Here is a 43128-nt window from a genome sequence, read left to right as displayed (position 1 = left end):
ACCTGACCCCATGCCGAACTCAGAAGTGAAACGCCGTAGCGCCGATGGTAGTGTGGGGTCTCCCCATGCGAGAGTAGGACACTGCCAGGCATCAAATAAAGCCGAAAGCCCTGAACTGATGTTCAGGGCTTTTTGCTATGCGTAAAATGGAAAATCCCCGTTGTAATCCGCTTCAGCTTTCATCGTACTGTTTAATATTCATCACAAAACCAACGCATTGTTTCTCTGAATATCAGATATTCTTCGTCCGCTATTAAGTTTGGCTGTTAACTTATAAATAACAATAAAGTAACACCTGGCGGCAGGACACCGAATTTCATCATTGCTATGGCTCGGAGAAAACATCATGACAGAAACAACCTCGGCTCTTGGGGATGAGCACGGCACCGAACAGGGAGCGCTGGATAACAAGAAACGCATTTTCGCTATCGTCGGGGCTTCGTCAGGCAATCTGGTGGAGTGGTTTGATTTTTACGTCTACTCCTTCTGCTCAATCTACTTTGCTGCCTCATTTTTTCCGGCGGGCAACAGTACGACACAGCTGCTGCAAACCGCCGGGGTATTCGCCGCCGGCTTCTTCATGCGACCTATCGGAGGTTGGTTATTCGGCTACATCGCTGACAAGCATGGCCGGAAAAACTCGATGCTGATTTCGGTCTGCATGATGTGCGCCGGATCGCTGGTGATCGCCTGCCTGCCGACTTATGAATCAATCGGCAGCTGGGCGCCGGCGCTGCTGCTGATTGCCCGCCTGTTCCAGGGGTTGTCGGTAGGGGGGGAGTATGGCACCAGCGCCACCTACATGAGCGAGGTGGCAATCAAGGGGCGGCGTGGCTTCTACGCCTCGTTCCAGTACGTGACGCTGATCGGCGGGCAACTGTTGGCGCTGCTGGTTTTGGTGATCCTGCAGCAAATATTGTCTGGCGAAGAGCTGAAAGCCTGGGGATGGCGTATTCCGTTTGCCTTGGGGGCGGTGTTGGCGGTGGTGGCGCTGTACCTGCGCCGCTCGCTGAATGAAACCTCCGATGCGAAGACGCGTAACCACAAAGATGCCGGTTCGCTGACGGGGCTGTGGAAGAACCGCAAGGCGTTCCTGATGGTGCTGGGCTTTACCGCCGCCGGTTCGCTGACCTTCTACACCTTCACCACCTACATGCAAAAATACCTGGTGAACACCGCTGGTATGGACGCCAAGCTGGCCAGCGCCATCATGACCGTGGCGCTGTTCGTCTTTATGCTGCTGCAGCCGGCGGTAGGCGCGTTTTCGGACAAAATCGGCCGTCGCAGCTCGATGCTGATCTTCTCAGCCTTCGCCACGGTGTTGACGGTGCCGATCCTGTTTGCCTTGAAAGAGGTGACCAACCCCTTTATGGCGTTCGGTCTGATCGTGTTGGCGCTGTTCGTTGTCAGCTTTTACACCGCGATCAGCGGGTTGCTTAAAGCCGAGATGTTCCCGCCGGAGGTACGCGCGTTAGGGGTAGGCTTGTCTTATGCGGTGGCGAATGCCCTGTTCGGTGGTTCGGCGGAATATGTCGCGTTGTCGCTTAAATCGTTTGGCGTGGAGAACGCTTTCTTCTGGTATGTCTCCGGCATGTGCCTGCTGGCGCTGCTGGTCTCGCTCCGGTTGCATCGCAAAGGCAAGGAGATACAGCTGTAATAAAAACCCCGGCCTTGGCCGGGGTCAGCATACCGCTTACAGGATACGGCTAATCAGCCGATCGATGCGGATACGGCGCAGACGCCGAATCAGCTTACGCACCTTGATCGGGTACTGCTGAATGCTTTGCAGCTCCTGATAATGGCCGACCACGGTGGTGTGAGTGCGGATGCATTCCAGCTCTTTTTGCCGCTGCTCGCGCATTTCCTGCTTGGGATCGTGGATCAGAATGGCGTTTTCCAGATCCAGCCGCCAGGCGCGCGGGTTGAGGTTATTGCCGGTAATCAGCTGCCACTCTTCGTCTACCCACATGCCTTTCAGGTGATAGCTGTTATCGCCATCCTTCCACAGACGCACGATCAGCTGCCCGGTGTCGATATAACGCTGCAAGCGGCTCAGAAAGCGGCGCAGGTTGATCTCGTACAGGTAGGGCAGCGCGCCGATGATTTTGAACGGCTGGTCCTCTGGAATATAGAAGTCGTTGGCGGTCTTGTCGCCGACGATGATCTCCACCTGTTTGCCCTGGCGCAGCAGATAAATGATGTTGCGCACCAGCAGCGCCGGCAGGTTGAAATAGGGAGTACACAGCGTCAGTTTCTGGTCGGCGCACGACATCAGGTGATGAATGGTTTTATTCAGCACGCTTTGCTTGCCAAGCCCAACCAGCGGCGTCACCGCCAGCTCATCGTTGCCGGCCTTGCCGCGGAAGTGGTAACCCGCGCGGCGCAGGGCGAAACGGAACAGACGGGTCTCGTTTTTGATCTCCGGGCTTTTCGGCCGATCGCTGCGATCGAGGCGTTGTACGGCGCCGGCGGTGAGCAGATGCTGCTTGATGTAATCGATCAGGGTATCGGCCAACACCTCATTGGTGATCAGCTGGTAGCGATCGTAACGGTATTTCTCATGCTGATGCAGATAAACGTCGTTGATGCTGGCGCCGCTGTAGATCACGGTATCGTCGACCACAAAGCCCTTCAGGTGCAGAACGCCCAACGCTTCGCGGGTATTGACCGGCACGCCGTAGATCGGCACCGACTGTTCCGGATGTTGGCTGGCCATGGCGCAGTACCAGTCGGCGTTGGTATTGGCGGCGGCGGCGCCGATTCGCCCGCGCTGTGCGCGGTGCCAGTCGACCAGTACGCAGATTTCCAGCTCGGGCCGACGCTGCTTGGCTTGATACAGCGCGTTGAGGATCTCGCGCCCGGCGTCGTCATGCTCCAGATACAGGGCCACCAGATAGATGCGTTGGGTGGCGTTGGCGATGGCGCTCAGCAGCGTGGTGCGAAAATCGGACGGCGCGTACAACGTACGAACATCAGCAACCGTCTGGGGGAGTTTGGGCAGTTGTGCAAGGTGTTGTTGATGTTTGCTACGTTTAAATTTTGACAACATCACAGTGCGTTTCTTCTCTCATGATTGATGGCCGGAACGCCACAGGCATAAAAACAATAAACCGAATAATCGGGCGATAATACCATTAGTTGCCCCGATTGTGCGTATGTTTTGGCGTTAAGTGGTGGATTCGTAGCGCATTGCGACGCAGGTCACTGCGCGTCGGCGGCCTGCAGCGGCAGCGTCAGATTGACGATGCCGTCCTCAAGCTGCACCTCGATGCCAAAGCCCAGTCGCTGCGCCAGCGCGATCATGCCGCGGTTATTCGGCATGGTGATGCCGCTCAGGCGGGTCAGGCCATGCGCGCGCGCGTAGGCGATCATTTTCTCCAGCAGCTGACGGCCCAGGCCCACGCCTTTGAGATCGGAACGCACCAGTACGGCGAACTCGGCGTCGGTGTTGTCCGGATCGGACAGCGCGCGGGTCACACCGATGATCTCGTCTGCGCGCACCGCCACAAAGGCCATTTCTCGATCGTAGTCGATCTGCGTCATGTTGGCCAAATCGTCATGGGTAAACTCGTTGATCTCGCTGAAGTAGCGGTAATAGAGATCTTCCTTGGTCACCCGGTCGATGAAATGCTTCAGTGCCGGCTCGTCTTCCGGCAGGATAGGGCGGAACAGGCATTGGCTGCCGTCTTTCAGCGCGATGGTCTCTTCCAGCTCATGCGGATAAGGCCGAATCGCCAGCCGCGCCTGCGGATCGCCGCTGAACGGTGCGAGCTGCATCGAAACGTCCAGCAGGGTGAACTCGCTGCCGGAAGCCAGCACCGGGTGAATATCCAGCCGGGCGATCTCAGGGCAGTCAAGGATCAGGTTGGAAACCTGCACCAGCAAGCGGCTCAGCCCGGAGATATCTAAAGGCCGCAGTGCGCTGCGCCCGCGGATCTTGCCGCCTTTCACCGCCTGCAGCACCAGATAACGCGCCAGCGCCATATTCAACGGCGGCAGCGCGACCGCGACCTGATTTTCCTGGCGCCACTCTACGCCGCCTTCTCCCAGCATGATCAACGGGCCGAAAATGGCATCCTGCTCCACGGCGATGCGCAGCTCCTGGGCGCCGGCGCGGTTGGCCATGCTCTGCACCAACAGGCCGTGGATGCGCGCCTGAGGATAGGTACGCTTCACGCGGTCGAGGATCGCCTCCGCCGCGCGTTGCACTTCGGTCGCGGTGCGCAGGTAGAGCATCACGCCCTGAACTTCCGATTTGTGCGGGATATCCGGCGAGCGCAGCTTCAGCGCCACCGGGTAGCCGATCTGCTCGGCGATGTGCACCGCTTCGGCGCTGTCTTCGGCGATCCAGGTCGGCAGGGTGCTCAGATCGTAGGCCTGCAGAATGGATTGCACCTCGTGGGTATCCAACTGGGTAGCGCCTTCGGCCAGCGCCTGATGAATCAGGCGGTGGGCATCGGCGGTATTGGCGGTCAGGCCGACCGGCAGCGCCGGCGTCTCCTTCAGCTGCTTCTGGTTGCGGCGGTATTCCACCATATGCATAAAGGCGGTGACCGCGCCTTCCGGCGTGCGGTAGGTGGGAATGGCGGCCTCGGTAAACAGCCGGCGCGCCTCTTGAGAAGAGTATTCGCCGCACCAGTTGGTCAGCAAGGTGATGCGCTTGCCGCGCGCATGGCGATGCAGCGCGTCAATCAGCCGCTGCGCCGTGGCGGTGCCCGGCGCCGCCGCACTCGGCGCATGGATCAGAAGCAGCGCGTCATAGTCGTGGCTGTCGAGCAGCGCTTCGAGAGCCGCCAGGTAGCGCTGCGGCGTGGCGTCGTCGCGCAGATCGAGCGGGTTGCCGGCGCGAATGAAATCCGGCAGCGCATCGCTCAGCGTCGCCAGGCTTTCCTCGCTCAGCGTCGCCAGCTTGCCGTTGCGGCCGAGCAGTTCGTCCAGCGCCATCGCCGCCGGCGCCGCCCCGTTGCTGACGATCATCAACCGTTCCCCCCGCAGCGGATGCATATGGCTGAGGGTTTCCACCGCGGAGAACAGCTCATGGGTATCCTGCACGCGCAGCAGGCCGGCGCGCTGGATGGCGGCGTCATAAGCGGCGTCCAGCCCCAGCTGGCTGTTGAGCAGCAATTGCGCCTGTTGGCTGCGGCCGCTTTTGATCACCAGAATGGGCTTGTTGCGCGAGGCGCTGCGCGAGGCGGAGAGAAAGCGTCGTGCGTCGCTGATGTTTTCCAGATACAGCAGGATGGCGCTGGTCTTGCTGTCGCGCGCCAAAAAGTCGAGCAGGTCGTCGACGTCGATGTCCAGGCTGTCGCCCAGCGCGATGAAGTAGGAGAAGCCGACTTCGCGCTGCTGCGCCCAGTCGAGAATGGTGTTGGCCACGGCGGCGGACTGCGAGATAAACGCCAGCTTGCCCTTTTGGATCGGCACCGGCGAGAAGCTGGCGTTGATGCCCTGCCACGGCGCCAGCAGCCCCAGGCTGTTGGGGCCTAACAGCCGCATGGCGTGGCGCTGCGCGCAGGCCTTCAGCTCGGCGAACTGTTCCGGTGGCGAAGAGAGCACGATGGCGGTTTTGCAGCCGCGTTGGCCCAGCGCGTCGATCAGCGCCAGATTACGCTTGGCGTGGGTGCAGATGATCGCCAGATCCGGCGTCAGCGGCAGGCTGGCGACGTCGGGATAGGCCATGACGCCGCATACCGCCTTGTAGCGTGGCGTAACCGGCAAGATGGGCCCGCCGAAACCGCCGGCCAGCAGGTTGCTCATCATCAGGTTGCCGGCGCGGCCCGGCTGCTGCGAAGCGCCCAGCACGGCGATCGATTTGGGACGTAGTAGCGCTTCTAACCCTCGCTGGCTCATGCACGGCTCCTTTTGGCAACGTTACGCCTGATTTTAGGCGTTTTATGGCTACATTGCTGTGACCGGTGCCTCCGGCCGGGTCGGTTTTCCCGCCAGATACTGTTGACGGAAATAGCGGAAATGCTGATTCAATCCGTCGGCGGCCGGCAGATCGCCCGCCTGTTGCAACAGGGCGGCGGCCACTTCCGCCGTGCAGTGCTGCTCGGCGCGGCTGGCTTCGCGCAGCTGATAGTCGGATGCGGCATCGACGTTGAGTGAAAACACCGGGAATTGATTGAGATACGGGCTTTTACGGAACATTTTGCGCGCTTCTGCCCAGGTGCCGTCCAGCATGATGAACAGCGGCGGTTTACCGCCGACGGGCAGCTCATTGAACACCGGCCGTTCGGCGTCGGCGTAGGACGCGGGGAACACCACATAAGGCTGCCGCGTCGGATCGTTGATGGCTGCCAGCAGGGCGGGATCGACCTCGGTACGCGACCAGAGGAACGCCTGGGTGTCCGGCAGGATATCGGCGATCAGGCGCCCGGTGTTGCTGGGCTTGAGCGGCTCGGCGCCGAACATGATCAGGCAGAAGCGGCTGCCGGCCTGCTGCGGGCGAATGGTGTCACACAGGCAGTTTTTATGCGGCAGCAGGCAACCCTGACAACGCGCCACCCGGCAACCGCGCGCCAAAAAAGGGCGGGTGGCGCGGTCTAAACGGAATTGGCGCAGGCGAAGTACGGCGTTGTCGGTCATAACGATCCTGGGGGAAAAACCGCTATTGTAACGCAGAAAAAAGCCCGCCGGGAGGGGCGGGCTCGATCGGGGCGCGTTCGCGCGCGATGGCGGGATACGGCCTATACTTGCGGAATCACACTAACTCGTTGAGCCAGTTGTCAAACGGCGCTTTTGGCATCGCGCCGTTGAGCATGTCGACCATCTTGCCCTGACGGAACACCATGATGGTCGGGATGCTGCGGATGCGGAAACGGGCGCTCAGCTCCGGTTCGGCTTCGGTGTTCACTTTCACGAAGCGCACTTTGCCGGCGCGCTCTTCGGCCACGTCTTCAAAGATCGGCGCAAAGCTGCGGCACGGGCCGCACCACGGCGCCCAGAAATCGACCACGACCGGCAGATCGTCCTGCAGCAACTGGTCCAGCGTGGCGGCGGTGGCGTTGATCACTTCACCGTCGAAGAGCTCGTGGCCGCAGCGGCCGCATTTCGCGTTGTCCGCCAGACGTTCTTCCGGCACACGGTTGGTGGCATTGCAAGCTGCACAAACTGTATTCATGTTGACCTCGGGTACTGAGAAAGCCGGGTCCCCGCAACGCGGTTGCGGAGATGTTTCTTTAATGCTGACAATTATCGGCAAAACCCGGCGCGTGAACAATGAGGTTTGTTCAATGGATGTGATAGTTGGGAGCTTTTAGCGCAAGTTGGTGGCTTCGTGCACCAACATCAGGTAATCTTCGCGCCCTGCGCGTTGGTGGAGAAGACAATGAACGATTCATTTAGTGGCAAGAACGGTAAAGTCAAAGTGATGTACGTCCGCAATGACGACGACAATGGCGATGACCGCAACAAGAATAAACGTCCGGCTGGCAAAGGCCGTCCGGCTGACGGTGCGCGCTCGGGCCGCACTGGTCAAGACAAGGCGCGTGGCGGCAACGATCGCCGCGGCGCCGACTCCCGCCGCAGTGAAAGCGATCGTCCTCGCCGTCCGGCGCGCACTGAAGATCGCGGTGGCAACGAGTCACCGTGGAGAACCGTCTCGCGGGCACCGAATGAAGAGCCGGCGTTCGATCACGGTGGCATCAGCGGCAAAAGCTTCATCGATCCGGAACAGCTGCGCCGCCAGCGCGCGGAAGAAACCCGCGTTTACGGTGAAAACGCCTGTCAGGCGCTGTTCGCCAGCCGCCCGGAAGCGATCGTGCGCGCCTGGTTCGTGCAGTCGGTCACGCCGCGCTTCCGTGAAGCGCTGCGCTGGATGGCGGCTAACCGCAAAGCCTACCACGTGGTGGATGAGGAAGAGCTGGCCAAGGCTTCCGGCACCGAGCACCACGGCGGCGTCTGCTTCCTGATCAAAAAGCGTCAGGGCCTGGATGCGCAGACCTACCTGAAAACCGCACCGGCGACCGACTGCGTGCTGGCGCTGGAAGAAGTGGGCAACCCGCACAACCTGGGCGCCATCGTCCGTTCGTGCGCCCACTTCGGCGTCAACGGCGTGCTGCTGCAGGATCCGGCGCTGCTGGAGTCCGGCGCGGCTGTGCGTACCGCAGAAGGCGGCGCGGAGCACATCAAGGCGATCAACGCCGATGATTTCCTGTCGGTGCTGGATACCTTCCGCAAGGCGGGTTACACCATCGTCACCACCTCCAGCCACAAAGGCACCGCGCTGGCGCAGGCCAAGCTGCCGGCCAAGATGGTGCTGGTGCTGGGCCAGGAGCGTGACGGCCTCAGCGACGGCGCCTGGCAACAGGGCGACATGAACGTGTCTATCGGCGGCACCGGCAAAGTGGAAAGCCTGAACGTTTCCGTGGCGACCGGCATTCTGCTGGCGGACTGGTGGCGTCAGAATCAGGCGTAATCTGTTCTACGTCGGATAAAAAAACGGGCGCCCCAGGGCGCCCGTTTCGTTTATTGAAGCTTAGTGAGCGCCGCCGCCGCCACCGCCGCCAGAGCTGAACGGCGGTTTCGCCACCCATACCAGCACCAGCAGTACCAGGAACACCCCGGCCGACAGCCAGAAGATCTCGTTGGCGGAGATGATCAGGCCCTGCGCGGTGATCTCGTTGGCGATATACGCCGACGCCTGCTGCTTGCTCATGCCGAGCTGCTCCAGTTGCCGGTACATCTCCTGCGACTGCGGGTTGTACGGGTTGACGAACTCCGTCAGCTGCGAATGGTGCTGCGATTCGCGCTGCGTCCACAGGGTGGTGGTGATCGAGGTACCGATCGAGCCCGCCAGGGTTCGCGTGAAGTTCGACAGGCTCGATGCCGCCGCCATACGCTCCGGCGGCAGGCCGGACAGCGTAATGGTGGTCAACGGCATGAAGAAGCAGGCGATGGCGAAGCCCTGGACGAACTGCGGCCAGGCGGAAGCGCCGAAGTCCATGCCCGGTTCAAACGTATAGGCGCGCCAGTAGAAGCACACGGCATACATGATGAAGCTGAAGGTCACCAGCCTGCGCATGTCGAGCCGGTTGCCGAACTTGCCGATGATCGGCGACAGCAGCACTGGGATCAGCCCGACCGGCGCCGACGCCAGCCCGGCCCAGGTGGCGGTATAGCCGTACACCTCTTGCAGCAGCTGCGGCAACAGCACGATGGCGCCGAAATACAGCATGTACGCAAGACTGATGCACAGGCAGCCGATGGTGAAGTTGCGCGACTTGAACAGCGACAGATCCACCACCGGATGGTCATCCGTCAGCTCCCAGACCACCAGGAACAACAGCGCTACGACCGCCACGACGGTCAGGGTGATGATCTCGGTCGAGTTGAACCAGTCCAGCTCCTTGCCCTGATCGAGCATCACCTGCAGCGAACCGATGCCGACGATCAGCAGCACCAGTCCAACCGTGTCGATCGGTTTGATCTCGGTTTTGGTTTCTCGCCCCTTCAGCGTCGCCATCGCCGCCATGATAACGAAGGCGCCGATCGGGATGTTGATGAAGAAGATCCAACCCCAATGGTAGTTGTCGCTGATGTAACCGCCGAGGATCGGCCCGAAGATCGGCGCGACGATAACGGTCATTGACCAGAGCGCCAGGGCCATCGCTCGCTTGGCGGGCGGGTAGTTGTTCAGCAACAGGCTCTGCGACAGCGGGATCAGCGGCCCGGCCACCACGCCCTGGATCACGCGGAAGAAGATCAGCATGCCGAGGCTGTTGGAGATGCCGCACAGCCAGGAAGCGAGGACGAACAGCGCGGTGGACCAGAGGAACAGCCGCACTTCGCCGATGCGCTTCGCCAGCCAGCCGGTGATCGGGATCGAGATGGCGTTCGCCACGCCGAACGAGGTGATCACCCAGGTCCCCTGCGAGTTGGAAGACCCGAGGTTACCGGCAATGGTGGGGATCGCCACGTTGGCGATGGTGGAGTCCAGCACCTGCATGAAGGTCGCCATGGCGAGCGCGACCGTCATCCAGGCGAGCTGGGCGCCTTCAAGCGGTTTCTGTGGCAAGATGGCCTCCCGCGCGCTTAGCCGGCGTTCGCATGGATCACGTCAGCGATCAGCTGGTTAACCGGCGCCAGATTCAACGCCAGCGCGTCGCTCTGGTACAGCGGTTTGTCGCGCACCACGTCAGAGAGCACGCGGCCGTCCAGATTGGCGGTGTCGACGGTCACCAGCGTCGAAAGACCGATGCGCAGCGGATGATCGGCCACCTGCTTGGCGTCGAGCTCAATACGCACCGGCAGACGTTGCACCACCTTGATCCAGTTGCCGGTGGCGTTCTGGGCCGGCAGCAGCGAGAAGGCGCTGCCGGTGCCCATGTCGATACCGACCACTTTGCCTTGATACACCACGTCATCGCCGTAGACATCGCTGACTACCGTTGCCGGCTGGCCGATGCGCATGTTGGCGATCTGGGTTTCCTTGAAGTTGGCGTCAACCCAGATGTGATCGGCCGGCACCACCGCCATCAGCGGCGAACCGGCGGCGATCTGCGCGCCGACCTGCACGCTGCGGCGCGAGACATAACCGGTAATGGGGCTGATCACTTTGGTACGCTGCAGCGCCAGCCAGGCGTCACGCATCTGCGCGGCGGCCTGTTGGATTGCCGGCTGCTGTTCCAGCGGGGTATTCAGTACCATCGCCTGGTTGGCGTTGTATTGCTGCACCGCCACTTCCAGCGCGGCCTTGGCGCTGTCGACCGCATCGCGAGCGTGTTGCAGCTCTTCGCGGCCGATGGCGTCAACGCTGCCCAGCACCACGCGGCGTTTCAGATCGTTCTCGGCCTTGCTCAGATCGGTCTTGCGCAGGGCGATGTTGGCCTGATACTGCTTGCTATTGATGATCAGCTGGTGGGTCTGACGCACGCTGTTGGCCAGGCCGGTTTTGGCGCGTTCAAACGCCTGCTCGGCATCGGTCGGATCGAGCGTCAGCAGTACGTCGCCCTGCTTGACGTAGTCGGTGTTGTCGAAATTGACGCTGTTCACGCTACCGGACACCTGGGCCATGATCTGCACCTGGTTGCCGGAGACGTAGGCGTCGTCGGTTTCCTGATGATGACGCAGCACCAGGAACCAATACACTAAGTAAGCCACCCCTATAACAATGAAAATAACCGTCAGCAACAGCAGCCAAAATTTACGCTGCTTCTTTTTGCCGCTCGGCTGCTGCGGGTTTTGGATTTCCGCGCTCGCGCTCATGGTGTTCTCCAAGCCTTATATTATTATGCTTTCGAATCCGCTGCGGCCGGGGCCTGATAGCCACCGCCCAGCGCACGGATCAGTCCTATCTTCGCCTGCAGTAAGTTGCTGCTGGCATTTAACTCCGCCTGTTGCTGCTGCAATAGCTGCGTCTGGCTGGTCAACAGATCGTCGCGCCCGATAATCCCTGCCTGGTAACGGGCGTTAGCGACCTGATACACCTGTTGCATCGACTGGGCCGCGGACGCCGCCTGCAGCTGCTGTTGCGCAGAACTCTGCTGGATGGTGATGGCGTCGGCGGTTTCCTGTACCGCATTCAGGATGGTTTGGTTATAGGATTCCACCGCTTCGTCATACAGCGCGGATTCCTCGCCCAGCTTGCTGCGCAGCGCCCCGGCGTGGAAGATCGGCAGCGAAATCGCCGGCATCACGTTCCAGGCCTGGCTGGCCGCTTCAAACAGATTCGGGCTGGTGCCACTGGTGTTGGTGGTCATCAGGCCGGCGAAGGCTGAAATGGTCAGGCTGGGGTAAAACTCCTTACGCGCGGCGCTGACGCGCTGGCTGTAAGACTCCACCAGCTGGCGTTGCGCGGCGATGTCCGGGCGTTTGCCCAGCAGATCCGCCGTCAGCTCGCCCTGCGGTGCCATCAGGTTGTCTGCGGGCAACGGCACCTGACGCAGGTGCTGCATGGCGTTCGGCCCTTGGCCCGCCAGCGCGGCGAGCTGGTGTCTGAGCTGTTCGATTTGCGACTGCAGCTGCAGGATCTGCTGTTTGGCGACGTCGGACTGCGCCTGGGTTTGTTGCGGCACGTCGACGCCGGTCAGCCCGGCCTGATAGCGCTGTTGGCGCAGCGCGGTCAGGCGTTCATTGTTGTTTACTTCCTGCTGCAGTAGCTTTTCGAGCGCCAGATTGCTTTGCAGCTGGTAGTAGGCGGACGCCACCGAACTGGTCAGCGTCAGCGCCGCCTGTTCCTGCTCGGCGCGCGCAGCGTTCACTTGCGCTTTGGCGGCGTTCACCTGGTTGCGGTATTTACCCCACCAGTCGAATTCGTACGCCAGGTTCAACCCCAGGGAGTTGGAGCTTGAATAGATCGGCTTATGCGGATACCCCAACCCCATATTGACGTTTTGCGGCACGCGTTGACGCTGGGTGCTGGCGTTCAGATCCAGGTTCGGCCCGTTGGCGGCGTTGGCTTCGCCCACCACGCTCTGCGCTTCGCGCACGCGGGCGGCGGCTTGACGCAGGGTCGGCGAGTTTTGCAGCGTCTGCGTCATCAGGGCATCCAACTGCGGATCCTTGAGGGCGCGCCACCACTGCGGGCTGACGGCCAGCGAACTGACTTTCGGCTGAGCCAACTGCAGGCTCTGCGGATCCATCAGCGTGGATTGCGGGGCAATATTATCGGTAGAAGCACACCCGGCCAGCAGCAATACGGCGAACAGCGGGGTGAATCTCCAGTTAAATGGGGATCGCATAATAGGTACCTGAACAGAAATTGTGAATTAGGATAACTGTTCTGTGATTTCCATTTGATCCAGACGTGCCAGCAATTTGCGCGTCAGCTGTTCCAGCTGTTTTTGCTCATCGTCGGTCAGCGTGGACCACAGGAAATGCAGACATTGGTGCTGCGGCGGCAGCAGTTGACTGAGAAATTCTTCCCCCTGCGGCGTCAGATGCAGATGCAGGCAGCGGCGATCGTTATCGCTTTCACGGCGCTCGATCCAACCGCGTTTCTCCAGCTCGTCGGCGATGCGGGTCGCATTGGTGCGCGAGGAGCCTAAGGCAGAGCTTAGCTCAGAAGGTTGGATGCTGTGGCTCTCCTGCGCATCCAGGGTAATCAGCGCCATAAACAGTGTTTCGTTAATCCCCTGCGCCTTCAGCATCTTGTTGCGATTTTCCAGCAACTTGCCTTGCATGTGCATGCACAGGCGGGTCAGCAGGATTTCCTGATACGGGAAATCTTTCTGCCGGGTGGCGCGGAAATTCAGCATTTGTTCTATGGGGGCAAACGAGCTTTCCATAATTTAGGGCCTCATTAATTTCGTTCGAGATAGTAACGACGGTGACTAATAATGTAAATGTTCAGCCGTGCGGATAATTTAGCAATTCGTGTCATTTGTCAGAGTTTGTAAAGATGTGGCGCATGAAAACGCCAAAGCGAAGCCAAACGTTCGGCGCGGCGTCAGCCTGGACCGAAAAGCATTAACAGCTTTAATGTGACGCCAAAGGCCGTCGCGCCGAGCAGCGTCGACAGAATGATGCTTTTACTGCGGTAGAAGCACAGCGCCAGCGCGGCGAACCCCGCCAACGTCGGCAGCAGCTTGTCCGGTTCGCGCATCACCACCGGCGTGCTGGAGACCACCAGCAGGGCGCAGATCGAGGCGATGCCAATGCTGTCGAGTAGCAGGGCGGCTTTACCGCGTTTGAGGCCGGGCTGGGCGCGCGCCGGCGCCAGCCGCAGCGGCAGATAACGGAACAGGTAATTGGCGCAACCCACCACCAGGCCGATCACCAGCACATCAGTGTTCATGGCTGGCCTCCGCAGGGGCAGGTTGGAACAGAGCGGCGACGCAACCGGCGCCGATGCCGGCCAAAATGGCGACCGGGATGGAGAACAGCACCACGCCGAGCAGCGCACCGGCCAATGAGGCAGCGATGGTCAGGCTCTGCGGGCGCCGGAAAGCAGCCAGCAGGAAACTGAGAAACAGCGCCGGCAGCATGAAGGCCAGCGAGGCCTCGATCACCGGGAACTGCTCCAGCGGGCCGTTGCCGAACAGCGCGCCGAGCGCGGTGCCGGCTACCCAGGAAAGCCAGGAACAGAGCGCGATGCCCAGCATCCAGTTTTCGCTCCAGCTGCGGTTATTGCGCATCAGCTTGGCGGTGGCGGCGGCGAAGACCTCATCGGTCAGACCAAAAGCCCACATTGCCGTTTTACCGGGCGACATGCGCGAGACGATACGGTGACGCAGCGCCGGGCCGTACAGCAGGTGGCGCACGTCCATCGCCATCACCGTCAACGCGGAGACCCACAGCGACATGCCGGCGCTCAGCAGGGCGGTGATCACGAACTGGCTGGCGCCGGCGTAGATGATGCAGGAGAAGAAAAGGCTTTCCAGCGGGGAAAAGCCCAGTTTGACGGCGCTGAGGCCGAAGGCGAACGCCACCGGGACATACCCGATGACGATCGGCAAACTGTCGACGACGCCGTTGGCGAAGGTGGCGCTGACGGCGGGCGGATTGAGGCTGTCTGCAGCTTGGCTTTGCATGGTTGTGGATCGCAGGGTAGATAGGACTTCAATAGTTTATGCCCAGAACATTACCAGAGAGTAAGTAATGTTTATACCCTGCACCGCTAATAAATTTCTTTAGTGACTATTTGCACGATAATCAGATTGTCGCTGGCCCTTGCGGATCGTGGTGCTTGCCGAGCCACCAGGTCAGCAGGTTGAGCAGGCATAACACCCCGCCGGCGGCGGCCACGCCGTACCAGCCGGCATGCTGATAGGCCGAGGCGGAGAGCAGAGAACCGAGCGCGCCGCCGATAAAGTAGCTGGTCATGTAGCCGGCTGTCAGGCGGTTGCGCGCGTCCGGCATGATGCGGTACATCACGCTCTGGTTGGTGACGTGCACCGCCTGCACCGCCAGATCGAGGATCAGAATGCCGGCGATCAGCGCCCATAGCGACTGTTTGGCTAACGCGATAGGGATCCAGGACAGCAGTAACAACACCAGGCCGACGGTGGTGGTCAACCCGGCTTTACCTTTGTCCGCCAGATGTCCGGCGCGCGAAGCGGCCAGCGCCCCGGCGGCGCCCACCAGGCCGAACAGCCCGATCACCCCCTCGGAATAGTTGAACGGCGGCGCGGCGAGCAGAAAGGCCATTGAGGTCCAGAGCACGCTGAAGTTGGCGAACGAAAGGGCGCCGAGGATGGCGCGGGTGCGCAGCAACGGCGTGCGGCAGAACAGGCTGAAGATCGAGGCCAGCAGCTGCGGATAGTTCAGCCCGGAGTGTTGCTTATAGCGCGGCAGCGCGCGCCACAGGATCAGCGCCATCAGGATCATCAGCACGCTGGCGACCCAGTAAATGGTGCGCCAGCCGCCGAACGACGCCAGCGCGCCCGCGACGGTTCGCGCCAGCAGGATGCCGAGCAGCAGGCCGCTCATGATGATGCCAACGGTCTTGCCGCGCTTTTCCGGGTGGGCCAGCGTGGCGGCCAGCGGCACCAGGATCTGCGCCACCACCGAGAACAGCCCGGTGAGCGCGGTGCCGAGGATCATCATCGGCAGCGTGGCGGAGGTGGCGGTGATCAGCATGCCGCCGGCGGCCAGCAGCGTCATGAAGACGATCAGGCCGCGGCGTTCGAACATGTCGCCGAGCGGCACCAGCAGCAGCAGGCCGGTGGCGTAACCGAGTTGCGCGGCGGTGACGATAAAGCCGGCCTGGTTGACCGACAGGTTGAAACTGGTGGCGATGGTTTCCAGCAGCGGTTGCGCGTAATAGTTGCTGGCGACCGCCAGGCCGGTGGCGATGGCAATCAGCACGGTCAGCGCCGGGCTGAGGCCCGGATGGGCGTTTTGTGGATTCATGATTTTTTCATCACGGGAAGAAGATAGCGCGCAGTATCCGGCAACGCGTCTGTGGAAACCAATGTATAATTTTCATTTGATTTATCTCATTTCAAGATAGATGCCATGAACCTGAAACAGATCCGCTATGCGCTGGCGGTGGCGGAAGAACAGAGTTTCACCCGGGCGGCGCAGCGCTGCCATACGGTGCAGTCGGCGCTCAGCCACCAGATCGCAAAACTGGAAGAAGAGCTGGGCTGTACGCTGTTTGAACGCACCTCGCGACGGGTGCGGTTGACCCCCGCCGGCCAGGCTTTCATTCCGTCGGCGCAGCGCCTATTGGCGGCGCAGCAGGCGCTGGTGGAAGAGGTGACCGCCGCCGGCGATGCGGTGTCCGGCACCCTGACCATCGGCACAATTTCAACCATAAACGCGATTGATCTGACCGAAAAACTCGACAAGTTTCATCGCCACTATCCGGCGGTGAACATCCGCCTGTACGTTGGCATGAGCGAAGCCCTGCTGGAGGATGTGCGTCAGCAGAAGTGCGATATGGCGTTCGTCGGCATCTGGCCCGGCGATGTCGATTTACTGCCGATGTCGCACCGGCAGTTGACCGATGAGCCATTGGTGGCGCTGGTGGCGCCGCAGCACCCGCTGGCCAACCGCGAGCGGGTGAACCTGCAGGCGCTCGCGGAAGTGCCGCTGGTGGATTTCTACAGCGGCACCGGTGCGCGACGCCAAACCGATCGCGCCTTCCAGGCGACGGGTATCCGCCGGCACGTCAGTTTTGAAATCGATCATATCGAATGGCTGGAAAATCTGGTGCGGCGCGGATTGGCGGCGGGTATCGTACCTGTCTCGACCGCGCAACGCTTAAGTGCGCTGGTGTCGATTCCGATTGAAGACGGGCCGCGGCGCCAGGTGTATTGCATCTGGCCGCAGCCTTTGTCGAACGCCGCCGCACGTTTTTTACAGTTCAGCGGCATCGATATGGCGGGGTAGGGGCGCGGCAAAGGCGGCGCCCCTGAACGGTTACGACTTCGCCGCTTCGGCGGCGGTTTTCACCCAGCCGTCGAAGGTCGCCTGGTGCGCCTTGATCCAGCCGTTAACGTGGTTCTGGATATCGGCCTCCGAAGCCTGGCCTTCATGCATGCGCAGGTTTTGCGCATTGATGTCGGCGATCGGCAGCTTCATGATGGCGAACAGCTTGGCGGCCGCAGGATTGGCTTCGGCCCACTGCTTGTTGGCGGCGATGCGCATGGTGTTGACCGGGAAGCCGTAGTTGGCGCCGTTAGGCAGCTTGGTGTCGACGTTCTTCTGCTCGCCCGGCAGCGAAGAGAATGGCACCTGCAGCCAGACCACGTCGCGGCCCGGCACCATCACATCACTGACCCAGTACGGTGTCCAGGTGTAATACAGCACCGGTTTGCCCTCTTTGTAGCGGGTGATGGTGTCGGCGATCATCGCCGCGTAGTTGCCCTGGTTGTGCTCGACGGTATTGCTCAGGCCATAGGCCTTGATGTGGTGGTTGATCACCGCTTCGCAGCCCCAACCCGGGGTGCAGCCAGTCAGATCGGCCTTGCCGTCGCCGTTAGTGTCGAACAGCTTGGCGATCTTGGGATCCTTGAGCTGTTCGACGTTGGTGATGTGATACTGCTCGGCGGTTTTCTTGTCGATCAGGTAACCCTGCGCGGCGCCGTTGACGTAGACGCCTTCACGGTAGAACTTGGCGTCGCCGCCGGCGGCCTTGTACTGATCGGCGTGCAGCGGGTCCCAGTTGACCGCGATAAAGGTCGCATCGCCGGAGGCAATGGAGGTGTAGGCGACGTTGTAATCCACTTCACGCGGTTCCTTCACGTCGTAACCCAATTTCTCCAGCGCCTTGCTGACCAGCAGCGTCTGGAACGTCTCTTCGGAAATGGTGCTTTGCACCGGCTGTACCGCGATCCCCTTGCCGGGTAAGTCTGCCGCGATGGCGCTCTGTGAGCCAATCAGCGTCGTCAGGGCGAGAGCCCAGATGCCCGTGGTGCGCATAGTGTTTCCCTCTTTCGATGTGGTGGTGTCATAGCCCGCCGGGGCCGCAGCCGCCGGCGGGAAAAGCGTCAGGCCTGTTTGATGAACGGGCGAGTCAGCAGCCCGATGGGGCCACGGCGATACCAGCGGCCGATGCCCTTGCTGCGGCGATCGCGCCCCAGCGATTGGGTGAGGCGATCGAGAATGATCGCCAGGATCACGATGCCGACCCCGCCGACGGCTGCCAGGCCCATGTCCAACCGGCCGATGCCGCGCAGCACCATCTGCCCCAGACCGCCGACCGCGATCATCGAGGCAATGACCACCATCGACAGCGCCAACATCAGCGTCTGGTTCACGCCGGCCATGATGGTCGGCATCGCCAACGGCAGCTGCACCTTGAACAGCAGCTGCCGCGGGCTGGCGCCGAAGGATTCGGCGGCCTCGATCAGATCTTCCGGCACCTGCTTGATGCCCAAAATGGTCAGGCGCACAATCGGCGGCAGCGCGAAGATAATGGTGACCACCACGCCCGGCACGTTGCCGATGCCGAACAGCATGACGATCGGCACCAGGTAAACGAAGGCCGGGGTGGTTTGCATCGCGTCGAGCAGCGGCCTTATCACCTTGGCGGCGTGCTTGCTGCGCGCCAGCCAGATGCCGAGCGGCAGGCCGATAAGAATGCAGAAGAACAGCGCGGTCAGCACCAGCGCCAGCGTAACCATCGCCTGCGACCAGGCGCCGATGGCGCCGATGGCGACCAGGGAGAGCAGCGTGGCGGCGCCCATGCCGAGGCCCGAGACCTGCCAGGCGAGCAGCGAGAACACCAGAATGGCGATCGGCGCCGGCATGCCCAGCAGCAATTGCTGGAAGCCACTCAAGATCATATCCACCGGCACGCGAATGCCCTGGAACAGTGGGCGGAAGTGCAGCACCAGCCAGTCGATGCCTTGCGTGACCCAGGAGTCGAACGGCACCCAGGCCTTATGGAACGGGTCGAGCAGGCTGAAGTGTTCAGGCTGCGCCGGGGCGCTGCTGAGCCAATCTGCGCCTTGTCCGGCGGCGTCATGAGCGGCCGGCGGCGGCGCGCTGGACCAGGCGTCGCCGGCGTTGGCGCCGGCATCTGCCGGTGCGGTAGCCCAGGGATCTTGGGTTTGCGTGGTATCACTCATTGGTTGAGCCCTCCTTGTCCAACGCCTGCAGCAGCATGGCCTTGGAGATGATGCCGAGATAGTTATGTTCTTCGCTCACCACCGGCACCGCGCAGGGCGCCTGGGCGACCAGGGAAATAAGATCGCTGAGCGGCGTATCGGCCGGCACGGCGGCAGGGGCCTCGAGCAGGGCATCGTCCAGCGTTTGATTGGCGGACAGCGCCTTTTTCAGCGACTCTATCGACACCACGCCAATAAATTTCTTCCCGCGTTCAACAACATAACCATAATCACGGTCCTCATCGCGCAGCAGCTGCAGCGCCGATCGGGGGCCAAAGCCGGGGGTTTTGCGGATCAGCGTCACCGGGCGCCGTTGGGCGATATCCTTGGCGCTGAACACGTGACTGATGTCCACGCCGCGGAAGAAGGTGCGCACATAGTCGTTGGCCGGGTTGTTCAGGATCTCGTCCGGTGTGCCGACCTGGATCACCTCACCGCCCTGCATGATGGCGATGCGATCGCCGATACGCATCGCCTCGTCCAGATCGTGGGAAATAAACACGATGGTGCGCTGATGCTGGGCCTGTAATTTCACCAGCTCATCCTGCATTTCGGTGCGAATTAACGGATCGAGCGCAGAGAAGGCCTCGTCCATCAATAATATATCCGGGTTATTGGCCATGGCGCGGGCTAATCCTACGCGCTGGCGCATACCGCCGGATAATTCATCTGGATAAGACAGCGCATAATTCTCCAGCCCGACCTGACGCAGGGCATCCAGCGCTTTTTCCTGACGTTCCTGCAACGGTATGCCGGCTAATTCCATACCAAAGGCAGTATTATTCAGGACATTCATGTGCGGCATCAGCGCGAATGATTGAAATACCATGCTGATCTTATTTCGCCGCACGGTGCGCAGCGCGGTGTCGGATATTTTGGCGATGTCCTCACCGTCGATCAGCACCTGGCCGCGGGTGGGTTCTATCAGACGATTGAGAAGGCGTACCAGGGTGGACTTGCCGGAACCGGAGAGCCCCATGATGACAAATATCTCGCCTTCTTCAATGGCCAGAGTGGCGTCTTTTACGCCGAGCGATAAGCCGGTTTTTTCAAACAGCCGATCTTTTGTCAGACCTTTATCCAGCAGTTTGAATGCGCGTTCCGGGTGTTCGCCAAATATCTTATACAGGTTCTTTACTTCGAGTTTAATTGCCATGCAATTTGCTGTTTCCTCTGGTTTAATTAACGCGTTATGGGCTGTCCTTAGCAAAATAAAAGAGCTTTTTACCCTAACACAGTGAATATCTGAGACAACCCTCAATGTCATTTAAATGGGATATTAGTGGTTTACATCAAGGTTTTAATTAGTTATGGTAATTTGGCCCGTGACTCAAAATTGACGGCCGTTATTCGCCATAATGGTTTGGTTTTTGGGGAAATAATACGGTGTGGTGCAGAGAAATATTTGGGCGCCGCGCCTGCCGTTCGGATAATAAAAAACCCGACCAGAGGCCGGGTAAAAAGTCATCAGTATTTCATCAGTTTTAACGACAGGTGCCGATATCGAGGGGGATATCGTCGAGCGCTATGTTATCGCCGTAATATGACAGCCAGATGGCAGCCTCAGGCCTTGCGGTACAGCCGCCGCGGATGGCCGATATTGCCGTACAACATCTCTACCCGCACGAACTGGGTGGCGACGCAATATTCCAGATAACGCCGGGCGGTGGTCTTGCTGATGCCGACCTGCTCAACCACGTCTTCCACCGCATGCGCTACCGTCGGCTGGGCGATAAACAGCGCCTGCACCAGCTCAAGGGTATTGGTTTCGATGCCTTTGGCGCTCGGCTCGCTGGAGAACTGCTTCGACTGCAGGTTGTACAGCGCATCGACGTTATCCTGATCGATGATCTTGAAGGTACGCTGGGTCTGTACGAACTGCATGAAACGTTCGAGCGAATTGCGTAGCCGCTTGTAGGACACCGGCTTGATGATGTAGTCGAAGGCGCCGTTGCGGATCGCTTGGCTGCAGGTATGCATGTCGCTGGCGGCGGTGATGAAGATCACCGAACAGGCGGGGTTCTTCACCGCCGGCTCTTCCATCAGCTCGATGCCCTGACCGTCCGGCAGAAAGTTATCCAGCAGGATCAGGCGCGGCTGATGCGCGTTGGCTTTGGCTCGCGCTTCGGCCAGCGTGGCGGCGTAAGCCACCACCCGCAGGTTGAAATTTTTCTCGATGAACTCCGCGTGCAGCGTCGCCAGTTGCGGCTCGTCTTCCACGATCAGAACGTCCAGTGCTTGGTGTGACATAATCGGGTGCTCAAAAAATCGGGTTATGGGTTTTATTTAGGGATAAATATAGAGAATATCGCGCCGTGCGGCTCGTTGTCCGACACTTCTATGCTGCCATGCGCCTGCGCCACGTGGCTGGCGACCAGATGCAGGCCGATGCCGTGGTCGCTTTTATCCGCTTTGGTGGTGACGCCCTGTTCAAACAGCGTATCACGAATCTCCTCAGCGATGCCGGTACCGCGATCCGCCACCTCGATCACCAGCTCGTCGCTGCCATCGCTGATATAGAGTTCGATCGCATCGTGCGGCGCCGGGCGGTGCAGCGTCGCCTCCACCGCATTATCCAGCAGGTTGCCGACGATCGACATCAGTTCGGTCTCATTCAGCGCCGCCGGGATCTGCCGCAGCTGGCAGGCCGGATCGAAGCGCAGCTCGATGCCTTTTTCTCTGGCGCTGGAATATTTGCCCAGCAGCAGGCCGCACAGCGCCGCCGAACTGAAGCGCTGCGAGATGAAATCGAGGATCTCCTGCGCGCCCTCCGACTGGGCTTCCACATAGCGAATAGCCTCGTCGTAGCGCTGCATATGCAACAGCCCGGCCAGCGTGGCGGTCCAGTTCAGCTGCTCGTGGCGCATGATGCGCAGGTTGTCGGCATAGCGTTTCACCTGGCTGAGCTGGCTGCTCAGGGTATTGATGTCGTTCTTGTCGCGGAAGCTGATCACCCAGCCTTGCAGCTCCTGCTCCTGCATGATGCGCACCCGGCTGGCGATCACCCGCACGTGGTTGAAGCGGCACACTTCGTCGTGCGTATCCTGGCCCAGTTGCGCGGCGGCGAAGAAGTCCGGCTGCGCCTGGATCACGTCGCCGATTGGTCGGCCCAGCAAGCTGGCGGCGGGCTGGTGTAGATCCAATAGCTCGCGCGCCGCATGGTTGATGGTGATGATCCGCAATTGCGGATCGATGGCGATCACGCCCTCATAAATGGCTTCCAGCAGCGCTTTTTGCTGGCGCACCAGCAGCGCGATCTCTTTCGGTTCCAGCCAGAACATCTGGCGCTTGAGATTTTTCGACAGCAGCCAGGAAAAAACGAACAGGGCAATCAGCAGCAGCACGATAGAGCCGATAATTTGCGTCAACGTCCTGGCATTTAAATTATCGATATGCGATTTCAAATAACCGACGGAAACGATGCCGATCACCTGATTATTTTCATCCAGGATCGGCGCCTTGCTACGTAATGATACGCCGATGCCGCCCTTGCGAATGGAAATAATGCTTTTCCCTTCCAGTACCTCTTTATTATCGCCGCCGATCATCGGTGTGCCCAGGCGGCCTTCGTATTCGGAATGATAAAGATGGCGGGCATGATTATCGCCGATGACGATATAGCTGGCGTCGCTGCTGGCGCGGATTTTTTTCATCAACGCAGCGATCCTGGCGGCGTCGTTGTTTTCCACCGCGTCCACCAGCGAAGGGATAAGGGCGATTTCCCGCGCCTGCACCTGGGCGCGGGCGCCGAGATCGCGGTGCAGTTGCGCATCCAACTGGTAATAGGTATAGGCGCCGATACAGGTCAGCAGCAGGCAGGAGAAGGCCACCAGGCACAGAAACAGTTTGATTTGAAATGAGAGTTTGAGGCGCATGGTGGAGCTTCACCGTAAAGAGATCCTGAAGCCTTACCCTATCACGATAAGCGGGGTCTGTAATATTGCGCTCGATCAACTTGTGATCCCTCACACGGGATTAGAGTGAACCGGACGAGAATTGTTCGTCTGCGATAAAGTTGATAAGCTTTAAAATAAAAACGGTATTAACACCATTAAAACCACGTTGGTTTTTACATAATCTTAATTAACCCCATAGAAACCATAACCACCATTAAAAACCCTTTTTAACTTTGAACATAATCACAGCAGATAATCCGTGCGCTTCTCTATGATGGCTGAACAAACTAATAAGAGGCCAGATTATGAGCACAACAGATGATTCTTACCTCGTAGCCAAAGACAAGACCGCTGATATTCCTCTGCGTGAGAAATGGTGGCGGATACTGGACAATTATAAAGTAGGGATTATTCCGTTACCGTTCTTTATTCTGGCCGGCGTATTGATTCTGCTCGACTGCCTGGAAGGCAAGTTGCCGAGCGATATCGTAGTGATGGTGGCCACCCTGGCGTTCTTCGGCTTCGCCTGCGGCGAATTCGGCAAGCGCCTGCCGCTGATCGGCAAAATGGGCGCGGCGGCAATCTGCGCCACTTTCATTCCTTCCGCGCTGGTGCACTATGGCCTGCTGCCGGACGTGGTGGTGGAATCGACCACCAAGTTCTACAAATCGACCAACATTCTGTACCTCTACATCTGCTGCATCATCGTCGGCAGCATCATGAGCATGAACCGCCAGGTGCTGATCCAGGGCTTCCTGCGCATCTTCATCCCCATGCTGTGCGGCGAGATCGTCGGCATGCTGGTGGGGATGGGCGTTGGCATGGCGCTGGGCCTGGAGCCGTTCCAGATCTTCTTCTTCCTGATCCTGCCGATCATGGCCGGCGGCGTAGGTGAAGGGGCGATCCCGCTGTCGATGGGCTACGCGGCGATCCTGCACATGGAGCAGGGCGTGGCGTTGGGGCGCATTCTGCCAATCGTGATGCTCGGCAGCCTGACTGCCATCGTCATCGCCGGCCTGCTCAACCAGTTGGGCAAGCGTTATCCGCACCTGACCGGCGAAGGCAGCCTGATGCCGAGCAAGCAGGGCGACAGCGACATGAACGCCGTGGAAAAAATCAGCGGCAAGGTGGACGTCAGCACCATCGCCTGCGGCGCGCTGCTGGCCATCCTGCTGTATATGGTAGGCATGCTGCTGCACCGCCTGATCGGTCTGCCGGCGCCGGTGGGCATGCTGTTCGCCGCCGTGGCGGTGAAGCTGGCGCACGGGGTGTCGCCGCGCATTCAGGAAGGCTCGCAGGTGGTGTACAAATTCTTCCGCACCGCCGTGACTTATCCGATCCTGTTCGCGGTCGGCGTGGCCATCACGCCGTGGCAGGAGCTGGTGGACGCGTTCACCGTACAGAATCTGATCGTGATCGTCACAACCGTTAGCGCGCTGGTGGCGACCGGTTTCTTCGTCGGCAAGAAAATCGGCATGCACCCTATCGACGTGGCGATTGTCTCCTGCTGCCAGAGCGGGCAGGGCGGCACCGGCGACGTCGCGATCCTCACCGCCGGCAACCGCATGTCGCTGATGCCGTTCGCCCAGATCGCGACGCGTATCGGGGGCGCTATCAACGTCTCGCTGTCGCTGCTGGTATTAGCCAAGTTCTTCGTATAACTCCTATAAATCCTTAGCGTTACTTTGCCTTTCCCCGCCCCCGCGGGGATTTTTTTTGCCCGCGCGCCGGCCGTACGCGCGGGCAGGGGTAATACCGGTTACGCTGCCTGTTTCATGGCGGCGTCGTACCAGGCGAAGTAGCGCTCTACGCCGCGGCGGCCGGATTCGATCAGCGCGCGTTTCTTCTCCTCGCTGATGCCGAACTCCAGCGTGCCGACGTCGAGCGTATCGACATACACGGTGCGCTTCCAGTCGTCGCTGTCCAGATGCACCTTGGTTTGGATGTCCAGCATCACGTTGGCCACCGCCAGGGTGAAATCAAACAGGTTGTTGACCGGCGTGCGCGGGCCGGCCTGACCGGCGGCCTGGGCGATTTCGCCGGCGGAGTCGAGGCGAAGGCCCAGGGTGCGGGTGTTGATGCGTTGGCTGGAGGCGTCGATGTAAGGCGGCGTGGCGGAGAAGTCATAGTCGAACAGTCGCACCGGGTAGTTGTCGATCATGCCGCCGTCGATGCACAGGTCGCCCAGAGTATTGTTCTTCGCCACGAAGGCGAAGGGGAACGACATCGAAATGCGCAGGCCGTCCGCCACTTTCATGCGCGGCGTGGTACGGTGAGAATAAACCTCTCGCTGGCCGCTGTTGAGGTTGGCGCCGATAAAGTAAATCGACTTGAACCCTTTCGCCGCCTTCATCGCTTCGAACTGCTCGAAGGTGATATCCGGGTTGCCGGTATACTGCTTGATAATATCGCGTGACCATTGATAGAAATAATCGCCGGGCGCGATGCCGTATTGATTAAACAGGCGATAGGCATCCTGGATCGTACCGAAAAAGCCGCCGTTATAATCGAGGAATTTTTTAAAATCCATCGCCGACAGAATCTTGGTGACGTCCGCCGAGCTGCAGCCCAGGCCGACCAGCAGCGCGGCGATGGCGCCCGCCGAGGCGCCGGAGGTTTGCTTGATCTGCGGCATGATGCCTTTGGCTTCCAGCAATTCCAGCGCGCCGCCATAGGCGATGCCTTTTACGCCGCCGCCTTCAAAGACCAGATTTTCGAATTGATAGTTCATGATATTTCCTCACTCGTGGTTTAGGGAGTAAGAAAAATAACGAAGTCGCGAACCGGAAAATATTGATTGGGGTTGTGTGAGTCGGCAAACAAAATTATTCACAATAAATATATTGTTCATATATTTATCAAAGGCATTTATTAAACAGGCGCATCGGGATTTTTGCGTCAATACTTAGCGCTGTTCAATTCTCGCAAGGAGTCATCATGTTCTGGAAACGTTGTCTGCTGGGCGCGGCGCTGGCCGTTATGTCATTACAGGCCGGGGCCGCCGCGCCGCAGGCTAAAACCCCGACGCCGGGATTTTATCGCATCATGCTGGGCAGTTTTGAAGTGACCGCGTTGTCCGACGGCATCATTCGTTTGCCGGCGGACAAGCTGTTGCTAAACACCACGCCGCAGCAGATCGCCGCCGGGTTGGCCGAGCGGCATCAAAGCCTGCCGGTGGTCACCTCGGTCAATGCCTATCTGATCAATACCGGCGATAAGCTGGTGATGATCGACAGCGGCGCCGGCCAACTGCTGGGCGACGGCCTGGGCAAGCTGGCGGATAACCTGCGCGCGGCGGGTTACCAGCCGGAGCAGGTGGATGAGATCTACCTGACCCACATGCACCCGGACCATCTCGGCGGCCTGACGCACGACGGCAAGGCGGTATTCCCCAATGCGGTGGTGCGCGCCGCCAGCCAGGACGCGGACTTCTGGCTAAGCGCGGACAAACTGAAACAGGCTAGCGCGGGCAGTAAAAGCAACTTCGAACGGGCTCAGGCGGCGATCAAGCCGTATCAGGCGACCGGTCACTTTAAGCCGTTCAGCGGCGACGGTGAGCTTTCCCCGGGCATTGCCGCCTTTGCCGCCCACGGCCATACGCCGGGGCACAGCGTGTATCAGGTGACCAGCCAGGGCCAGAAGCTGTTGCTGTTGGGGGATCTTATCCACGTGGCAGCGGTGCAGTTGCCGCATCCGAAGGTGGCTATCAGCTTTGACAGCGACGCCAAGGCGGCGGTCGCTCAGCGGCTGCGGATATTTGGCGACAGCGCGCGGCGGAGCGAACTGGTCGGCGGCGCACACCTGTCGTTCCCGGGGTTGGGGTATCTGAACCGCCAGGGCGACGGTTACACCTGGGTGCCATTGAACTACGGCGCGCTGTAACGCACGCTCTCGTTATCGGTTCCGCTCGGCGAATACCCGGCTGAACCAGTCGAGAAACACGCGCACCCGCGGCGACAGCTGGCGGTTGCGCGGATAAAGCAGCGAGACCGGCATCGGAGGAGAAGGCCAATCCGGCAGCAGCGGCAACAGGCTGCCGTCGGCCAGATCGCCGCGCAGGTGATAGCGCGGCACCTGAATAATGCCCAACCCGGCGCGGGCGGCGGCGACCAGGCTCTCCGCCGCGCTGACCGATACCGTCGCCGGCAGCGTGATGGGCTGCGCTTGCCCCGCCACCGTGAACGCCAGCGGCATCAGCGCACCGGTCGCCGAAGAGCGAAAGCCCACCATGCGGTGATGGCGCAGATCGTCCAGGCTTTGCGGCGTGCCGAAGCGCTGCAGGTAGGCCGGGGCGGCGCAGGTCACCTCTTCCAGCTCGCCCAGGCGGCGCGCCACCATGTCGCTGTCCCGCAGTGTGCCGACGCGCACCACGCAGTCGATGCCTTCCCGCAGCGCGTCCACCAGCCGATCGCCTTCGCTCATATAGAGCTCGATATCCGGGTATTGCGCCAAAAAATCCGGCAAATCGGGCAACAGAAAATGGCGCGCCAGCGTGCCGTGCACCTCGATGCGCAGCAGCCCGCGCGGTTTGGCGCCGGCGAATGTCATCTCCGCCTCTTCGATGTCCGCCAGAATGCTCAGGCAACGCTGATAGTAGGCTTCTCCGTCCAGCGTCGGGCTGACGTGGCGGGTGGTGCGTTGCAGCAGCCTGACCTGCAGCCGGGCTTCGAGCTGTTTGATGGCGTCGGTCACGGTGGAGCGCGGCAAGTTCAGATCCTGCGCCGCCTGGGTGAAGCTGCGTTGTTCTACCACGCGGGTGAACAGACGCATGGCGTCGATTCTGTCCATAATTGTTCGCTTATTTCGGATAGTGATGACGAAGAATAGGGGATTATTCGCTGTACCGAAAGGTGCATGATGACAGTACATTAACCCGATGAGGAGATATCCATGAATCACGCGACTCAACGCGTCGCCATCGTCACCGGCGCATCGCGCGGTATCGGCGCCGCCATCGCCGAGCGTCTGGCCATCGACGGCTTTACCGTCATCATCAACTATTCAGGCAACCCGGCGCCGGCCGATGAGCTGGTGCGCAAGATAGAACAGCGCGGCGGCCGCGCGCTCGGCGCCAAAGCCGACGTCAGCGATGCGGCTGCGGTCACCCAGCTGTTCGACAGCGCCGAACAAGCGTTTGGCGGCGTCGACGTGCTGGTCAATAACGCCGGGGTGATCGCGTTGGCGCCGGTGGCGGACATGCGTGATGAAGACGTGGATCGCCTGCTCGACATCAACCTGAAAGGCAGCTTCAATGCGATGCGCGAGGCGGCGAAGCGCCTGCGCGACAACGGCCGCATCATCAACTTCTCTTCCAGCGTGGTGGGGTTGCTGCAGCCGGGTTACGGTATGTATGCCGCCAGTAAGGCGGCGATCGAAGCGCTGACCAGCGTGCTGGCGAAAGAGCTGCGCGGCCGCAATATCACGGTGAACGCCGTCGCGCCGGGGCCGACCGCCACCGGCTTGTTCCTCGACGGTAAAACCCCGGAGCTTATCGAGCGGCTGGCGAAGATGGCGCCGCTGGAGCGTCTGGGCACGCCGGAAGATATTGCCGCGGCGGTGGCGTTCCTTGCCGGGGCTGACGGCGGCTGGATCAACGGACAAACCCTGCGCGCCAACGGCGGCATCATCTGATTGACGACGCGCCGCCGCAGGATCGGGTATCCTGTGGCGGAACTCATCACATCAAGGGCAGCGTATGGCGGGCGACAATCAGCAATTCCAGCACGGCGTGAGATCGCCCTGCGTCAGCCTGTGCCGCATCGACGACGAAACCCAGCAGTGCCGGGGATGCCGGCGCACGCGGGCGGAAATCGCCGCCTGGCCGACCGCCAGCGACGCGGAGAAACGCGCTATTTGGCGGCAGCTTGAGCTGCGTCAATCGGTGAAATAATCCTCTGCATTATTGCGCTGTCAGACTTCATGTAGCACAATTGAGCTACATGTGATTGACCGACGTTGGGAGCGATTATGTCGACGACGACCATCCGTATTCCAGATGAGCTTAAAGCCCGAGTCGCTGCCGTCGCCGAGCTGGCTGGCGTGACGTCTCACAGCTTTATTTTGCAGGCAATAGCGGAGAAAACGCAGCAGGAAGAGTTGCGCCGCGACTTTGAGAATGAAGCGGAAAAACGCTATGCCAAGATAATTGCGACGGGAGAGACGGTCTCTTGGAAAGAGATGCGCGGTTATTTGGAAAATTACGCAGCCGGTAACACTGACGCTGTTAAACCTCCGGTAAAAAAATTGGGGCGCTGATGGCAAACGTCGAGTTGGCGCCAGAGGTCAGGGATGATATCGAACGTATTCTCGCTCATTTGGCTCAGTATGGTGCCGTGGATCCAGGGCGGCGCATTCAGGAAATCATCCAGGCGATTGCGGTATTGGAACATAATCCATTGATCGGACGAGCCCTTGGCTCAGGGCTGCGTGAATTGATTATTGGGCAGCAAGTTCGCGGTTATTTGGCGCTCTACAAATATATCCCTGATATCGATACGGCGTTTGTTCTGGCGATCCGTAGTCAGAAAGAACAAGGGTATTGAATGCACGATACCGGCCTGAAAGACCGGTATCGCTGTCATGTTCTCAGAAGTCCCAGTCCTCATCCTCGGTGTTGACCGCCTTGCCGATGACGTAGGACGACCCTGACCCGGAGAAGAAGTCGTGGTTTTCGTCGGCGTTTGGCGACAGCGCCGACAGGATCGCCGGGTTGACCTCCGCCATCGCCGGTGGGAACAGCGCTTCATACCCCAGGTTCATCAGCGCCTTGTTGGCGTTGTAGTGCAGGAAGGTCTTCACGTCTTCCGTCCAGCCGACGCCGTCGTACAGTTCCTCGGTGTAGCGCACCTCGTTGTCGTACAGGTCTTGCATCAGATCGAAGGCGAAATTTTTCACCTGTTGGCGCCGTGCGGCGTCCACTTTCTCCAGCCCTTTCTGGAACTTATAGCCGATATAGTAGCCGTGCACCGCCTCGTCGCGAATGATCAGGCGGATCAGATCGGCGGTGTTGGTCAGCTTGGCGCGGCTGGACCAGTACATCGGCAGGTAAAAGCCCGAATAGAACAGGAACGACTCGAGGAACACGCTGGCGACCTTTTTCAGCAGCGGATCGTCGCTGCGGTAGTGCGCCAGAATGATGCCGGCTTTCTTCTGCAGCGCGCGGTTTTCCTCGCTCCAGCGATAGGCGTCATCCACGTCCGGCGTTTGACACAGGGTAGAGAAGATTGAGCTGTAAGAGCGGGCGTGCACCGCCTCCATAAAGCTGATGTTGGAGTACACCGCCTCTTCGTGCGGCGTCAGCGCATCGGCGATCAGGGCCGGCGCGCCGACGGTGTTCTGGATGGTGTCCAGCAGCGTCAGCCCGGTAAACACCCGAATGGTTAGCTGCTGCTCCTTCGGCGTCAGCGTGGCCCAGGACGGGATATCGTTGGACAGCGGCACCTTCTCCGGCAGCCAGAAGTTGGAGGTCAGGCGGTTCCACACCTCCAGATCCTTGTCGTCTTCGATGATGTTCCAGTTGATGGCGCGCACCAGCGGCGCCGATGTTACGGTCGTCATAAGTTGCCTCACAGCGCGCAGGACACGCAGCCCTGCACCTCGGTGCCTTCCAGCGCCATCTGGCGCAGGCGGATGTAGTAAATGGTCTTGATGCCTTTGCGCCAGGCGTAGATCTGCGCGCGGTTGATGTCGCGGGTGGTGGCGGTATCGCGGAAGAACAACGTCAGCGACAGCCCCTGATCGACGTGCTGCGTTGCGGCGGCATAGGTATCGATGATTTTTTCCGGGCCAATCTCGTAGGCATCCTGGTAATACGCCAGGTTGTCGTTGGTCATGTACGGCGCCGGGTAGTAAACGCGGCCGATCTTGCCTTCCTTGCGGATCTCGATACGCGAGACGATCGGATGGATGCTGGAGGTGGCGTTGTTGATGTACGAGATGGAACCGGTCGGCGGCACCGCCTGTAGGTTCTGATTGTACAGCCCGTGCATCATCACCGACTGGCGCAGCGCGCGCCACTCGTCGCGGCCCGGAATGGCGATGCCGGCGGCGGCGAACAGCTCGCGTACCCGCTCAGTCTGCGGCAGCCAGTCGCGCTCGGTGTACTTGTCGAAGTACTCGCCGCTGGCATAGCGCGAGTGCTCAAAGCCGTCGAACGCGCCGCCGCGTTCGATCGCCAGCCGGTTCGAGGCGCGGATGGCGTGATAGGCCACGGTATAGAAATAGAGGTTGGTGAAGTCGATGCCTTCTTCCGAGCCGTAGAAAATGCGCTCGCGCGCCAGGTAACCGTGCAGATTCATCTGGCCCAGGCCGATAGCGCGGGCGCTGCGGTTGCCCTCGGCGATCGACGGCACCGAGCGGATATCGCTCATGTCGGCCACCGCGGTCAGCGCGCGGATCGCGGTCTCGATCGCCTTGCCGAAGTCCGGCGCGTCCATGGTTTTGGCGATGTTCAGCGAGCCGAGGTTGCAGGAGATGTCCTTGCCGATGCGATCGTAGCTCAGATCTTCGTGATAGGTGCTGGCGCGGTTGACCTGCAGGATCTCCGAACACAGGTTGCTCATGTTGATGCGCCCGGCGATCGGGTTCTCCCGGTTGACCGTGTCCTCGAACATCACGTAGGGGTAACCGGATTCGAACTGGATCTCCGCCAGCACCTGGAAGAACTCGCGCGCGTTGATGCGCGACTTGCGGATACGCTTGTCGTCCACCATCTCGCGGTATTTTTCACTGACGCTGATTTCAGACAGCGGCGTGCCATACACCCGTTCGACGTCGTAGGGCGAGAACAGGTACATCTCTTCGTTGTTCTTCGCCAGCTCGAAGGTAATATCCGGGATCACTACCCCCAGCGACAGCGTCTTGATGCGGATCTTCTCGTCGGCGTTTTCCCGCTTGGTGTCGAGAAAACGCAGGATGTCCGGGTGGTGGGCGTTGAGATACACCGCGCCGGCCCCCTGGCGCGCGCCGAGCTGGTTGGCGTAGGAGAAGGCGTCTTCGAGCATTTTCATGATCGGAATGACGCCGGAGGACTGATTCTCGATGCGCTTGATCGGCGCGCCCACCTCGCGAATATTGCTCAGCATGAAGGCCACGCCGCCGCCGCGTTTCGACAGCTGCAGCGCGGAGTTCACCGCCCGGCCGATCGATTCCATATTGTCTTCGATGCGCAGCAGGAAGCAGGAGACCAGCTCACCGCGCTGGCGTTTGCCGCAGTTGAGGAAGGTCGGCGTGGCCGGCTGGAAGCGGCCCGAAATCATCTCCTCCACCAGATCCTGCGCCAGGGCGGTGTCGCCCGCCGCCAGCGTCAGCGCCACCATGCACACCCGGTCTTCGTAGCGTTCCAGATAGCGCTTGCCGTCGAAGGTTTTGAGCGTATAGCTGGTGTAGTACTTGAAGGCGCCGAGGAAGGTCTCGAAGCGGAATTTCTTGGCGTAGGCCTGCTGGAACAGCTGCTTGATAAACGGGAATTCATACTGCGCCAGCACCTGCGGCTCGTAGTAGCCTTCCTCCACCAGATAGCGCAGCTTTTCCTCCAGGTTATGGAAGAACACGGTGTTTTGGTTGACGTGCTGCAGGAAGTAGTGCCGCGCCGCCAGCCGATCTTTATCGAACTGGATCCGGCCTTCCGCATCGTAAAGATTGAGCATCGCGTTGAGCGAATGGTAATCCAGCGCGCCCGTCTCGGGCCTGGTCAATTCTGTCGTTGCCAAAATGCGGTTACTCCCTGTCTAACGTTTTCAACGTCTTGCGTCGTGCCGAGCAGCTCGAAGCGGTACAAAAAAGGCACCTGGCATTTTTTGGCGATGATGTCGCCGGCGATGCCGTACGCTGCGCCGAAGTTGGTGTTCCCGGCGGCGATGACGCCGCGCAGGTATGAACGGTTTTGCGGAACGTTGAGAAAGCGGATCACCTGGATCGGCACCGCGCCGACGGCGCTGCCGCCGCCATAGCTGGGTACGATCAAGATATAGGGTTGTTCCATCAGCAATTTGCTGCGGGCGCCGGCGATCGGAATGCGGATCGCCGGCAGGCCCAGTTTCTCAACGAACCGATGGGTGTTCTCCGAACTGCTGGAGAAATAGACCAGCGGATTCATCGTCGAGCCTCAGCAGGTGAGCGCCAGCGCGCCGATTTTGTCCGGCCGGAAACCGGACCAGTGGTCGTCACCGGCGATAATGACCGGAACTTGCTGATAACCTAAGGATTTAACGTGGTTCAGCGCCTGCTGATCCTGGGTGAGGTCGATCACCTGATAATCAATCCCCTGTTTATCAAATGCGCGATAAGTGGCGTTGCACTGGACACAGTCCGGCTTACTGTAAATAATAATGCTCATGATTCGCATTTACCTTTAGGCTGAAGGAAAGGCGGGCAAGTCAGATAACGGAGCATCGTTCCTGGCGTTTCTGACGGCGTTATCAACCGAACGACATTCCCTGCGGTTGACTCATAAAATACTATATGTAGATATTTTTTTTATCAACCACTCTATATATGGTGTTTTGTGGGATTGGGAGCGCAGGCCGCGCTGGGGCTGGAAAAGGCGAGGGAAAAATTTTTTGCGGGTGAGAAATTCCCCCTCTCAGTGAAGAGGGGGAGTCGAGCGCATTACTGACGCATGCTGACGGCCAGACGATTGAAGGCGTTCATGATGCTGATGGCGAAAGTCAGATCGGCGATCTCGGTATCGCTGAAGTGCGCTTTCAGCGCCTCGAAAGCGCTGTCCGGCGCGCCGGTGGCGGCGATCAGCGTCACTGACTCGGCCCATTCCAGCGCGACGCGCTCGCGCTCGCTGAATTCATGGCTGACGCGCCAGCCCGCCAGCGTATCCAGCTTGGAATGGCTGAAGCCGCTTTCACGCAGCGCTTTGCCGTGCATGTCCAGGCAGTAGGCGCAGCCGTTGATCTGCGAAACGCGCATAAACATCAACTCGATGGTCGCCTTGTCCAGGGCGCCTTTCTCCAGCGCCATCAGCGCGCCCACCATATTTTTGTACGGGGCGGGCGCCAGCTCGGCATAGTTCAAACGTTGCTTAATCATGGTCAACCTCAATCGGTAGTAACGAAATCATGGCGCTACTTTAGCGGCCTTATGGTCTATGCTATAGGGCCATAAAATGATTATTTAACCGGGCCATGATGCCAACTTTCCTGACCTCGCTGCGGCTGGACAGCCGGCTCGCCGAGCCGCTGTACCGGCAGATTTACCAGCGGATTAAAGACGCCATTACCCAGGGCAGCCTGGCGGCAGGCAGCCGGTTGCCCTCAGTGCGCGGGTTGGCGAGCGATCTGGGCGTGGCGCGCGCTACGGTGGAAAGCGCCTACGCGCAACTTATTGCCGAAGGTTTCTTGCAGAGCCGCGGGCAGGCGGGCACCTATGTCTCGCCACAGCTGCCACACATGCCGCCGGGCGCGGTCCCCGCTGCGCCACCGCTGGCGGCAATGGCGCCCGATCCGCTGCAGCCGCAAGGCATGCTGCAGCCTTTCCAACTGGGGGTACCGGCGCTGGACGCGTTTCCACGGGCGCTGTGGCAGCGCATTGTCGCCCGCCAGCTGCGCAGTTCCACGGTGGCTTCTCTGGCGCTGCCGCCGGCCGGCGGCCTGCCTGAACTGCGTGAGGCGATCGCCCATTATCTGCATTTGTCGCGCGGCATCAGCTGTCGGCCGGAGCAAATTTTCCTCTGTGCCGGTTATCCGGCGTTGTTGGACTGGGTGACGGAGACGCTGTTACATGCCGGCGACGCGGTATGGATCGAAGATCCCGGCTATCCGGTCACGCGTCCGCTGCTGCTGGCCGCCGGCGTCAGGCCGGTCGCTGTGCCGGTGGATGAACAGGGCATGGACGTGGCCGCCGGTATTCTGACGGCGCCTGAGGCGCGGCTGGCGGTGGTGACGCCGACCCATCAAAGCCCGCTCGGCGTCTCGCTCAGCCTGGCGCGGCGCATGGCGCTGCTCGACTGGGCGCAGCAGCGCGGGGCCTGGATCCTCGAGGATGACTACGACAGCGAGTTTCGCTATCACGGGCGGCCGCTGCCGCCGCTGAAAAGCCTCGATGTTCAGGGTCGGGTGCTGTACGCCGGCACCTTCAGCAAAACGCTGTTCCCGGCGCTGCGCATGGCTTATCTGGTGGTGCCCGTCGGTCTGACGGAAACATTCGCGCGCAGCAGCCGGCTGCGTGGCTGCGGTTGCCCGCCGCTGCTGCAGGCCGGCGTGGCGGATTTTATCCGGCAAGGGCATTTCTATCGCCACCTGAAACGCATGCGGCCGTTGTACCGCCAGCGGCGCGAGTGGCTGACGCAGGCGTTGGAGCGGCAGCTGGGGGCGTGGCTGACGACGGTGCCGCAACAGGGCGGCATTCAGCTGTTGGCCCGGCTGCGCGACGGCTTGGCGGATGCGCCGTTGGCGGCGCAAGCCTGGCAGCAGGGGCTGGCGGTGCAGGCGTTGTCTGACTGGCGAATCGACCATCCGGTGGGGCAAGGGTTACTGCTGGGGTTCGCCAATTTCAGCCGGCGAGAGGAGGCGGAGCGGGCGGTACAGGGGCTGGCACAGCTGTTTAAACACGCAAATTAAACGGCCCGCGATTTCCGCGGGCCAGACGCACATCTGTTTTATCTTTATGACTGCAGGGGTGTTAACGCCGGGCCAGCAGCACGCCGAGCACGATGCCGACGGCGGCACCGATCCCTACGCCCTGCCAAGGTTTGTCACGCACATAGCTGTCGGCTTGATCGACGGCGTCGCGCGCATGCTGTGTCAGACTGGTGGAGCCGTTGAATCGCGCCCGAGCGTCGCGCAGCACGCCTTTCGCCTTGCTGTGCAGCTCTTTCAGTTCCTCTTTGGTCTTATCACCGGACTCGCGCAACACTTCATCCAGCGTATCGGCCAACAGAGTGACGTCCTGATCGATATCGCGTTCTGTTCTTTCCGCTTTCTTAAACATTCAGCTCTCCATTTCGACACATGTCTTTTAAGTGTAGACCATGCCGAGAATTGTGTGGCCGATCACGGAAAAAAACCGCCGTCACGCAGGTGTTTGCCGGCGCGTGGGCTTTGTACATTTGGTTACTCGGCGAAACCAATCACTCACGGAAGCGGCGGTTTGATTCCACTAGTATCTGTTTCAACGGCTCCACCGGGGCTTACCGAAACAACACTCTGAGGATTTAAAGATGAAAAAAGTATTAGCGCTGATCGTTGCTGCCACTATGGGTCTGTCTTCTGTTGCTTTCGCTGCTGATACCGCAGCTACTGCTCCGGCTACCACCACCGCGCCAGCTGCGACCACCACTACCGCTGCGCCAGCGGCTGCTGCTGAAAAAGCGCCAGCTAAAGCAACGCATCACAAGAAAGCCAAGCACCACAAAAAAGCGCCAGCCCAGAAAGCTCAGGCCGCTAAAAAGCACCACAAAAAAGCGCCAGCTCAGAAAGCCCAGGCTGCTAAAAAACACCACAAAAAAGCGCCAGTGCAGAAAGCTCAGGCCGCTAAAAAACACCACAAAAAAGCCGGTAAAAAAGCTTAATTAATTGATGGTTGCGGAACCGGAAGGTTCCGCACTCTCCAGCCCGTATTCCAGACACCCGGTTCTTCCGGGTGTCTTCTTTTGAGGCGACGAACGATGATCCATCGCTATCTGTTTGAAGTCATTTTCAGCGCGGTAACCCTGTGTGGGGTGATCGTCGGTTGGGAATTGTTTTTGGCCGGCAGCTTCCTGTGATCATTGCGCTGCGGCAGTTTCGTGCAAATGCCGCCAGCCGAGCGCGTCGGGCAGGCGTTCAAACACCACCGTGGAGTAGCGCAGCGTGGCGCTTTGTCCCGGCAGACTCTGTTTTTCCCGGTAGCTGACTACCGCGCCCGTCGGCCATTCGGCCACCAGCTTCATCTCTTCTATCTCGATTTCCAATCCCGGTTTGGCGGCGCGATGCGCGCGGAAAAAAGCGCACAGCGCGGTGAAATCCAGCGGCGCGCCGTTCAGCGCGATCATGCTGAATTCCGGCGTAAAGCGCGCCAGCAGCGCTTGCTCTTCTCCGGCGCCTTTGCCCAGCCAGCGTTCAATGGCGATGTGGGCGTCGATCACTTCGCTAAAATACGGGTTCATAAAGCACCCTGTTGAGCGTTGAGTTGGCGCACGATGGCGCGGTTGGCGAGGCGCAGGCACAGCAACAGCGGGATAAATACGCTGGCGCCCGCCAGAATGAAGCAGGTTCGGTAGGCCGCCGCGGGCGGCAACACGGTCAGCAGCAGATTCAGCAGCAGGCTGAGCAGCGCCACGCCGAGGCAAAAACTGAGCTGGCGGTTGATGTTCCACAGCGCGCTGGCGTCCGCCAATTGGCCGTCGGGGATCTGCAGGAACGCGCTGCTCTGTGCGGTGCTGCTGCACAGGCTGCCGCCAAACCCCATCAGGGCGAAGGCGGCAATCTGCAACGCGTGCTGCCCGGCCAGGTCGATCTGCGCCAGCGTCAGCATGCCGGCGCCTTGCAACAGACAGCCGGCGATCAGCAGCGGCCGCGGGCCGAGGCGGTTAAAGCTTTTGCCGGTCAGCGTGATGGCCAGGAACGACGCCAGCGCCCAGGGCAGCATCAGGCCGCCGACCTGTGCGGCGGGCATCCCCAGCTGGTTTTGCAAATACAGCATCGCCACCAGGCTGACGCCGATGAACAGGCCGGGAATGCACAAATAAACCGCCATGGCGTTGCGCAGCAGCGGATCGGCGACCAGCCGCAGGTTCAGCAGCGGCTGCGGGGTACGCAGGCTATGGCGCAGATAATAGGCCAGCACCAGCAGACCGGTGGCCAGCAGCGCCGCGCCGGAAGCTTGATGGCCGGCTTCGCTCAGCCGGGTCAGGCCGAGCAGCAGCAGCGTCAGCGCCGCGCAGGCGCTCAGTAATCCTGTCGCGTCGAGCGGTTTGCGCGCCGCCGTCGGCGTTTCCGCACGCAGCCACAGCGCCGCCAGCGCCAGTGCCAGGGCCGCCAGCGGCAGGTTGGCGAAAAACACCCAGCGCCAGTCCAACCGATCGACGAGCCAGCCGCCCAGCGCCGGTGACAGCGCCGGTGCCAGCAGCCCCACCAACATGATGGCGGCCGACAGCCCGGCGCGTTCATGGCTGCGGTACAGCTGATAGGTCAGCGTTTGGCCGATGGGGATCAGCAAGCCGCCGCCCATGCCCTGCAGGGTGCGCCAGCCGATCAGCGCGCCGATGCTGTCGGCGTTGCCCGCGCCGAGGGTGGCCAGCATGAACAACGCCAGCGACAGCAGAAACACCCGCCGTCCGCCGATGCGCTGCGCCAGCCAGGCGCTGAGCGGGATCACCAGCGTCAGGCCGAGAATATAGCCGTTGCTGACCCACGCCAGTTGGCTGACCGACGCCCGCATCACCTGGCCGATGGCGGGGTAGGCGACGTTGGCGATAAACATATTGATCAGATCGACGAAAAAGCCGAGCAGATAGACGATTGCCACTTTGCTGCGATAAGACATGGTGCCTCCGGTTGAAGGCGAGCAGTGTATCGGGGGGAAAAGTGCGGATAAATCGGCGGCGGGTGATTACACTGTCAAAATTATTTTGACAATAAGGGCGACGAAATGCTGAATTTGCAGCGTCTGGCGATCTTTGCGGCAGTGGTGGAAGCGGGCAGCTTTACCGCGGCGGCGGCGGCGCTGGGGCAAACCAAGGCGGTGGTGAGCTTTAACGTCAAGCAGCTGGAGAACGAGCTGGGGGTGTCACTGCTGGCGCGCAGCACCCGGCGGCTGTCGCTGACCGATGCCGGCGAACGCTTCTACCAGCGCAGCCTGCAGCTGCTGCAGGAGGCGGAAAATGTGCTGGACGACGTGCGTCGCGATCATCACGGGCTGAGTGGCGTGCTGCGTATCACCAGCACGCCGGAGTACGGCGCCCAGGTGGTGGTGCCGGCGCTGGCGGCATTTTCGCGACAGCATCCGCGGCTGCGCATCCAGCATGTCTCTTCTTCTTATCATGCCGATCTGATCTCTGAGCGCTTCGACGTGGCGATCCGTCTGGGCCAACTGGCGGATTCCAGCCACCGCGCGGCGCTGATCGACAGCTTTGCCATTTTTCCGGTGGCGTCGCCGGGTTATCTGGCCGACCGGCCGATTCATTCGCTGACGGATCTGGCGCAGGCGCAGTGGATCGCCCACAGCCGGCTCAGTTCGCCGCTCAGCTGGCAGATGGTCACGCCGCAGCGCGAAGCGGTGCTGTTCAAGGTTGCGGACGCCGCCACGCTTACCGGCGACAGCGCTGCGGCATTGCTGGCGTTCGCCCTGCATGGCGCCGGGGTGGCGCTGCTGCCGGCGTGGCTGGCGCAGCCCGACATCGACGCCGGCCGGCTGCAGCGGTTGCTGCCGGATCACCGTTTCCCCGAGCAGAGCATCTATGCGCTCTACCCGAACACCCGCCATGTGCCGGAGAAGGTACGAGCCTTTATCGATTTTCTGCGTGCGCGGGTGGCGGCAAAATCGTTAGCGAAATAATAATTCGTTATAACTCTCTCATTTATCATCAAATCTCATCGGGGTATGCTGGAGGGCTTCGTCTACCCCGTCCGATGCGAGCCACCTTCGATGACCGCAGAAAATAACCTCCAGCTGAACCGACGTATTTTGTCCGTGGTGATGTTCACCTTCGTCTGCTACCTGACCATCGGCCTGCCGCTGGCGGTGTTGCCGGGATTTGTGCATGACCACCTGGGCTACAACTCGGTGTTGGCGGGCCTTATCATCAGCGCGCAATACTTCGCCACGCTGTTCAGCCGCCCGCACGCCGGGCGTTACGCCGATCAGCTGGGGCCGAAGAAGGTGGTGCTGTTCGGCCTGGCCTGCTGCGGTGCCAGCGGCCTGTTTTACGCGCTGGCGTTCGGCGTTGACGGTTACCCGTGGCTCAGCCTGCTGTTGCTGTGCGTGGGGCGGGTGTTTCTCGGCGTCGGCGAAAGCTTCGCCAGCACCGGTTCCACGCTATGGGGCATCGGCCGGGTCGGGGCGATGCACACCGCGCGGGTGATTTCCTGGAACGGCGTTGCCACCTACGGGGCGATGGCGGCCGGGGCGCCGCTTGGCGTGTACCTGAATCAGCAGTGGGGATTGGCCGGGGTGGCGGCGCTGATCGTGCTGGCGGTTGCGGTGGCGCTGCTGTTGGCGAGCGGCAAGCCGGACGTCTCGATCGCCGCCGGGCAGCGCATCGCCTTTAGCGCGGTGTTCGGCCGCATCTGGGCCTATGGTCTCGGTCTGGCGATGGGCACCGTCGGTTTCGGCGTGATCGCCACGTTCATCACACTTTACTATGCCGACAAAGGCTGGAGCGGCGCGGCGTTTTCGCTGACGCTGTTCAGCTGCGCCTTCGTCGGCATTCGCCTGATCTTCAGCAACGTCATTAACCGCCACGGCGGGTTGAAGGTGACGCTGGCGTCGTTTCTGGTCGAGATCGTCGGGCTGCTGTTGATCTGGCAGGCTGGTGAGCCCTGGATGGTGCAAACCGGCGCGTTGCTGGCCGGCGCCGGTTTCTCGCTGGTGTTCCCGGCGCTGGGCGTCGAGGCGGTGAAACAGGTGCCGCCGCAGAACCAGGGCACGGCGCTCGGCACCTATTCGGCGTTCCTCGACCTGGCGCTGGGCATCACCGGCCCGCTGGCCGGGCTACTGATCGGGCAGACGGGCGTGCCGTCGATCTATCTGGCGGCGGCGCTGCTGGTGGCGCTCGGGGTGTTGCTCACCCTGCGCCTGCTGCAGCGCAGCCGGGCCTGATTCAGGAATAGTCCGAAACCCGGATTCCTTCCCAGAAAATCATTGTTTCGGTGAATGATTACGGTAAGGTCGCTCAGCGGTCCAGAATGAGAGGAGGAATCGATGTATTTACGGCCGGATGAAGTGGCTAAAGTGTTGGAGAATACCGGCTTTGAGCGTGATTATGTCACCGATCAGGCCTATGGTTACCGCAAGGGCGCACACTACGTGTATGTGAATCGCGAAGCGCGGATGGGCAGAACCGCGTTGGTGATCCACCCGGCGCTGAAAGAGAGAAGCGTGCATTTCGCCACGCCGACCTCCCCGGTGCGCTTCAGCGAGCAGTATCTGGAGTTTCCCCTGGATTTAAGCAACGACACCCCGAACCAGCGCTACGGCATCGCACACGGCTTCAGCTCGCGCGAAGCGCTTTCGCGCTACCTTTACAGCATGTTCCTGTAATCGGTCCCCCGACCCGGGGGACGCTATCAGCCGTGGGCCAACGCTTCGCGGTTGAAACGCTCGTTGTAGGCGCGGCGGAATTGCGCCAGTTCAAACGCATCAATATCCAGCTCGGCGAAGTAAAACAGCGCCGCTTCGGTGTGCTCGGCGTGTAGCTCCGGTGACAGCCCGGCGCGCAGCAGCACGTCACGCCACAGGGCAATCTGCTCGTCGTCCGCCTGTTTGATAAACGTCAGGTAGATGAACAGCAGATAAGCCGCCTGGTGCATCTCTTCGGTGTAGCCGTTGTTCAGCATGCGGATAAAGGTCTGGCTTTGGCGGCCGCCCATTTCCTGGATCATCGATTCGATCAGCATCGGCTTGACCCTCAGCAGATGGGCCAGCGAATCGATGGCTTTGCGGGTGTCGGACGTCAAGATGCGGTAACCGATAATGAATACGACGATCAGGGCGGCGAGGATGATCCAGGTCATTTAGGCTTTATTACACTCTCAATACGCCAGAAGAGGGGCGGGAGGCGCTGTGCGACAGCGCCCGCTATCAATGCTGTTCGCCGCTGAAATTACCGACCGCGCTCTGTTGGCGCAGGTGGTGATTGAAGGTGGCCGCGTCTTTGGCCAGCGCGTCCAGATGGGCGCCGAGCATTTTGATCTGCTTGACTAGCGCATGCTGTTCCGGCACCGAACTGGCGGTGCTCAGTTTGCGCGCCAGTTGTTCATTCTGCGCCCGCAGCGCGGCTTCGCGCTGTTTGGCTTCTTCCAGCAGTTGCTGCAGCGCCTGGTAGCTCTGCTGCCATTCGCGGTGTTGCCGTTCGAAGCTGCTCTGCAACTCATTCATCGCATTTTGAAACTGGATTTCCAGCTCGCGCATTGTCATGGGCTCGATCCTTTGCGGCACTCAATGATGGCTTAGCAGTATAGCGAAAACTGTTCGCAAGCTCACCCGTTGACGACAAATGAGACAAATGCCGCTGACAATTCCCGGCTTGCAACCGCGCCAAGGCGTCTTACAATCGACCCCATTCCCAGCCGTAAAGGCTGCCGTTCAAGAGAGGTGGAACATGAGCGAGCAGGAAAAAGACTTTTTTGAACAGGCGATGGCGGACGTGGTGCCGCTGGAGAGCGGACGGCAGACGCTGTACCTCAAGCCGCAGGCGGCGGTGGACAAAAGCGCGCGGCGCGAAGCGCAGCGGCTGCGGCAGGAAAACTTCCTCAGCACCGATTTTCTCGAGGTGATCCCCTGTGAACAGCCGCTGGAGTTCAAAGGGGAAGGCATTCAGCAGGGCGTGCTGGACAAACTGCGCAACGGGCGTTACCCGCCGCAGGCGTCGCTGAACCTGCTGCGTCAGCCGGTTGAAGCCAGCCGGCAGGCGCTGTTCCGTTTCATTATGCAGGCGGAGGCGCAAAATCTGCGTTCGCTGCTGATCGTGCACGGCCGCGGGCGGCAGAACGAAAGCCATCCGAATATCGTGCGCAGTTACGTCGCCAAATGGCTGGCGCAGTTTGAGCAGGTGCAGGCGTTTTGCCGCGCCTTACCGCGCGACGGCGGCGAGGGCGCTTGTTATGTCACGTTGCGTAAATCGGCGCAGGCCAAGGCAGAAAACTTTGAGCGCCACGCCAAGCGCAGTCGTTGAAAGGATAGCCGAAATAAAATGGCCGGCGAATATCGCCGGCCATCGATGAATTATTTATTAAATATTTTATAGTCCAGCGAATAACGGCCGGCGCCGGTTACCGCCAGCAACAGCAAACCACCAATGATGCTGATGTTTTTAAAGAAGTTAATTTCGTTGCCCATCATTTCCATGCCGGTCATTTTCCAGAACGGATGGCCGATAAACGCGGTGCCCAAGACATACAGGGCGAAAATGACCGCGATAGGCCGAGTAAACAGGCCGAGAATAAGCGCGATGCCGAAAATAAACTCCACCACCACGGCAACGATCGCCGCCAAATAAGGCATCGGCGTGCCATAGCCTTCCATCGCCGTGACGGTTGCACCGAAGTTGACCAGTTTCATCCAGCCGAAAATGATAAACAGAA

General features: G+C 60.4%; 44 protein-coding genes and 1 rRNA gene (1 of these 45 running past the window's edge). 16 read left to right on the top strand and 29 right to left on the bottom strand.

Annotated elements, in window-relative coordinates; genetic code table 11:
• Together rrf and ACJ8J5_RS19885 are read left to right on the top strand one after the other, a co-directional pair.
• Positions 1-90, top strand: a 5S ribosomal RNA gene (gene rrf, locus ACJ8J5_RS19890); the annotation flags it as partial.
• 256 nt (positions 91-346) lie between these two features.
• The gene (locus ACJ8J5_RS19885) at positions 347-1657 is read left to right on the top strand and encodes an MFS family transporter (RefSeq protein ID WP_025304008.1); all 1311 of its coding nucleotides are present in this window, start codon (positions 347-349) and stop codon (positions 1655-1657) included.
• 36 nt (positions 1658-1693) lie between these two features.
• Here ACJ8J5_RS19885 and pssA read toward each other — a convergent pair whose 3' ends face one another.
• The 4 genes from pssA to trxC all read right to left on the bottom strand — a co-directional run bounded on the left by pssA (position 1694) and on the right by trxC (position 7123).
• On the bottom strand, positions 1694-3049 hold the full coding sequence (gene pssA, locus ACJ8J5_RS19880; protein WP_025304007.1) for a CDP-diacylglycerol--serine O-phosphatidyltransferase: 1356 nt from the start codon (positions 3047-3049) through the stop codon (positions 1694-1696).
• Positions 3050-3201: 152 nt separating this feature from the next.
• The gene (locus ACJ8J5_RS19875) at positions 3202-5850 is read right to left on the bottom strand and encodes a bifunctional acetate--CoA ligase family protein/GNAT family N-acetyltransferase (protein ID WP_173888392.1); all 2649 of its coding nucleotides are present in this window, start codon (positions 5848-5850) and stop codon (positions 3202-3204) included.
• Positions 5851-5898: 48 nt separating this feature from the next.
• Positions 5899-6588 (bottom strand): tRNA-uridine aminocarboxypropyltransferase, encoded by a 690-nt coding sequence (locus tag ACJ8J5_RS19870; protein ID WP_038629863.1) that lies wholly within the window; start codon positions 6586-6588, stop codon positions 5899-5901.
• 115 nt (positions 6589-6703) lie between these two features.
• On the bottom strand, positions 6704-7123 hold the full coding sequence (gene trxC, locus ACJ8J5_RS19865) for a thioredoxin TrxC (protein ID WP_004928868.1): 420 nt from the start codon (positions 7121-7123) through the stop codon (positions 6704-6706).
• 207 nt (positions 7124-7330) lie between these two features.
• On the opposite strand from trxC, the gene ACJ8J5_RS19860 reads away from it, so the two are divergent.
• Positions 7331-8419, top strand: coding sequence for a tRNA/rRNA methyltransferase (locus ACJ8J5_RS19860; protein ID WP_025304005.1), 1089 nt, complete (start codon positions 7331-7333; stop codon positions 8417-8419).
• A 60-nt stretch (positions 8420-8479) separates the two neighbouring features.
• On the opposite strand, the gene emrB is transcribed toward ACJ8J5_RS19860, so the two are convergent.
• The 7 genes from emrB to ACJ8J5_RS19825 all read right to left on the bottom strand — a co-directional run bounded on the left by emrB (position 8480) and on the right by ACJ8J5_RS19825 (position 15795).
• Entirely contained in the window at positions 8480-10018 is a 1539-nt protein-coding gene (gene emrB / locus ACJ8J5_RS19855; protein ID WP_043143795.1) for a multidrug efflux MFS transporter permease subunit EmrB, read from the bottom strand.
• A 17-nt stretch (positions 10019-10035) separates the two neighbouring features.
• Positions 10036-11208 carry a multidrug efflux MFS transporter periplasmic adaptor subunit EmrA gene (gene emrA, locus ACJ8J5_RS19850; RefSeq protein WP_043143796.1) on the bottom strand — a complete coding sequence of 391 codons (1173 nt, stop codon included), beginning with the start codon at positions 11206-11208 and terminating at the stop codon, positions 10036-10038.
• 23 nt (positions 11209-11231) lie between these two features.
• A complete protein-coding gene (locus ACJ8J5_RS19845) occupies positions 11232-12683 on the bottom strand; it encodes an efflux transporter outer membrane subunit (RefSeq protein ID WP_025304002.1) in 1452 nt (483 codons plus the stop codon).
• Between the two features lie 27 nt (positions 12684-12710).
• Positions 12711-13229, bottom strand: coding sequence for a transcriptional repressor MprA (gene mprA / locus ACJ8J5_RS19840; RefSeq protein ID WP_025160249.1), 519 nt, complete (start codon positions 13227-13229; stop codon positions 12711-12713).
• Positions 13230-13390: 161 nt separating this feature from the next.
• The gene (gene ygaH / locus ACJ8J5_RS19835; protein ID WP_025304001.1) at positions 13391-13738 is read right to left on the bottom strand and encodes an L-valine transporter subunit YgaH; all 348 of its coding nucleotides are present in this window, start codon (positions 13736-13738) and stop codon (positions 13391-13393) included.
• Positions 13728-14474, bottom strand: coding sequence for an AzlC family ABC transporter permease (locus ACJ8J5_RS19830; protein WP_025304000.1), 747 nt, complete (start codon positions 14472-14474; stop codon positions 13728-13730). Before ACJ8J5_RS19830 ends, ygaH begins: the two co-directional genes overlap by 11 nt.
• A gap of 121 nt (positions 14475-14595) precedes the next feature.
• Positions 14596-15795 (bottom strand): MFS transporter, encoded by a 1200-nt coding sequence (locus ACJ8J5_RS19825; protein WP_025303999.1) that lies wholly within the window; start codon positions 15793-15795, stop codon positions 14596-14598.
• A gap of 105 nt (positions 15796-15900) precedes the next feature.
• On the opposite strand from ACJ8J5_RS19825, the gene ACJ8J5_RS19820 reads away from it, so the two are divergent.
• Positions 15901-16779 (top strand): LysR family transcriptional regulator, encoded by an 879-nt coding sequence (locus ACJ8J5_RS19820; RefSeq protein WP_414104915.1) that lies wholly within the window; start codon positions 15901-15903, stop codon positions 16777-16779.
• Positions 16780-16809: 30 nt separating this feature from the next.
• Here ACJ8J5_RS19820 and proX read toward each other — a convergent pair whose 3' ends face one another.
• From proX to ACJ8J5_RS19795, 5 genes are all read right to left on the bottom strand, one after another.
• Complete coding sequence (proX, locus tag ACJ8J5_RS19815) at positions 16810-17811, bottom strand: glycine betaine/L-proline ABC transporter substrate-binding protein ProX (protein ID WP_025303998.1); 1002 nt, start codon at positions 17809-17811, stop codon at positions 16810-16812.
• 68 nt (positions 17812-17879) lie between these two features.
• Entirely contained in the window at positions 17880-18962 is a 1083-nt protein-coding gene (gene proW / locus ACJ8J5_RS19810; protein WP_141998759.1) for a glycine betaine/L-proline ABC transporter permease ProW, read from the bottom strand.
• Complete coding sequence (gene proV, locus ACJ8J5_RS19805; RefSeq protein WP_016929846.1) at positions 18955-20157, bottom strand: glycine betaine/L-proline ABC transporter ATP-binding protein ProV; 1203 nt, start codon at positions 20155-20157, stop codon at positions 18955-18957. Before proV ends, proW begins: the two co-directional genes overlap by 8 nt.
• Before the next feature lie 407 nt (positions 20158-20564).
• Positions 20565-21251: a response regulator gene (locus ACJ8J5_RS19800; RefSeq protein WP_025303996.1), complete on the bottom strand. Its 687-nt coding sequence runs from the start codon at positions 21249-21251 to the stop codon at positions 20565-20567.
• 32 nt (positions 21252-21283) lie between these two features.
• Complete coding sequence (locus ACJ8J5_RS19795) at positions 21284-22876, bottom strand: ATP-binding protein (protein WP_049205224.1); 1593 nt, start codon at positions 22874-22876, stop codon at positions 21284-21286.
• Between the two features lie 326 nt (positions 22877-23202).
• On the opposite strand from ACJ8J5_RS19795, the gene ACJ8J5_RS19790 reads away from it, so the two are divergent.
• On the top strand, positions 23203-24558 hold the full coding sequence (locus ACJ8J5_RS19790; RefSeq protein WP_049211742.1) for a 2-hydroxycarboxylate transporter family protein: 1356 nt from the start codon (positions 23203-23205) through the stop codon (positions 24556-24558).
• 98 nt (positions 24559-24656) lie between these two features.
• On the opposite strand, the gene ACJ8J5_RS19785 is transcribed toward ACJ8J5_RS19790, so the two are convergent.
• Positions 24657-25628 carry a patatin-like phospholipase family protein gene (locus ACJ8J5_RS19785; protein WP_025303993.1) on the bottom strand — a complete coding sequence of 324 codons (972 nt, stop codon included), beginning with the start codon at positions 25626-25628 and terminating at the stop codon, positions 24657-24659.
• 206 nt (positions 25629-25834) lie between these two features.
• Here ACJ8J5_RS19785 and ACJ8J5_RS19780 point away from each other — a divergent pair, with 206 nt between their 5' ends.
• Positions 25835-26779 carry an MBL fold metallo-hydrolase gene (locus ACJ8J5_RS19780; RefSeq protein ID WP_089196200.1) on the top strand — a complete coding sequence of 315 codons (945 nt, stop codon included), beginning with the start codon at positions 25835-25837 and terminating at the stop codon, positions 26777-26779.
• A gap of 12 nt (positions 26780-26791) precedes the next feature.
• On the opposite strand, the gene ACJ8J5_RS19775 is transcribed toward ACJ8J5_RS19780, so the two are convergent.
• A complete protein-coding gene (locus ACJ8J5_RS19775; RefSeq protein WP_414104914.1) occupies positions 26792-27685 on the bottom strand; it encodes a LysR family transcriptional regulator in 894 nt (297 codons plus the stop codon).
• A gap of 102 nt (positions 27686-27787) precedes the next feature.
• On the opposite strand from ACJ8J5_RS19775, the gene ACJ8J5_RS19770 reads away from it, so the two are divergent.
• The 4 genes from ACJ8J5_RS19770 to ACJ8J5_RS19755 all read left to right on the top strand — a co-directional run bounded on the left by ACJ8J5_RS19770 (position 27788) and on the right by ACJ8J5_RS19755 (position 29439).
• Positions 27788-28528, top strand: coding sequence for an SDR family oxidoreductase (locus ACJ8J5_RS19770; protein WP_060434294.1), 741 nt, complete (start codon positions 27788-27790; stop codon positions 28526-28528).
• A gap of 64 nt (positions 28529-28592) precedes the next feature.
• A complete protein-coding gene (locus tag ACJ8J5_RS19765) occupies positions 28593-28787 on the top strand; it encodes a DUF1289 domain-containing protein (protein WP_049205216.1) in 195 nt (64 codons plus the stop codon).
• A 77-nt stretch (positions 28788-28864) separates the two neighbouring features.
• Positions 28865-29152 carry a CopG family ribbon-helix-helix protein gene (locus ACJ8J5_RS19760; protein WP_142591357.1) on the top strand — a complete coding sequence of 96 codons (288 nt, stop codon included), beginning with the start codon at positions 28865-28867 and terminating at the stop codon, positions 29150-29152.
• The gene (locus ACJ8J5_RS19755) at positions 29152-29439 is read left to right on the top strand and encodes a type II toxin-antitoxin system RelE/ParE family toxin (protein ID WP_043138388.1); all 288 of its coding nucleotides are present in this window, start codon (positions 29152-29154) and stop codon (positions 29437-29439) included. The genes ACJ8J5_RS19760 and ACJ8J5_RS19755 overlap by 1 nt, the downstream gene beginning before the upstream one ends.
• Before the next feature lie 43 nt (positions 29440-29482).
• On the opposite strand, the gene nrdF is transcribed toward ACJ8J5_RS19755, so the two are convergent.
• From nrdF to ACJ8J5_RS19730, 5 genes are all read right to left on the bottom strand, one after another.
• A complete protein-coding gene (gene nrdF, locus ACJ8J5_RS19750) occupies positions 29483-30454 on the bottom strand; it encodes a class 1b ribonucleoside-diphosphate reductase subunit beta (protein ID WP_033639549.1) in 972 nt (323 codons plus the stop codon).
• An 8-nt stretch (positions 30455-30462) separates the two neighbouring features.
• Positions 30463-32607, bottom strand: a complete 2145-nt coding sequence (gene nrdE / locus ACJ8J5_RS19745) for a class 1b ribonucleoside-diphosphate reductase subunit alpha (protein WP_071845116.1) — start codon at positions 32605-32607, stop codon at positions 30463-30465.
• Positions 32589-32993, bottom strand: a complete 405-nt coding sequence (nrdI, locus tag ACJ8J5_RS19740) for a class Ib ribonucleoside-diphosphate reductase assembly flavoprotein NrdI (protein ID WP_004928930.1) — start codon at positions 32991-32993, stop codon at positions 32589-32591. Before nrdI ends, nrdE begins: the two co-directional genes overlap by 19 nt.
• 9 nt (positions 32994-33002) lie before the next feature.
• The gene (nrdH, locus tag ACJ8J5_RS19735; RefSeq protein WP_004928934.1) at positions 33003-33233 is read right to left on the bottom strand and encodes a glutaredoxin-like protein NrdH; all 231 of its coding nucleotides are present in this window, start codon (positions 33231-33233) and stop codon (positions 33003-33005) included.
• A 272-nt stretch (positions 33234-33505) separates the two neighbouring features.
• Positions 33506-33937: a carboxymuconolactone decarboxylase family protein gene (locus ACJ8J5_RS19730; RefSeq protein WP_414104913.1), complete on the bottom strand. Its 432-nt coding sequence runs from the start codon at positions 33935-33937 to the stop codon at positions 33506-33508.
• A 95-nt stretch (positions 33938-34032) separates the two neighbouring features.
• On the opposite strand from ACJ8J5_RS19730, the gene pdxR reads away from it, so the two are divergent.
• Positions 34033-35466: a MocR-like pyridoxine biosynthesis transcription factor PdxR gene (gene pdxR / locus ACJ8J5_RS19725; protein WP_414104912.1), complete on the top strand. Its 1434-nt coding sequence runs from the start codon at positions 34033-34035 to the stop codon at positions 35464-35466.
• A 61-nt stretch (positions 35467-35527) separates the two neighbouring features.
• Here pdxR and ACJ8J5_RS19720 read toward each other — a convergent pair whose 3' ends face one another.
• Positions 35528-35836, bottom strand: coding sequence for a DUF883 family protein (locus tag ACJ8J5_RS19720; protein ID WP_004928950.1), 309 nt, complete (start codon positions 35834-35836; stop codon positions 35528-35530).
• A 229-nt stretch (positions 35837-36065) separates the two neighbouring features.
• Here ACJ8J5_RS19720 and asr point away from each other — a divergent pair, with 229 nt between their 5' ends.
• Entirely contained in the window at positions 36066-36416 is a 351-nt protein-coding gene (gene asr, locus ACJ8J5_RS19715; RefSeq protein ID WP_004928953.1) for an acid resistance repetitive basic protein Asr, read from the top strand.
• A gap of 195 nt (positions 36417-36611) precedes the next feature.
• Here the strand turns inward: asr and ACJ8J5_RS19710 are convergent, their stop codons facing one another.
• Both ACJ8J5_RS19710 and ACJ8J5_RS19705 read right to left on the bottom strand, forming a co-directional pair.
• Positions 36612-36992 carry a DUF4440 domain-containing protein gene (locus ACJ8J5_RS19710; protein WP_414104911.1) on the bottom strand — a complete coding sequence of 127 codons (381 nt, stop codon included), beginning with the start codon at positions 36990-36992 and terminating at the stop codon, positions 36612-36614.
• The gene (locus tag ACJ8J5_RS19705) at positions 36989-38371 is read right to left on the bottom strand and encodes an MFS transporter (RefSeq protein ID WP_414104910.1); all 1383 of its coding nucleotides are present in this window, start codon (positions 38369-38371) and stop codon (positions 36989-36991) included. The genes ACJ8J5_RS19710 and ACJ8J5_RS19705 overlap by 4 nt, the downstream gene beginning before the upstream one ends.
• A gap of 105 nt (positions 38372-38476) precedes the next feature.
• Here ACJ8J5_RS19705 and ACJ8J5_RS19700 point away from each other — a divergent pair, with 105 nt between their 5' ends.
• The 3 genes from ACJ8J5_RS19700 to ACJ8J5_RS19690 all read left to right on the top strand — a co-directional run bounded on the left by ACJ8J5_RS19700 (position 38477) and on the right by ACJ8J5_RS19690 (position 41086).
• Positions 38477-39382, top strand: a complete 906-nt coding sequence (locus ACJ8J5_RS19700; RefSeq protein WP_197811344.1) for a LysR family transcriptional regulator — start codon at positions 38477-38479, stop codon at positions 39380-39382.
• A gap of 90 nt (positions 39383-39472) precedes the next feature.
• The gene (locus tag ACJ8J5_RS19695; protein WP_089196196.1) at positions 39473-40645 is read left to right on the top strand and encodes an MFS transporter; all 1173 of its coding nucleotides are present in this window, start codon (positions 39473-39475) and stop codon (positions 40643-40645) included.
• 102 nt (positions 40646-40747) lie between these two features.
• Complete coding sequence (locus tag ACJ8J5_RS19690) at positions 40748-41086, top strand: DUF2002 family protein (RefSeq protein ID WP_197811343.1); 339 nt, start codon at positions 40748-40750, stop codon at positions 41084-41086.
• A 26-nt stretch (positions 41087-41112) separates the two neighbouring features.
• Here the strand turns inward: ACJ8J5_RS19690 and ACJ8J5_RS19685 are convergent, their stop codons facing one another.
• Both ACJ8J5_RS19685 and ACJ8J5_RS19680 read right to left on the bottom strand, forming a co-directional pair.
• A complete protein-coding gene (locus tag ACJ8J5_RS19685) occupies positions 41113-41559 on the bottom strand; it encodes a DUF1198 family protein (protein ID WP_025303978.1) in 447 nt (148 codons plus the stop codon).
• Between the two features lie 67 nt (positions 41560-41626).
• The gene (locus tag ACJ8J5_RS19680) at positions 41627-41962 is read right to left on the bottom strand and encodes an MbeD/MobD family mobilization/exclusion protein (RefSeq protein WP_004928976.1); all 336 of its coding nucleotides are present in this window, start codon (positions 41960-41962) and stop codon (positions 41627-41629) included.
• 184 nt (positions 41963-42146) lie between these two features.
• Here ACJ8J5_RS19680 and smrA point away from each other — a divergent pair, with 184 nt between their 5' ends.
• Entirely contained in the window at positions 42147-42719 is a 573-nt protein-coding gene (gene smrA, locus ACJ8J5_RS19675; RefSeq protein WP_025303977.1) for a DNA endonuclease SmrA, read from the top strand.
• A gap of 50 nt (positions 42720-42769) precedes the next feature.
• Here the strand turns inward: smrA and ACJ8J5_RS19670 are convergent, their stop codons facing one another.
• Positions 42770-43128, bottom strand: partial view of a DoxX family protein gene (locus ACJ8J5_RS19670; RefSeq protein ID WP_016929826.1) — the 3' portion only. It continues 55 nt past the right edge of the window; only the last 359 of its 414 coding nucleotides appear in the window; its start codon lies off the right edge, out of view — the gene reads right to left on this strand; its stop codon occupies positions 42770-42772.

Origin of the sequence: Serratia sp. CY43202 (assembly GCF_052168755.1) — a bacterium.
Lineage (GTDB): Bacteria > Pseudomonadota > Gammaproteobacteria > Enterobacterales > Enterobacteriaceae > Serratia > Serratia bockelmannii.
The sequence above is the reverse complement of the archived record's forward strand: the minus strand, read 5'-3'. Positions and strand labels throughout refer to the sequence as shown.

Coding starts and splice junctions, on each gene's coding strand:
- nrdH (WP_004928934.1), bottom strand. CDS start 33,233: ATGAGCATTATTATTTACAGTAAGCCGGACTGTGTCCAGTGCAACGCC.
- ACJ8J5_RS19770 (WP_060434294.1), top strand. CDS start 27,788: ATGAATCACGCGACTCAACGCGTCGCCATCGTCACCGGCGCATCGCGC.
- ACJ8J5_RS19760 (WP_142591357.1), top strand. CDS start 28,865: ATGTCGACGACGACCATCCGTATTCCAGATGAGCTTAAAGCCCGAGTC.
- ACJ8J5_RS19875 (WP_173888392.1), bottom strand. CDS start 5,850: ATGAGCCAGCGAGGGTTAGAAGCGCTACTACGTCCCAAATCGATCGCC.
- nrdI (WP_004928930.1), bottom strand. CDS start 32,993: ATGAATCCGCTGGTCTATTTCTCCAGCAGTTCGGAGAACACCCATCGG.
- ACJ8J5_RS19680 (WP_004928976.1), bottom strand. CDS start 41,962: ATGACAATGCGCGAGCTGGAAATCCAGTTTCAAAATGCGATGAATGAG.
- proV (WP_016929846.1), bottom strand. CDS start 20,157: ATGGCAATTAAACTCGAAGTAAAGAACCTGTATAAGATATTTGGCGAA.
- trxC (WP_004928868.1), bottom strand. CDS start 7,123: ATGAATACAGTTTGTGCAGCTTGCAATGCCACCAACCGTGTGCCGGAA.
- ACJ8J5_RS19870 (WP_038629863.1), bottom strand. CDS start 6,588: ATGACCGACAACGCCGTACTTCGCCTGCGCCAATTCCGTTTAGACCGC.
- ACJ8J5_RS19775 (WP_414104914.1), bottom strand. CDS start 27,685: ATGGACAGAATCGACGCCATGCGTCTGTTCACCCGCGTGGTAGAACAA.
- ACJ8J5_RS19795 (WP_049205224.1), bottom strand. CDS start 22,876: ATGCGCCTCAAACTCTCATTTCAAATCAAACTGTTTCTGTGCCTGGTG.
- ACJ8J5_RS19820 (WP_414104915.1), top strand. CDS start 15,901: ATGAACCTGAAACAGATCCGCTATGCGCTGGCGGTGGCGGAAGAACAG.
- ACJ8J5_RS19845 (WP_025304002.1), bottom strand. CDS start 12,683: ATGCGATCCCCATTTAACTGGAGATTCACCCCGCTGTTCGCCGTATTG.
- ACJ8J5_RS19690 (WP_197811343.1), top strand. CDS start 40,748: ATGTATTTACGGCCGGATGAAGTGGCTAAAGTGTTGGAGAATACCGGC.
- proX (WP_025303998.1), bottom strand. CDS start 17,811: ATGCGCACCACGGGCATCTGGGCTCTCGCCCTGACGACGCTGATTGGC.
- emrA (WP_043143796.1), bottom strand. CDS start 11,208: ATGAGCGCGAGCGCGGAAATCCAAAACCCGCAGCAGCCGAGCGGCAAA.
- mprA (WP_025160249.1), bottom strand. CDS start 13,229: ATGGAAAGCTCGTTTGCCCCCATAGAACAAATGCTGAATTTCCGCGCC.
- ACJ8J5_RS19800 (WP_025303996.1), bottom strand. CDS start 21,251: ATGTCACACCAAGCACTGGACGTTCTGATCGTGGAAGACGAGCCGCAA.
- ACJ8J5_RS19780 (WP_089196200.1), top strand. CDS start 25,835: ATGTTCTGGAAACGTTGTCTGCTGGGCGCGGCGCTGGCCGTTATGTCA.
- pssA (WP_025304007.1), bottom strand. CDS start 3,049: ATGTTGTCAAAATTTAAACGTAGCAAACATCAACAACACCTTGCACAA.
- ygaH (WP_025304001.1), bottom strand. CDS start 13,738: ATGAACACTGATGTGCTGGTGATCGGCCTGGTGGTGGGTTGCGCCAAT.
- smrA (WP_025303977.1), top strand. CDS start 42,147: ATGAGCGAGCAGGAAAAAGACTTTTTTGAACAGGCGATGGCGGACGTG.
- ACJ8J5_RS19730 (WP_414104913.1), bottom strand. CDS start 33,937: ATGATTAAGCAACGTTTGAACTATGCCGAGCTGGCGCCCGCCCCGTAC.
- ACJ8J5_RS19720 (WP_004928950.1), bottom strand. CDS start 35,836: ATGTTTAAGAAAGCGGAAAGAACAGAACGCGATATCGATCAGGACGTC.
- ACJ8J5_RS19785 (WP_025303993.1), bottom strand. CDS start 25,628: ATGAACTATCAATTCGAAAATCTGGTCTTTGAAGGCGGCGGCGTAAAA.
- ACJ8J5_RS19830 (WP_025304000.1), bottom strand. CDS start 14,474: ATGCAAAGCCAAGCTGCAGACAGCCTCAATCCGCCCGCCGTCAGCGCC.
- ACJ8J5_RS19885 (WP_025304008.1), top strand. CDS start 347: ATGACAGAAACAACCTCGGCTCTTGGGGATGAGCACGGCACCGAACAG.
- ACJ8J5_RS19755 (WP_043138388.1), top strand. CDS start 29,152: ATGGCAAACGTCGAGTTGGCGCCAGAGGTCAGGGATGATATCGAACGT.
- proW (WP_141998759.1), bottom strand. CDS start 18,962: ATGAGTGATACCACGCAAACCCAAGATCCCTGGGCTACCGCACCGGCA.
- ACJ8J5_RS19700 (WP_197811344.1), top strand. CDS start 38,477: ATGCTGAATTTGCAGCGTCTGGCGATCTTTGCGGCAGTGGTGGAAGCG.
- ACJ8J5_RS19705 (WP_414104910.1), bottom strand. CDS start 38,371: ATGTCTTATCGCAGCAAAGTGGCAATCGTCTATCTGCTCGGCTTTTTC.
- ACJ8J5_RS19710 (WP_414104911.1), bottom strand. CDS start 36,992: ATGAACCCGTATTTTAGCGAAGTGATCGACGCCCACATCGCCATTGAA.
- nrdF (WP_033639549.1), bottom strand. CDS start 30,454: ATGACGACCGTAACATCGGCGCCGCTGGTGCGCGCCATCAACTGGAAC.
- ACJ8J5_RS19790 (WP_049211742.1), top strand. CDS start 23,203: ATGAGCACAACAGATGATTCTTACCTCGTAGCCAAAGACAAGACCGCT.
- pdxR (WP_414104912.1), top strand. CDS start 34,033: ATGATGCCAACTTTCCTGACCTCGCTGCGGCTGGACAGCCGGCTCGCC.
- ACJ8J5_RS19765 (WP_049205216.1), top strand. CDS start 28,593: ATGGCGGGCGACAATCAGCAATTCCAGCACGGCGTGAGATCGCCCTGC.
- ACJ8J5_RS19695 (WP_089196196.1), top strand. CDS start 39,473: ATGACCGCAGAAAATAACCTCCAGCTGAACCGACGTATTTTGTCCGTG.
- ACJ8J5_RS19685 (WP_025303978.1), bottom strand. CDS start 41,559: ATGACCTGGATCATCCTCGCCGCCCTGATCGTCGTATTCATTATCGGT.
- ACJ8J5_RS19825 (WP_025303999.1), bottom strand. CDS start 15,795: ATGAATCCACAAAACGCCCATCCGGGCCTCAGCCCGGCGCTGACCGTG.
- asr (WP_004928953.1), top strand. CDS start 36,066: ATGAAAAAAGTATTAGCGCTGATCGTTGCTGCCACTATGGGTCTGTCT.
- ACJ8J5_RS19860 (WP_025304005.1), top strand. CDS start 7,331: ATGAACGATTCATTTAGTGGCAAGAACGGTAAAGTCAAAGTGATGTAC.